The 57,671-nt window shown below is 68.9% G+C and carries 35 protein-coding genes (2 of these 35 running past the window's edge); 16 read left to right on the top strand and 19 right to left on the bottom strand.

Annotated elements, in window-relative coordinates; translation table 11 throughout:
* Together AC0T5L_RS05750 and AC0T5L_RS05745 are read left to right on the top strand one after the other, a co-directional pair.
* Positions 1-3,752 carry the 3' portion of a TIGR02680 family protein gene (locus tag AC0T5L_RS05750; RefSeq protein ID WP_476164312.1) on the top strand. It extends 370 nt beyond the left edge of the window, so the window shows 3,752 of its 4,122 coding nt (coding positions 371-4,122); its start codon lies beyond the left edge, outside the window; the stop codon is at positions 3,750-3,752.
* Positions 3,749-4,984, top strand: a complete 1,236-nt coding sequence (locus AC0T5L_RS05745) for a TIGR02679 family protein (RefSeq protein WP_476164311.1) — start codon at positions 3,749-3,751, stop codon at positions 4,982-4,984. Before AC0T5L_RS05750 ends, AC0T5L_RS05745 begins: the two co-directional genes overlap by 4 nt.
* Positions 4,985-5,151: 167 nt before the next feature.
* Here the strand turns inward: AC0T5L_RS05745 and AC0T5L_RS05740 are convergent, their stop codons facing one another.
* On the bottom strand, positions 5,152-5,715 hold the full coding sequence (locus AC0T5L_RS05740; protein WP_476164310.1) for a CG0192-related protein: 564 nt from the start codon (positions 5,713-5,715) through the stop codon (positions 5,152-5,154).
* A gap of 193 nt (positions 5,716-5,908) precedes the next feature.
* Between AC0T5L_RS05740 and AC0T5L_RS05735 the strand changes: the two genes are divergently transcribed.
* A complete protein-coding gene (locus AC0T5L_RS05735) occupies positions 5,909-6,652 on the top strand; it encodes an MBL fold metallo-hydrolase (protein WP_476164309.1) in 744 nt (247 codons plus the stop codon).
* A 251-nt stretch (positions 6,653-6,903) separates the two neighbouring features.
* Here the strand turns inward: AC0T5L_RS05735 and AC0T5L_RS05730 are convergent, their stop codons facing one another.
* On the bottom strand, positions 6,904-7,740 hold the full coding sequence (locus tag AC0T5L_RS05730) for a peptidoglycan recognition protein family protein (RefSeq protein WP_476164308.1): 837 nt from the start codon (positions 7,738-7,740) through the stop codon (positions 6,904-6,906).
* 219 nt (positions 7,741-7,959) lie between these two features.
* On the bottom strand, positions 7,960-8,121 hold the full coding sequence (locus AC0T5L_RS05725; RefSeq protein WP_476164307.1) for a hypothetical protein: 162 nt from the start codon (positions 8,119-8,121) through the stop codon (positions 7,960-7,962).
* 509 nt (positions 8,122-8,630) lie between these two features.
* Here AC0T5L_RS05725 and AC0T5L_RS05720 point away from each other — a divergent pair.
* Both AC0T5L_RS05720 and AC0T5L_RS05715 read left to right on the top strand, forming a co-directional pair.
* A complete protein-coding gene (locus tag AC0T5L_RS05720; protein WP_476164306.1) occupies positions 8,631-9,419 on the top strand; it encodes an oxidoreductase in 789 nt (262 codons plus the stop codon).
* Positions 9,420-9,520: 101 nt separating this feature from the next.
* A complete protein-coding gene (locus AC0T5L_RS05715) occupies positions 9,521-10,264 on the top strand; it encodes an SDR family oxidoreductase (RefSeq protein WP_476164305.1) in 744 nt (247 codons plus the stop codon).
* A 212-nt stretch (positions 10,265-10,476) separates the two neighbouring features.
* Here AC0T5L_RS05715 and AC0T5L_RS05710 read toward each other — a convergent pair whose 3' ends face one another.
* Positions 10,477-11,373, bottom strand: coding sequence for a LysR family transcriptional regulator (locus tag AC0T5L_RS05710; protein WP_476164304.1), 897 nt, complete (start codon positions 11,371-11,373; stop codon positions 10,477-10,479).
* A gap of 1,760 nt (positions 11,374-13,133) precedes the next feature.
* Here AC0T5L_RS05710 and AC0T5L_RS05705 point away from each other — a divergent pair.
* The 3 genes from AC0T5L_RS05705 (at position 13,134) to AC0T5L_RS05695 (ending at position 16,752) form a co-directional block, all read left to right on the top strand.
* Positions 13,134-13,466: a hypothetical protein gene (locus AC0T5L_RS05705; RefSeq protein WP_476164303.1), complete on the top strand. Its 333-nt coding sequence runs from the start codon at positions 13,134-13,136 to the stop codon at positions 13,464-13,466.
* Positions 13,467-13,522: 56 nt separating this feature from the next.
* Positions 13,523-16,135, top strand: coding sequence for a TPR repeat domain-containing protein (locus AC0T5L_RS05700; RefSeq protein WP_476164302.1), 2,613 nt, complete (start codon positions 13,523-13,525; stop codon positions 16,133-16,135).
* 173 nt (positions 16,136-16,308) lie between these two features.
* The gene (locus AC0T5L_RS05695) at positions 16,309-16,752 is read left to right on the top strand and encodes a hypothetical protein (protein ID WP_476164301.1); all 444 of its coding nucleotides are present in this window, start codon (positions 16,309-16,311) and stop codon (positions 16,750-16,752) included.
* A 117-nt stretch (positions 16,753-16,869) separates the two neighbouring features.
* On the opposite strand, the gene AC0T5L_RS05690 is transcribed toward AC0T5L_RS05695, so the two are convergent.
* The 6 genes from AC0T5L_RS05690 to AC0T5L_RS05665 form a co-directional block, all read right to left on the bottom strand.
* Positions 16,870-17,415, bottom strand: a complete 546-nt coding sequence (locus tag AC0T5L_RS05690; protein ID WP_476164300.1) for an NUDIX hydrolase — start codon at positions 17,413-17,415, stop codon at positions 16,870-16,872.
* A gap of 319 nt (positions 17,416-17,734) precedes the next feature.
* Positions 17,735-19,552 (bottom strand): UvrD-helicase domain-containing protein, encoded by a 1,818-nt coding sequence (locus tag AC0T5L_RS05685; protein WP_476164299.1) that lies wholly within the window; start codon positions 19,550-19,552, stop codon positions 17,735-17,737.
* On the bottom strand, positions 19,542-21,485 hold the full coding sequence (locus tag AC0T5L_RS05680; RefSeq protein WP_476164338.1) for an ATP-dependent nuclease: 1,944 nt from the start codon (positions 21,483-21,485) through the stop codon (positions 19,542-19,544). The genes AC0T5L_RS05685 and AC0T5L_RS05680 overlap by 11 nt, the downstream gene beginning before the upstream one ends.
* 298 nt (positions 21,486-21,783) lie before the next feature.
* Positions 21,784-22,206 carry a hypothetical protein gene (locus AC0T5L_RS05675; RefSeq protein ID WP_476164298.1) on the bottom strand — a complete coding sequence of 141 codons (423 nt, stop codon included), beginning with the start codon at positions 22,204-22,206 and terminating at the stop codon, positions 21,784-21,786.
* A gap of 350 nt (positions 22,207-22,556) precedes the next feature.
* The gene (locus AC0T5L_RS05670; protein WP_476164297.1) at positions 22,557-23,024 is read right to left on the bottom strand and encodes an NUDIX hydrolase; all 468 of its coding nucleotides are present in this window, start codon (positions 23,022-23,024) and stop codon (positions 22,557-22,559) included.
* 8 nt (positions 23,025-23,032) lie between these two features.
* Positions 23,033-23,779 (bottom strand): XRE family transcriptional regulator, encoded by a 747-nt coding sequence (locus tag AC0T5L_RS05665; RefSeq protein ID WP_476164296.1) that lies wholly within the window; start codon positions 23,777-23,779, stop codon positions 23,033-23,035.
* A 120-nt stretch (positions 23,780-23,899) separates the two neighbouring features.
* Between AC0T5L_RS05665 and AC0T5L_RS05660 the strand changes: the two genes are divergently transcribed.
* Genes AC0T5L_RS05660 through AC0T5L_RS05645 form a run of 4 tightly spaced genes read left to right on the top strand, consistent with a single transcriptional unit; the run spans position 23,900 to position 27,097 of the window.
* Positions 23,900-24,043 (top strand): albusnodin family lasso peptide, encoded by a 144-nt coding sequence (locus AC0T5L_RS05660; protein ID WP_476164295.1) that lies wholly within the window; start codon positions 23,900-23,902, stop codon positions 24,041-24,043.
* Between the two features lie 48 nt (positions 24,044-24,091).
* Positions 24,092-25,810, top strand: a complete 1,719-nt coding sequence (locus AC0T5L_RS05655) for an albusnodin/ikarugamycin family macrolactam cyclase (RefSeq protein WP_476164294.1) — start codon at positions 24,092-24,094, stop codon at positions 25,808-25,810.
* Positions 25,807-26,523: a lasso peptide biosynthesis B2 protein gene (locus AC0T5L_RS05650; protein WP_476164293.1), complete on the top strand. Its 717-nt coding sequence runs from the start codon at positions 25,807-25,809 to the stop codon at positions 26,521-26,523. The genes AC0T5L_RS05655 and AC0T5L_RS05650 overlap by 4 nt, the downstream gene beginning before the upstream one ends.
* Positions 26,516-27,097, top strand: a complete 582-nt coding sequence (locus AC0T5L_RS05645) for a GNAT family N-acetyltransferase (RefSeq protein WP_476164292.1) — start codon at positions 26,516-26,518, stop codon at positions 27,095-27,097. Before AC0T5L_RS05650 ends, AC0T5L_RS05645 begins: the two co-directional genes overlap by 8 nt.
* 76 nt (positions 27,098-27,173) lie before the next feature.
* Here the strand turns inward: AC0T5L_RS05645 and AC0T5L_RS05640 are convergent, their stop codons facing one another.
* From AC0T5L_RS05640 to AC0T5L_RS05630, 3 genes are all read right to left on the bottom strand, one after another.
* Positions 27,174-27,677, bottom strand: a complete 504-nt coding sequence (locus AC0T5L_RS05640) for a hypothetical protein (RefSeq protein WP_476164291.1) — start codon at positions 27,675-27,677, stop codon at positions 27,174-27,176.
* A complete protein-coding gene (locus AC0T5L_RS05635) occupies positions 27,674-28,213 on the bottom strand; it encodes an ATP-binding protein (protein WP_476164290.1) in 540 nt (179 codons plus the stop codon). Before AC0T5L_RS05635 ends, AC0T5L_RS05640 begins: the two co-directional genes overlap by 4 nt.
* Positions 28,214-28,310: 97 nt before the next feature.
* Complete coding sequence (locus AC0T5L_RS05630) at positions 28,311-29,234, bottom strand: helix-turn-helix domain-containing protein (protein ID WP_476164289.1); 924 nt, start codon at positions 29,232-29,234, stop codon at positions 28,311-28,313.
* Between the two features lie 195 nt (positions 29,235-29,429).
* Between AC0T5L_RS05630 and AC0T5L_RS05625 the strand changes: the two genes are divergently transcribed.
* Together AC0T5L_RS05625 and AC0T5L_RS05620 are read left to right on the top strand one after the other, a co-directional pair.
* The gene (locus AC0T5L_RS05625; protein WP_476164288.1) at positions 29,430-30,326 is read left to right on the top strand and encodes a helix-turn-helix domain-containing protein; all 897 of its coding nucleotides are present in this window, start codon (positions 29,430-29,432) and stop codon (positions 30,324-30,326) included.
* A complete protein-coding gene (locus tag AC0T5L_RS05620; RefSeq protein ID WP_476164287.1) occupies positions 30,326-30,538 on the top strand; it encodes a DUF397 domain-containing protein in 213 nt (70 codons plus the stop codon). The genes AC0T5L_RS05625 and AC0T5L_RS05620 overlap by 1 nt, the downstream gene beginning before the upstream one ends.
* A 67-nt stretch (positions 30,539-30,605) precedes the next feature.
* On the opposite strand, the gene AC0T5L_RS05615 is transcribed toward AC0T5L_RS05620, so the two are convergent.
* The 3 genes from AC0T5L_RS05615 to AC0T5L_RS05605 all read right to left on the bottom strand — a co-directional run bounded on the left by AC0T5L_RS05615 (position 30,606) and on the right by AC0T5L_RS05605 (position 44,147).
* Positions 30,606-34,682, bottom strand: a complete 4,077-nt coding sequence (locus AC0T5L_RS05615) for an Eco57I restriction-modification methylase domain-containing protein (protein ID WP_476164286.1) — start codon at positions 34,680-34,682, stop codon at positions 30,606-30,608.
* Entirely contained in the window at positions 34,682-37,717 is a 3,036-nt protein-coding gene (locus AC0T5L_RS05610) for a helicase-related protein (RefSeq protein ID WP_476164285.1), read from the bottom strand. Before AC0T5L_RS05610 ends, AC0T5L_RS05615 begins: the two co-directional genes overlap by 1 nt.
* 136 nt (positions 37,718-37,853) lie before the next feature.
* Positions 37,854-44,147, bottom strand: a complete 6,294-nt coding sequence (locus tag AC0T5L_RS05605) for a protein kinase domain-containing protein (protein ID WP_476164284.1) — start codon at positions 44,145-44,147, stop codon at positions 37,854-37,856.
* A gap of 423 nt (positions 44,148-44,570) precedes the next feature.
* Here AC0T5L_RS05605 and AC0T5L_RS05600 point away from each other — a divergent pair, with 423 nt between their 5' ends.
* Positions 44,571-46,208: an HsdM family class I SAM-dependent methyltransferase gene (locus AC0T5L_RS05600; RefSeq protein ID WP_476164283.1), complete on the top strand. Its 1,638-nt coding sequence runs from the start codon at positions 44,571-44,573 to the stop codon at positions 46,206-46,208.
* A gap of 1,014 nt (positions 46,209-47,222) precedes the next feature.
* Positions 47,223-47,732: a hypothetical protein gene (locus tag AC0T5L_RS05595; protein WP_476164282.1), complete on the top strand. Its 510-nt coding sequence runs from the start codon at positions 47,223-47,225 to the stop codon at positions 47,730-47,732.
* Positions 47,733-47,941: 209 nt separating this feature from the next.
* Here the strand turns inward: AC0T5L_RS05595 and AC0T5L_RS05590 are convergent, their stop codons facing one another.
* The 3 genes from AC0T5L_RS05590 to AC0T5L_RS05580 all read right to left on the bottom strand — a co-directional run.
* Positions 47,942-54,895 carry a DUF4011 domain-containing protein gene (locus tag AC0T5L_RS05590; protein ID WP_476164281.1) on the bottom strand — a complete coding sequence of 2,318 codons (6,954 nt, stop codon included), beginning with the start codon at positions 54,893-54,895 and terminating at the stop codon, positions 47,942-47,944.
* A gap of 278 nt (positions 54,896-55,173) precedes the next feature.
* On the bottom strand, positions 55,174-57,381 hold the full coding sequence (locus AC0T5L_RS05585; protein WP_476164280.1) for a DEAD/DEAH box helicase: 2,208 nt from the start codon (positions 57,379-57,381) through the stop codon (positions 55,174-55,176).
* Positions 57,347-57,671 carry the final stretch of an ATP-binding protein gene (locus AC0T5L_RS05580; RefSeq protein WP_476164279.1) on the bottom strand. It continues 1,013 nt past the right edge of the window, so the window shows 325 of its 1,338 coding nt (coding positions 1,014-1,338); the start codon falls outside the window, past its right edge; it ends in the stop codon at positions 57,347-57,349. The genes AC0T5L_RS05585 and AC0T5L_RS05580 overlap by 35 nt, the downstream gene beginning before the upstream one ends.

Raw genomic sequence — 57,671 nt, 5'->3', positions numbered from 1 at the left:
CCTCCTCGGTCAGGGCCACCTACTTCACCGCGAACGCACGCGTCGGTGAGGGCCTGGACCTGCTCACCCCGGAGCAGCAGCCGCTCACCGCCAAGCAGCTCCGGCAGGTACTGCAACCGGACGAGGGCGTCTCGGCGGGGGTGGTCCACGCGGGCCCGGAGGAGTACCGGTCCGCGATCCGCGCACTGCTGTACCCGGGGTTGGACCAGGGCCGCTACGACGCGCTGATCACGGCACTGCTGCAGCTGCGCACGCCCAAGCTCTCCGAACGGCTGGACCCGGGGCTGTTGTCGTCACTGCTGTCCAGCGCCCTCCCCCCGCTGGGGCGCGGCGAACTCGCCGACATCGCCGACGGCTTCGAGCGTCTGGACCGTCACCGCGACGAACTGCGCGCCCTGGCGGACGAGGTCAGGGAGGCCCGCAGACTGGCCGACCGCCAGCGCGTCTACGCCGCCCGGGTGCTGCGGGGGGCCGCAGCCCGGCTGGTCTCCGCGACGACCGAGATGGACGGTCGCGCCCGGGAACTGGGGGAGGCCGAGCGCCGGGCCGAGGACGCCCGGGAGCGGATCCAGCGGCTGGCCGATCGTTCCGCCGAACTGGAGGCACTGGAGCGCGGCGTCTCGGCTCATGCGCAGGGGCTCAGGGACAGCGAGGCCTACCGTGCCGGCGCAGGGATCGAACACCTGCGCGAGCGCACCGAGCAGGCGGGAACCGAGGCACGCGCGCGCGAGGAGGAGTCCCAGCGCCGCCAGGGCGAGGCCGCGCGCCTGGGATCGGAGGCCGCCTCCCTCGCCGCGGAGACCGAACGAATCGAGCAGGCGGTGTCCGTGGCCCGCTCCGCCGCCGAGCGCACAGCCGAACGCGCGGACCTGGCGGGACTGTTCCGGGAGGCGGAGGGCACACTCGGGACCGGGAGCACCGCCGAGGTCGGTGAGGTCCGACGGCTGCTGCGCGCCGCCGTGGACAGCCGCCGGTCCCAGATCACCGAGGTCCTGTCCGCGCTGGCCGAATACGAGGGCCGGCTCCGCCGCCGCGAGGAGCTGGAGGCCGACCTGGCGGACCTGAGCGAACAGCTGACGGAGGCCGAGCACCAGGCCGCCCTGGCCCTGCGGGAGCGGGACGCGGCCGTGGAGGTGCTCGCCGAGGACCTCACCGCCTGGGCGGGCGAGTGCCGCGAACTGTCCTGGGAGGATCCGGACGCGCTCGTCGAGGCGGTCGACGCCGACACCGGAACCGGGCCGCACCGGTTGGTGGCCTCCGCCCGCCAGGACGCGGGCGAGGCCCTGGCCGCGCTGGCACAAGACGCGCGCGGGCGCGCCGAACAGGTCATACGGACCCGTGAACAGGTGTCGGCGCGGATCGCGGAACTGGAGTCGGCCACCGAGGTCCCCCCGGTCCCTCCCCGGACCCGGACCGCCGACCGGGCCGACCGCCCGGGTGCTCCCCTGTGGCGGCTGGTGGCCTTCACCGAGCACACCCCGGAACCCGTGCGGGCCGGGGCGGAGGCGGCTCTGGAGGCCTCCGGACTCCTGGACGCGTGGGTCTTCCCCGACGGGTCGGTACCCGCTGAGGGCGTGCTCGGCGACATCACCGCCGCCGCCACGCAGCCCGTACCGGGGCCCAGCCTGTTGGAGGTGCTGGAGCCGGAGCCGGGCACCGCGGTGACGGCCGAGCGGGTCCGCGCCCTGTTGGCGGGCATCGCCTACGCCGACGGTCCCGCGTCGGCGCCGCAGCAGGAGCCGTGTCGGGAGCCGTGGATCTGTTCCGACGGAAGCTGGGGGCTGGGCCCACTACGGGGACAGTGGGCCAAGGACCAGCCCGCCCACATCGGCGCGAGTGCCCGGGAACGGGCCCGGGCACGGGCCCTGGCCGAGCTGCGGGCCCAGCTGACCGGTCTGGACGAGGAACTGTCGGCGACTCAGGCCGAACAGGACCGGCTGGCCGAGCGACGCCTGCGGTTGGACGCCGAGGTCGCCGCCCTGCCCTCGGACCTGGCCTCGCGCACCGCGGCCGAAGCCTCGCGCCTGGCACAGAACCGGACCGCCGAACGCGCCGACGGCGTCCACCGCCACCAGCTGCGCCTGACCGAACAGCTCCCGCACCTGACCGCCGCGGAGCAGGGGCTGCACACCCTGGCCGCACGCCACCGGCTGCCCGTGGGCCGCGAACCCCTGGAGCGCACGGGCACGGCCCTGGAAGCGCTGAGCAGGGCCGTGGACTCGTGGCTGGACGCACAGGTGGACCTGCACGGACTGGCCGGGCGGGCCGAACAGGTCCAGGAGCTGGCGCGGGAGGCCCTGGACGTGGCGTCGGAGGCCGCCGGGGCGGCCTCGGAGTCGCAGATGAGCGCCCAGGACCTGAGGGACAGGCTGGCCGCGGTGGAGGACACCGTGGGGGTGGAGCACCGCCACGTGCTGGAACAGGTCTCGGCCGCGCAGACCCGGTTGTCGCAGATCGGCAGGGAACTGGCCGCGGTGCGGTCGCAGCGCCTCGAACTGAGTGGCGAACACGGTGAACTGCTCGGCCACGTGCGATCGCTCGGTGAGCTGCGGTCGGCCGCCGTCCAGGCCCGTGACGGGGCCGCCGCCCGATTCCGGTCCCTGGCGGCCACGCCCCTGTGGGAGGACTCGGGTCTGGCCGTCACCCCCGCTCCCGCTCTCGACGACACCCTCCGCGGCACACTGGAGGCCGCACGCGCCGTGGCCGCCACCGCCGACCGGGCCGACCACTCCCCCGAGCGGATCAGCGGGGCGCGCGCCAAGGTCGCCGGCGCCGTGCACGCCTCCCGGGACGTCCTGGCCAGGCGCACCTACCTGGAGCTGGTTCCCGACGGGGACGTGCAGCTCGTCTCGGCCCTCCTGGACGGGGTCCGGGTGGGCGCGCGGGGACTGTACACGGCTCTGGCGGAGGAGGAGCAGGCGCGAGCCACGGACCTGACCGCCGAGGAGCGGTCACTGTTCGACCGGGTCCTGACCGGGGACACCCGCCGCCATCTGGCCGACCGGCTGCGCCGCGCCACGGCGCTGGTGGAGGGGATGAACGAACGGCTGGCCCGGGTCCGCACGGCTTCGCGGATCGCGGTGCGTCTGCGCTGGGAGGTGGCCCCCGACGCCCCGTCCGGGACCGAGCGCGCCCGCGAGCTGCTCGTGCGGGACCCGCGTCGACTCAGCGACGCCCAGCGCGAGACCCTGCACGCCTTCTTCCGCGAACGCGTGGACGACGCCCGTGACGAGGACTCCGCGGCCAGTTGGGAGGAGCACCTGGCCCAGGTGCTGGACTACACCTCCTGGCACCGGTTCACCGTGGAGCTGGACAAGGGCGACGGCGCGGACTGGAAGCCGCTGACCAGGCGCGCCCACGGCCAGCTCTCCGGCGGCGAGAAGGCGATCGCGCTGCACCTGCCGCTCTTCGCCGCGGTGGCCGCCCACTACGCCACCGACCCCGGCGCGCCACGGTTCATCCTGCTGGACGAGGTGTTCGTCGGCGTGGACGCGGCCAACCGGGGCCAGATCTTCGCGCTGCTGGTGGATCTGGGCCTGGACCTGGTGCTGACCAGCGACCACGAGTGGTGCACCTACGCCGAGCTCGACGGCATCGCCGTCCACCAGCTCATCCCTGCCGGGGCCGACGATGACGACGACGCGGTGACCACCGCGCGCTGGGTGTGGACGGGGTCGGCCCTGGAGGAGGACGACGGGACAGCGGGGGAAGGGGAAAGCACGGTCGAATCCGATGGGATGGCGGTCGGATGAGTGTCCCCGAGCACCTGCGGGAGGCCGCCCTGGGTTCCCTGTGGCGAGCGGTGCACGACCGGCTCTCCTCCGGTAGGACGGTCCGCTCGGTGACCCTGCACGGCTTGGACGAGGCCGAACAGGAGGCGCTGGCCGACCTGCTCGGCCTGCCGTCCTACCCCGGCTCCCGGGCGGGCGTGCGTCTGGACCGGTTAGACGAGGTGCTGGCCCCGTTCGGGGTGGACGCCCGAGCCGTGGTCACCGCTCTCGTCGGCCCCGTCGGGAACCGCGCGGCCGACCGGGCCCTGGTCACGCGCGAACGCGAGCGCCTGTGGGCGTGGTTGTCCGACCACCCGACGGTGGTGGCCGAGCCCGCCCTGTTGGCCTGGGCCGCCCAGGTACGCGCGGACGGGATCCCACGGGAGGGGCCCGACGCCCTGCGCGCCCGTCTGGCGGCCGTGCTGGAGATCGTGGCGGCGCTGCCCCTGGCGGACGGGCGCCCCCTTCCGGCGTTCGCGGCCGAGCGCACCGGCGACCCGCACGCCCTGGACGGTGGCACCGGGCTGCCCGGGCTGGTCCTGCGGGCGCTGGCCGTGCTGCGCGACGAGCCCGCTCCGGCGGGAGCCGAGGAGCGGCGGGCCCTGTGGGCGGCGTTCGGGGTGGACTGCGACGCCCACTCCACGTCGGTGCTCGCCCTGGGGCTGCGGCCCGGGGGCGATGGAGCGCTGGCGACCACGTTGAGGACGTGGTCGCAGGCCGGGCGGGCGGCCGTGGTCACTCTGGACCAGCTGTCGCACTGCCCCGGTCCTCTCGTGTGCGGTCCCGTGGTGCACGTGGTGGAGAACCCGTCGGTGCTGGCCCTGGCCCAGGGACGCCTGGGACCGGACTGCCCGCCGCTGGTGTGCGCGTCGGGGTGGCCGGGCAGCGCGGCCGTCACCCTGCTGCGGCGGCTCGCCGAGGGCGGCGCCGAGCTGCGCTACCACGGCGACTTCGACGGGGAGGGGCTGCGCATCGCCGCCCACGTGATAGCCCGCACCGGTGCCCACCCGTGGCGGATGGGCACCGAGGACTACCGGTCCGGCCTGGCCGGGATGCCCGACCGGAGGACCGGAACGCCACCGCCCGGACGGGTGACGCCCGTGCCGTGGGACTCGGGTCTGGCCCCGGCGATCGCCGAGCACGGTGCGGCGGTCCCCGAGGAGCGCGTCGCGGAGGTACTCCTCGCCGACCTGCGGGGCTCGGCCGCCCGCTGACGAAACCGGCGCCCTCCTCCAGTCAGACGGCGGAGGACCTCACCCGGGCCGGTGCCCTCCCGTGCCCGGCGGTGTCCGTAAGCGCCCCACGGCGGCGGGCAGGGGGAGCTTGCCGTTGGCCTGGTTCCCCTGACCTGACAGGTGGGGTACGCGGGTGGCGGTCGGCCTCAGCTCAGCGCCGCGACCACCGCCTGTTCGTCGCCCCACCGGGCGCGGAGCCGTGACCTTCCCCCCGGCTCACCGTCCAGGACGTGCGGAAGCAGCACCTGCCCGTCCTGAGCCGATTCGGCGCCCTCACCACCGGAGCCGGACTCCCTGGTGAGCAGGACCTGCTGCGGCTTCCGCTCCAGGAGGCGGCCCTCCTCCCAGATCTCCAGCTCCGCCTGCTCCTGCTCACCGGTCAGGGCCCGCCGGAAGCACGCGACCGACACCTCGTCCTCGGTTCCGTCGTAGACCCAGCGCGTTCCCAGGACGGAGTGCTCCAGGGTTCCGACGAGGTGGTCCTCGTAACCGGGAAGGGGCGCGGCCCGGTAGGCCAGCGGCACGTGGAGCAGGCGGTCCCCGCGCCGGAGCAGGAACACCTCCACCCCGACCTCTCCCGCCGGGTCGTCGAACCTGTACGTGCCGAGCACCTCGTCGGGCCCCTGACCCGCCCACGGCTGACCGTCCAGCCAGGCGCTGATCAGCTCGGGTTTGCTCGGTGTGAGGGTAGCCCTGTAAATGATCGCCATGGGCACCAGTATCCGGCACCGCGGGCGGAGCGAGGGGAGGGCGTCGCGGTCGCGGGGCGAGGCCGTTCGGGGCGCGGTCGGCTCACGTTCGCCCATAGACCCGGCGTGGCGGGCCCGTCATGCTTGACCGGCCTCCGCGGATTCTCCACGATGGACGGCGTCCGTCGTTTCCACAACGGTTCGAGAGGATCTCTTGATCACTCCGGAAGTCGCCGACGGCGTCCACCTCGTCTCCCACGCCCACGTCAACTGCTACCTCATCGAGGACGAGGACGGCGTGACCCTCGTGGACGCGGGCCTGCCGAGCATGTGGTCCATGGTCCTGCGGGCCCTGGAGACGCGGGGGCGGCGCCCGGACGAGGTCAGGGCGCTGGTACTGACCCACGGCCACTTCGACCACGTGGGTTTCGCCGTGCGCGCGCACCGGGAATGGAACGTGCCCGTGCTGGTTCACCCGCAGGACGCCTACCTGGCGGCCCACCCCTACCGGTACACGCCCCAGCGCAACCGCCTCCTCTATCCGTTCACCCATCCCCGGTCCCTACCGCTGCTGGGCCGGATGGCCGCGGCCGGAGCCCTGAACGTCAAGGGGGTGGGCGACGTCGAGCCGCTGACGACCAGGACCGCCCTACCAGTGCCCGGCCGCCCCGTCGCCGTACACACCCCCGGGCACACCGACGGGCACTGCATCCTCCACCTGCCCGACCGCGACACCGTCATCAGCGGTGACGCCCTGGTCACCCTCGACCCCTACACCGGCCGGGCGGAACCGCAGATCGTGGCCTCCGCGGCCACCAAGGACACCCACCAGGCCCTGACCTCCCTGGACGCGGTCGCCGGCACGGGCGCCACCACGGTGCTCCCCGGCCACGGGGAACCGTGGACCGGAGGCGCGGAGGCCGCGGTGCGCCGCGCACTCGACGTCGGAGAGCACTGAGAGGCGGTTCTCCAGCTCGGTCCGCCGTCGTCCACCCTCCAAGGCACCGGATACGCCTCACGAACCACGGCTCCGCCGTCGCCGTGACCGGACCGGGTGTTGCGGAGCGGTCGCGTACGGTCCCGCGCCACGACGGGAGTACGGGCACAGGCCCCCTCGGCGGTCACGAAGCGTCGTGGCTCCGCGATCGCCGGGGCCCGCGCCCGCATCGCCGTTCCAGGGACGCTGCCGACGCCTGCCCGCGCGACTTCTTAGCGGGTGAAGTCGTCCGGTCCCCTGGCGGGACCGTGGTAGAACTCGCGGTCCGGCTCGTCCTCGGGCACGGGCGGGTAGGTGGGGCCGTCCTCGCCCGGCTCCTGGCGGGCGGCGAGGGCGAAGCCCTGGGCCCGCATCGTTCCGGCGACCCTGTCGCGCAGCTCGGGGAGCATCGAGTACAGCACGTTGCCGGGGCAGGCGGTGGCGTTGAAGTCCCGGTGGCCCAGGACCGCTCCGTACGGGTTGAGCCCGTAGGCAGCGCACAGCCACGCCAGGGTCTCCACCAGCGAGTCGGTCAGGGCCCCGGTCGGGCCCACGCTCGTGTACAGGCCCTCGTTCTCGATACCGATACAGGTGCTGTTGTTGTTGGCCACGTGGGCGCCCACCACATGGTGACCCGCCGCGATGGATTCCGGGGTGCGGTCGCGGCCCTCCATGACGTGGCCGCCGCGGCTGATGGTCAGCTGCTGTCCGGTGTCGGCCCAACCGTTGCTGTCCATGTGGAAGTTCTGGATCGACTTGGACAGGCGCAGGGCGTGGTCGAGCGAGTAGTCGGTGCTGTTGGCCGTCGCGGTGTGGTGGACCACGATGTAGCGCGGCGGGGTGGCCAGGACCTGGATGGGGCTGCTCGGCGGGCGGGCGCCCCAGGCGCCCCGCCAGTACAGGTACGGCTGGGCCGCCTGGGCGGAGGCGCCCGTGCTGGCGGCCTGGGCGGAGGCGCTCGTGGCGCCGACCGCGCTGAGGGCTCCGCCGAGGGCGGCGGCACCTGAGGCGACGACGGCTCCGCGCAGGATACTGCGCCTGTCCGGACCTGACCGATGGGTGTTGGTCATGGGAGTCCTTTTGTAGCTCGCAGGGTTACTTGCCAGTTCATGAAAAAACACGGACCCCACGGAGCACAAAGGGTCACATCATGTATTTCTGTGGCCAATTCCGGTCAGAAAATCAACGCACAACCCTGATAGCCAAGTGTCGTTTGGTGCTGTAAGGGCGGCGGGGGAAGCGGAAGGGGAAACCCTGCTTCGCGCCGTCCTACCTGGTGTGCCGATGATCTACGGAACCGTTCTTTCGAATCCTCCCGATTCGTGATACGTGAACAGCACCGCACCCTTCTCCGGGGCCGCAGGAAGGATCGTGGCCCCGTCCGCGGCCACCAGGCCGTCGGGCACGGGAGCGTCCGGACCGTCGTAGTACTCGGTACGGGTCGCAGACATCAGACTTTCCCGATTGCCGTCCTCGCCAATGACTCGCGCCGTGTGCACGTCACCCGGTGGCACACGGCGCTCTGGTGCCAGCGCTCCACGACAGGTGGTGGTCCGCCAGGACACTCCACCGCCTTCGACGGTCCGGTGCGGATGTCCGGCCGCACCCACCGCCGCTGCACCACGGACACCGACCAGGCCACAGACCTCGTGCGCCTGTTCGCCTGGACCGACCCCGACCGGTTGCTCGCCACCCGATGTCCCACGCGACCGGGACGGCCCGGCGGGACGGAGTCGCCTCGATCAGTTTCCCGCGCCGGCCACAGGTGGAGCGGGCCAGGGGCCATAGAAATCATCTATGCCCCCTACTCACATTCCGTCTTTGTCTTTCGCTCTTTTCCGGGCGTACCGTAAAGAATGTCGACGAGGTGCTCACCGCGATTCTCCGAGGATTCGCGCTCCGCGCACGTCGATCCTCATTCCGCCGAGCGGATGAGTACGCAACCGAGAGGACCGATGGTATGACCGCGACCGAGAGCGGACCGGGAACGCGGGAATTCGCGGGGAAGCGGGCCCTGGTCACAGGTGGTTCACGCGGAATCGGAGCGGCCATCGTGCGCCGTCTCCTGGACGCGGGCGCCGAGGTGCTCACGACCGCCAGGTCGGCGGCGGGCACGGTGCCGGAAGGGGCCGCCTTCGTGCAGGCCGACGTGCGGACACAGGCTGGAGCGGAGGCGCTCGCCGCGGCCGCACAGGAGGCGCTCGGCGGGGTGGACATCCTGGTCCACAACGCGGGCGGGGCGCGACCGTACGCAGGCACCTCGGCCATCCCCGACGAGGAGTGGCAGGACTCGCTGGACCTGAACTACCTGGCGTCGGTGCGGCTGGACTCGCTGCTGGTACCGGGGATGCGGGAACGGCGTTCGGGGGCCGTCGTGCACATCTCCTCGACCGCGGTCCTCACCCCGGCGGGACCGTTCCTGCACTACACCACGGCGAAGGCGGCGCTGGAGAACTACAGCCGGGGACTGGCCCTGGAGCTGGCCCCGTTCGGAATCCGGGTCAACACCGTGGCTCCCGGCAGAGTCGCCACCCCCGGAGGCGAGGCGACGCGGGAGCAGTGGGCGGAGGTGTCCGCGCGCATGGGCATGGCGCCGGCGGAGAACAGCGCCGACGACACCCCGCCGCTGGGTCGCGACGGCCGGCCCGACGACATCGCCCACGCGGTGCTGTTCTTCGCGTCCGACCGGGCGAGCTGGCTGACCGGGAGGAGACTCACCGTGGACGGCGGCGAATTCCCCATGGGCTGACGCCCGCGGATTTCCGGAACGCCGATTTCAGCAAATGCATTCATTGACTTGTGCCTGGGCACATCACTGAATTTCGAGAGAAAGAACGAAGGAATCCTGGCATGAGCGAGTACAGCGGCAAGAACGCGGTGGTCACGGGTGGCGGCAGCGGCATGGGGTTCGCGATGGCGAAGCTGCTGACGGACGGCGGAGCCCGCGTGGTGATCACCGGTCGTTCCCAGGACACGCTCGACGCCGCACGGGAGCGGCTCGGCGAGAACGCGGTGACGGTCCGGGGCGACGTGTCCTCACTGTCCGACCTCGATGCTCTGGCCGACCGTGTGAAGGACGACCTCGGCACGCTCGACGCCCTGTTCGTCAACGCCGGCATCGCGTCCCCCACACCCTTCGGATCGACGACCGAGGAGATGTACGACGAGCTGTTCGCGATCAACGTCAAGGGCGCCTACTTCACTGTGCAGAAGCTCGCCCCGCTGCTGAGCACGGGCGCCGGCGTCGTCCTCACCACCTCGGTCGCGAACGTCATCGGCATGTTGGATACCAACGTCTACGCGGCCGGCAAGGCGGCGCTGCGCTCGATGGCCCGCAGCCTCTCCCGCGAGCTGCTTCCGCGCGACATCCGTGTCAACGCGATCAGCCCCGGCCCCATCGACACGGGAGCCCTGGAGAACACGATGACGGCGGAGGCCGCCGAGCGGTTCAAGGAGGAGCGGGTCGCGGACAATCCCATGCGGCGTTTCGGCACCACCGAGGAGATCGCCGTGGCGGCCGCCTTCCTCGCCTTCGACGCCACCTACACCACCGGCACCGAGCTCGCCGTGGACGGTGGCGTCACCCAGCTCTGAAGGGGTCCGCGCGCACGCTCCTCCAAGGCATCCCCCCAGCGTGCCGTCACGCCCCAGGACGGGCTCTCCGCAGGTGTGCACCGCGGCAGCGCCGTCGCGGACGGTGACGTCGGTCCGGCCGAAGGGGGTGATCAGGTGGTCCGCGGGGTCGGCGCGGCGGTCCTCTCCCGTCGTAGTGCCCGCCGGTCCCCGGCCACCGCTCCTCTCGGCCCTCAGGAGACCGGTGAGAAGGAGGCGGTGTCCTGCCAGGTCTCCTGACGCAGGAGTTCGAGCAGGGCCGTCTCCCCCGGGCCCGCGCCGTGCCGGACCACGGCGATGACGGGCTGGGACACGGCCGGGGACACCGGGCGCACGAGGTGCTCGTAGCCGTGGGGCACCGCGGAGGCCGGGACGAGCGTCGCCCCCAGCCCGTGGGCGGCCCAGCGCACGGCCGTCGCCGTCTGGGACACGCGGGCGACCGTGGCCGGGGTCACATCGTTGTCCCTCAGCACGCTCAGCAGCACGCCGTCGAGCGCGCTGTCGCGGTCGAACCTCACCCACGGCTCTCCCTCCAGTGCGCGCAGCTCGACCCGGTCCGCGGAGAGCAGCCTGTGCCCGGCGCCCAGCACCACGACGAACTCCTCGTCGCCGAGGCGGTGGGCGTCGGCGGGGCTCTGCTCGCACGCCGCCATCAGGGCGAGGTCCAGCACGCCCCGGCGGCACAGCCGATCCAGCTCGGCGGAGCTCGGCTCCTCGAAGACGGTGACCTCCAGACGCGGGAAGCGGCGGCGCAGCGCCTCCAGCGCACCCGGCAGTTGCCGAGTGCCAAAGCCCATCTGCGCCACGACCACCAGTTCACCCACCAGCTCATCGGCACCGGCCCGCGCCGTCGCCCTCGCCCTCCGCGCCGCGCTCACCGCGATCTCCGCCTCCCGCAGGAACGCGCGGCCGACCACGGTGGGCACCAGTCCGGTCGGCGTACGAGCGAACAGCTTCACGTCGAGTTCCCGTTCCAGGGCGCGGATCTGCTGGGACATCGAGGGTTGGGCGACGTGCAACCGCTCCGACGCCGCCGTCACCGACCCCTCCTCGGCAACGGCCAGGGCGTACTCGTACTGGCGAAGGCTCATCGGCTCCCGTTTCCCCCCTGCGGTGGACCGCGGTCCACCTCGTTCTCATCGTCGCGACGGCGGGTGTCACAACACGGGAGGCGGTGCCTTTACTCCATGCCGTCACCGAACACGAGGGGCCCAACACTGTGCGGAGTCATGGCCGTGACCGCTGACACGCTCCTGACCGAGTTCGCGGGCATACCCTGATCCGCTCCGAAGGTCAGGGGGATTCAGGAACCGGAGCCGTGGCGGGCACTGTTCCAGGGCATCTCAGCCGACAGGGTGACGGCCGCGCCGGATCCCTCGAGTCGGCGCCTCGGCCCCAGCACGAGTCGGCCCTGCCCGGCTTGTCGTGCGCCCCATGCCCAGAGCCGTCCATGGCGCCGACAACGGCTCTGGGTACCGGGGTCACCGACGTTCTGCCCCGCCTGCCGTGAACCAGCAGGCGGGTCGGCGGCGGGTTCTGCGGTGGCTGGCTCGCGGACGCGGCCCAACGCATCAGGCGGACCGCTCCCTGACCCCAGTGGGCACGGGCCGTATACGTGGGGGCGGGGCGGCTCCAGGGGAGCCGCCCCGCCGTCGCCATACCGCTGGCTTCAGTTGTCCCCGTCGTCGTTCATCAAGGCCTCCTCCTCAGCACATGGGGGTCCGGGGGCTCGGGACCGTGCGCGTCCCCAGATGTGCGACGGCCCCCGCTTTCCATGAAGCCGGGCCTCCGGTCATGGCCAACGCCCTTGCGTGAGATTGCGCCCGTCAGGACACCAGGGTGTGTCCGACGCAGTGCCAGGTGGCACGAGCGAAGCAGCGGGGCTGTGCGGATGCTGGGGCGGGTGACGCGGGGAGTTGCCGTCAGATGCAGTCGTGATGGCCTGCACCACCGCCGCGGCCAAAGGCCCTACGAGGATCATCGACGCTCTCCCGTGGCCGAATGTGGCCACCGCACCACGGACGCCGCCATTCTTCTACCCCATGCCCAGAACTCACAGGTCAAAGCACTCTCCCCTCAAGAACATAAGAATCCCGGGTTTTGGACCCGCATTCCTCCAGAACACCCTGAAGCTGCCTTGACCTCGCAAAACGACACTCGAAATGCTTACCGTCCGACAGGATTCGCAGAACCGGAACCGTGGTTACCCACGAAATCGTTCCCGCAGCTAGCATCGGTGCGTATCCACCCACGACCATCCGGAGAAACCCATGCCCGATGCGGGAGTGAACCCGTGCGAGGCCGTGAACTTCGCCGGCACGACAGCGGATCTGGCTGACACCATGGCCACACTCATCAGGGACTTCGGAAACGACATATCGCCTCCGGTCACGCCATCAGGAACCAGGGCAACCGGTCTCCTCCGACCCAGCGGTCGGCCTGACAGTCCGCGGCCCCAGCACTCGGAAGACGTCGGTGTGGCATGACCCTCGCGCCACACCGCGGCGCCAGTCCGTGTGCGACACGGGCGACGGGCCCTTCACGTGGGTCGGTGCCCTCTACCCGGCATCAAGGACGAGGACCGAACTCCCAAACGCACACGGACTCGTCTTCGGGTCCGAACTGCGAAGTCGTCGATTCTCTTCCACGGGCCCGGCCGCGCAACCGGAAATGTCGGGGGCACTGCGCGAGGTGAGCACACCTGTCGGCACGAATTCCCGGCCTTCGGCTGAGCTTGGCACAGAAGCACGGATGGCTATAGTAACGCTTACTTCACGTAATATCCGCATCGCTGATGCACTCCACGCAAAGCCCTCTGAGGACTGTCTCTTCCTGGTGAAAGGATTGTGGTATGTCAGGTGAGTCCGGCGGAAACCCGATCGAGGGCTATGAGGGCGCCGAGCTGGCCGCGGCGCTGGCCGAGTCCATGGCGGGGCTGGCCGACATGTTCGACCTGATCATGGAGGACGCCGAAACCGTCGCCCACAGGGACGAGGTCTCGTCGGCTCTACGAACGTACAAGGAGGAGCACGGTCCGGCCATTGTCGAGATACAGGAGCACGGTCTCCAGCTCGCCGAGAACATCCAGGCGGGCGCCTCCGAGATCGCCCGGAACGACCAGGAGGCCGCTGAGCACTACGAGACCCCTTGGGACCTCGGCACGGACCTACAGGTCAACTTCTGACCCTCCAGTTCCCATCCCTTCCCTCCCCCGACCATTCTCCTGGCAGCAGGGACCCGATGACATACTTCGACATCTCCTTCCTGGCCCGTTCCACGTCCGCTAACCCCGAGGCGATCAGAACCCGGACCGAGGAGCTGGACACCCTCCAGTCCCGGCTCCTGGGTAGGGCGGACGACCTCGACGCCGACTTCAACCACACGGCCACCCAGTTCACCGACCTCATGGCCTGGAACATCCGGGACCTGTCCGCCGAGGAGCTCCAGCTGTGGCGGGACGCCGGAACGGCGATCGCCTATGCCTCCTCCATGGTCGAGATGTGGGCGCAGTGCGTGGAGAAGTTCGAGGAGGAGCGCTCGGCACAGATGTCCGAGTGGTGGGAGTTCCTGAGGACGAAGCGGGCCGAGATCCCGGACAAGTACCAGGGCCAGACCATCACCGCGACCTATCCGGAGCGGGAGGGGTTCGGCTGGCTCGGTGACGAGAACAAGTGCCGTTCCGTCTACGACGAGGTCGCGGCGAAGGCGGAGGACCTCAAGGAGCGCGAACGCACCAACTACCAGGCGTTCGAGAACAATGCCGAGGACGTCGGCGACAAGCTGCGACAGGGTCCTACGAAGGAAAACGTCCAAGCGCTCATCGACGCCGGGATCAACTCCTGGGCCTTCTACAATCTCGACCCCAACCACTACACGATGCTGGTCGACAACCGGGAGCTGACCGAGGAGAACGCCGAGGAATGGGCCGAGGAGCTCTCCTCCTACTGGTCCGGCGACAAGCCCCTGGACGAGCGGTACCACGAACTCATGCTCATGATGAGCATGATCACCACCAACGCGATGCAGGCCCAGCAGGGAGGCACGGGTTACCGCAGCGATGAGCTGGACTTCCTCCGGGCGTTCTACGACGAGCTGGAGGAGGACCCGAACCCCGAGCACAGGGGTGTGATCGGTATCCCCGCCGAGATGGAGGGCGACCACCTCACCGACGAGGAGCGCGAACACGCACTCGGTGTCCTCGGGGACGGTCTGCTCACCCTGTCCGATGAGAGGGTCGGTGGTGGGTACGGTGACCTGCCCGCATCCGTCAGGTCCGTTGTCGACGGGCCGGACTTCAGCGGTGTCAGGAGCGGTGGCGGCTACTCCCAGACCCATACGGACTGGATGGAGAAAGCGGGCTACCTCGACGACCTCCTCACGAACTCCCACGAGGACATGGAGGGTGGCGCCGAGTTCTCCACACGCATGATGGACACCGTCTCGGCGTCGCTTGCGCGGATCGACGCCCTGGGTAGCGACGACAGCTCCATGTCCGGCCTCCTCGACGTGGCCACGCGCAACGAGGACGCCAACTACGCGGTTCTCACCGGGGAGTACCCGGAAGGGGTCGAGGGAGACCTTCCCTGGACCGAGGACACCGCGGACAATGTCACGGACCGCATCATCGGTCAGCTCTACACCCACGAATGGGATGACGACGGGGAGGCGGCACGCGGTCTCACCAAGTGGATCGAGGACATGTCGTGGAGCGATGACGGGGACGAGCGCCGCATGGCTGCCGAGGCGATGGACGGCCTCATGGAGACGATCACCTCCAAGGACATGCACGACACCCTCTCCGACACGGGCATCGAGGTGGAGCTATCCGACGGGACGGAGGTTCCCAACGCGCCCTTCACCGCGGTCAACGGAGAGGTCGCCGACGGCTTCGCCCACCTCTTCGAGCTGTACATCGAGAGCTTCGCCGACGAGGAGGGCCTCGACGGTGGTCATGTGGACTTCGGGTGGGAGAGGGGGGAGGAGGATCTCTGGGACGACGATGCCAGGACACTCGCGATGTCGCCCTCCGAACGCCTGATCTTCCTCGAGTACGTCATGGGCAACGAGGACTCGGCCGTTCGAGCCCATACCGCGGCAGCGGTCTACTCAACCGCCCAGACCGAGCTCTACCTGGAGAACGGCAACAATGTGGAGACGGGAGCCAACGCCGGCGTCCTCCAGTCCCTCGTGGACGCGGCCCTGCACAACGAAGCGGTGAACCGCAACCTCGACCTCGAACAGGAGGAGGCGATGCGGAAGAAGCTCGTCGAGGGTGTGGCGAACTCTGGCAACAACGCCTTGAGCCTGGTCCCCGGGGTCGGTGTGGTCCTTCAGAGCGGGGGTCAGTTCATCGCTCCCGAGCTGATCAACGAGGCATTCAACGACTACGTGAGCGTCATGTCCCACGAGGACAGCAGGACCACGGCGATCGACGTCGACTATTACACGAGCGTGAAGGTCCTCTCCGAGGTCATCGAACGCGACGGCGGCGAACTCCCCGTCATCGACGGGGACATCAGAATCGGGGGCGCGGGTGGTGTCACCCCGCAGGAGGTTCTGGAGCGCGCGGGGCTGCTCGACGAGCGCGGTGGGGAGTACTACATCGACTTCGAAAGTGAGCCGGGAGAGGACGCCCCAAGCTCATCCGAGGTCCAGGAGGCGCTGAACAGCTTCCTGGAGTCCAGCGAGGTGGACTGGGCTCGGGGGGCGACCTACTCCGGGACCGATTTCTCGTCGAACTTCACCACTTACTTCGGGCGTTTCTACGATCCCATCCAGGATCAGATGCGCTACAGCAAGGACAACATCGAAGGCCTCTACGAAGGAGTCCCAGCGGACGCGCCCAGCTCATAACAGGCGTTTCCTGACTCTGATCCCGAAAGGATGGTTGATCGTCCGTGAAGAAGGCTCCGCTGGCACTGGTCGCCGTCTCCGCTTCTGTTGTTGCACTTGCCTGCGCATGCACTTCTCCCGAGGGTTCGTCGGGCGGAGGCGTCTCCCCTGCCTCCGAGGCGCCGAATGGGCGAGTGACAGAACTCTGGGTGTCAGGAACCGTGGACGCCCATGTCATCCAGGAGATGTTCGCCAGGGATACCGATGGATCCGTCATGGAAAACATCGAGGATTACTACGAGGAGCGCCGGGAGGTCGAGGAAGCCGAAGGCCTCGAACCGTTCGATGGCGTGACGGTGCTCCTGGACTCCGGTGTCCTCGTGGAAACCAAGGAGGGCTATCGTGTGGTGACCGACTGGGATGAGTGGGACACCAGAGGCGTTTCCAAACCAGGGGAAACTGAGGTCCTCCAAGCGATGAGGCATGTCCTTGAAGTGAACACGGTGGATTGGTGCGGTGAAATGAAGGGATACGAGTTCTCGGATCTCTACGTTGACTCCTACTGGGGGGCTTTCGGCACCAAGGAGGAGTATGCTGCGAGCATCGAGGGATACGTTTCCTGCGGCTCGGGGGAATGAACCCCAGGACCAGCGCCCCGGCGCACGGCAGGCGCAACGCGCCGCCGGATCTTCCGAGCGTCCCGGTTCGGTCCGCCAGCACGCCCGCCTGGCTGTCTCCTGGAGCTTCGGGGCGGATCAGGAGGCGAGCACGTGGAGTAGGGCAACGAGGGTGCCCGAACTCTGCACCCGACCGCCAGTGACCAGGTCGCGAACCTTGGCCAGGGGCACCCACTCGTAGACGCCCTCGTCGAACTCGGTCGGGTCCGCGACCAGCTCGGCGTCACGTCCGACGAAGACGTGGTGGGGACTGCGGACCGTGCCGATCATCGGCTCGAAGGTGGCCACGTGCTCCACTGAACCGACCCGGTGGCCGGTCTCCTCCAGCGCCTCTCGGACAGCGGTCCGCTCCGGTGTCTCCTCAGGGTCCAGAAGTCCTCCGGACAGTTCCCAGCCCCAGACGTCGGGCACGAAGCGGTGCCGGTAACTCATCAGGACGTGCTTTTCGGCCCGGTCCAGGATCGCGATCACCGCGGCCGAGGGCAGGGTCACGGTGTGGTGCTCGAACCTGTTGCCCGAGGGTGTGGTGATGTCGGCCTTGCCCAGCCTCACCCACGGGTTGTCGTACAGGGTGCGCTCACCGTGCACCACCCAGCGGCCCTGGTAGCCATCCGTCGCGTCCATGGGAGTGACGTTATCGCGACCTTGGAAAACAGGTGCTGGTGCCCTGACGGCCGCGCCGGGCCCGAAGGGGTCGGCGCGGCCTGGTGGTGGGTGTGCATGTGGATCACCACAACAGGTCCGCGATGAGGTGGTGGGCGAACGCGCTCGCCGAGGCGGCGAGAGTGCAACCGGTCAGGTGCCAGCCGGTGTGATGCCAGGTTCGAGCCGCTGAAAGGAGAGTTCCGCCCTTCGAGGACCCGGATCCTGGGATCTCAGCAAGTCCATGCGCAGCGGCCGACACCTCACCGCGCCATACTCACGGAACACGCGCGGGAAGGCCTCAGTCGGCTACTCGGAACGGAACACCGCGCTGCGCAAGGAAAGCCTCGACTCGGGGAAGATGGTCCGCGCAGAGCGCGAAAGCCAGTAGGCGACAAGCGCGGGTGGCCGCGACGTAGAGGACGTTGCGGTCCTCGGCGAGTTCCGAGGTGGCAGGGCACTCCTGGTTCAGCCAGGAGGAGAGCAGTTCCTCACAGCGGTTCTTCTCGGTCGGCTTTGGAACGATGACCAGGACGGCGTCGGCCTCCTCACCCTTGACCTGGTGGATGCTGGTGGCCCAGCCCACCTCCACCGACGCGTCGGCCTGAGGTCGACTGTGTCCGCCCACCCGGTAGGCGGGCTTGTCGTCCGTGCTCGCCTGCCTGCGCGCCCATCGGGGGTTGTTCTCAGGGACGACGAGGTCCTGGCTGGGACTGTGTCGCCTGAACACCTCCCTGGCCTGCTCCCTCCACTCCCCCATCACCTGGTCCAGGGCCGGAAGGTCGCGTAGCACCAGGGCCTGGCTCCGGGCCAAGCCCTGGGCTGTGACCTTGTGCCTCTCCAGTCGGGCCGCCTCTGGAAGGTCGTCCTTCCCGCACCACACGTCCAGGATGCTCGCCCGGATGACCGCTCCGGCCTCCTCTCGCTGCTTGGTCGGAGGGGCCCCGGCGTTCAGGACCCCGACCGCCCAGGCCAGCCTGCCGATGTGCGACGTGGGCTGCATGGTCGCTCCGGTGAGATCCTTCGGCAGGGAGGATCTGCGGTGAGCGATGACGAGGCGCTTCTCCTGCGGGATCCCGATTCGGTCGGCCTCCTCACAGAAGGCCCGGACGTGGCCGGTCCCGCGACTTGGCAAGGCGGTGAGGAGAATCGGAACCCGCTCGTCCCGGTGCGAACCGGCGGCTATATCAGCTTGCCGTTCACTAGTGCGCAGGGTCGCGGCGAGGTCGCAGATGGTCTGGCTGGAGCGCCAGTTGTGCCGCAGTCGCAATGACCGCGTCACGGCGAGGGGAACAGGGGCGTCGATCGCGGACACCGTGTCCCGGAACCCGTAGATGGCCTGGTCGGGATCTCCGACAAGCATCAGCGGAAGACCTCGGGCAGCCAGCTCCTGGAGGATCCTGCGGTCCTCGGCCGAGCAGTCCTGGGCCTCGTCGACGACGAGTTCGCTGAATCTGGCGGTGAGTACTGACATCATCGCCCCGGACAGGTCCGGATCAGCGAGCAACCGTAGCGCGAGGTCCCGAACCAGATCTCCCGTGACGTATCCCTTTCCGAACAGCTCGTCGATCTTCTGGGCAGCCCAACGCTGGGGGCCATAAGGGCTACGCCCCCGCAGTTTGTGGCGGGACGACCCCCTCAGAGTGGCCGCTCCCACCCGCATACCGTTGATCGCGGCGAAGGTGAAGTCCTCCAGGTTCAGCTCGCCGTCGCTGGCCCCGGGATGATCCCTCCACGACTCCAACCGGTGCCAGGACCGTCCGCCCTGCGCGGGGGTGGACAGGTAGGGACGGACCAGGTGGAGCCAGATGAAGGTGTCGATCGTACCGATGAAGTGCGGGAAGGAGGCCAGCTCGGGCTTTCCCGCCTCACGGCAGCGTCTACGCAGCTCACGCCCCGCCACCTTGGTGAACGACGCGATCGCCCGTCCCTTACGTGCGGGCAGGGCACGCTCAAGGTGTCGGTCCACGATGACGCGGGTCTTACCGGCTCCGGGACACGCCAGAACGCCCACTGGTCGCCCCGGCAGCGTCTCAGCCTTGACGACCGCGCGCTGGGTGATCCGAGCCTGCTCTCGCAGTTCGCTCCCCTCGTCCGGGAGCTGGAGGTCAGTACGCATCGGCGGACTCCCCCTGAGTAATCCACGAGAGAGCGTTACGGAAGTACGCGGGAGGGATCAGGTGTCCGTCCGGCCCGAGCTCCGCCGCGACCTCCAGGAGGTCCTGGGCGAAGTCGCCCTTGCGGACGTTGTGCTTGCCGAACAGATCGGCGAACGTTCTGGCCCGTGCCTCCTCCGGTCCGGTGGGCAAGGCATCCCAGTCACCCGCCCATGCTCGGGGACGCTGATTTCTCCATGCTTCCTGGAGAAGGGGCACGTTGCGCTCGTCGGCCGCCAGCAGTTCGGGTTCGAGCGTCGTCCGGTTGGAGAAGACCCGGGCGACGTCCTCCGGAGCCTCCAGCTCGGCGAAGAGGTCCCGGAGATCGCCTGGGCGGTCGACCCTCCTCTTCTTATCCAGGCCGAAGAAGTCCCCGTCGGTGATGACCGCGATCCGCTGGGCGATGCGGTGGCCGCTCTGGCGGTCCTTGGTCAGCAGGACCCGGAGGTAGGGCTCGAAGTCCACCCCGTCGATCGGCACCACCGCTGTTCCCCGGAAACGCTGTAGAGCGGCCCGGTCGAGGAGCTGTTCCGCGAAGGCCGGCGCCAGGATGGCCTCGGCGATCCCCTCCAGGAGGAGCACACGGGGACCGAAGAGCAGCGTGCTGCGTGTGGCGTTGAGATACTGGCGGACCCTGCGCAGACTCGCGTCCGTGAGTTCAAGCCCGCGGACCGCGACTGCCTTGGAGCGGTACTCCGGAAGGCGTGCCGTCGTGACTTCCGGCTCGGCCTCCTCTTGTTCCTCAGAGCCTTCCTCCCTTTCCGGTTGCACGTGACGGTGCCGCTGAAGCACCACGAAGTTCTCCGGACCGACAGCGGTGGCGATGTGGGGTGAGTGTGTGGTGACCACGACCTGGATGTGTCCCAGCCATGCGTCGCCCACGACTTCGCGCTGGTGGCTCCTGGCCGCCTCCTCGGTGAGGTAGTCCATGAGGATCGTCTGGAGCTGGGGGTGCAGGTGGGCTTCGGGTTCCTCGACCAGCAGTAGTGTCAGGTCGGCCTCGGCGGCGTCCTGGAGCTGGGTGAGGACGGTGGCCATGAATAGCAGGTTGGCGTAACCCAGGCCGCTCTGGGCGAGGTCGCGTGGGTCCAGCCCGACCTGTTCCAGGCGCAGGCGCAGCGCGCGGGTCACCGACGCGAGAGAGGTCTCGGCGAAGCCGACCCCCACTCGCTGATGGTGAGCTCCCTCCGTGAGTCTGGTCAGTCCCTTCTGGACGTGCTCGGCAGCAGCGGTCAGAACCGGGAGTTCCTCGATGATCTGGAACTGCTTTTCCACGTCGGAGATGAAGCTCTGACGCTCGTCGACATCCTTGAGCAGTCGCTCCACCACGTGTTGGACACGGCTACCCGCGCTGGAAGCCAGCTCGCGCCGGGCATCGCGCAGGGGTGGCAGGTACAGGTGGCGGATGCGCTTACGAGCGGCGGGTTCGGGGTCGTGGTCGGCCGTGTCGGTCTCACCCGCCTTCCAGGAGAGCTCTCCCCGCTGGCTCCCGGTCGGGGGCGGTGTGTATGTGAGCCGATAACTGATCGAGGTCCGATCCGGGTTGAGCGCCTGGTTGTAGGGGGCGAGGTCACTGACCTTCTGAAAGGCGTACCGGCCCACGAACTCGATGCTGAGCGGGCAGCCAGCCCGGTGCCCTCCTTCAGGACATCCGTCGCGGTACAGGTCGTCGCGCTGTAGGTGGAGGTCGCGCTTGCCGTCTAACGGCTCGGTCAGGTGCCGGATGGCGTCCATGACGTTGGACTTGCCCGCGTTGTTCTCTCCCACCAGCACGGTCACACCAGGTTGAAGGGTGATGGTCGCGTCAGCGAGCGAACGGAAGCCCTTGAGTTGAAGTCTTTCGAGGTACACGGGTGCCCTTCGATGCCGTGGACTACTGGGAGAGGCCTCTGCCATCAGAGACAACACTCACAGTAGACATACCATGAAAGCCTCGTCAACATACATTACTGCGACAGTCGTGAACACGGAACGGTCGAGACGTACTGTTGGACTCGCCGCCTGTTTCCTGGCAAGCGTGTGACCGGCTCCGCCTGGCATACGGAGGCGGAGCTGTGCCCTATCCCGGCCGCTCTCGCTCCTTGAACTGGTCGAGGCGCTGCAGAATGCGGCCGGCGAGCTGGTCGGGGGAAAGACGGAACGGTACCCACTGATCGCGGGACCCCGGCTTCATCGAGGCGTTGAACCGGAACCTTCAGTGGGAGTCGAGGGAGGGCTCCATGGCTGTGAACTCCTGGCTGGGAACCAGCCAGGCGGTCCGCAGAGCCCCCACCTGAGGGTCGACCACCGCGAAGAACAGGTCCAGGTCGGGGCGGGGGCGGAAGATCTGGGAACGGACGAGCGCCACACACCGCTCCTGCTCGCGCACCATTGTGCCGTCGGACATGCGCGCCTTGACCTGGACCGCCAGTGTGCGAGACGTTCCACGCCGATGGAAGACCAGGTCGACTCCCTCATCGTCCACCAGGGAGGTCGAGACGTTGAGCTCTCCACTGGTGGCCAGGATGCAGGTCGCCGCGATCAGGTATTCGGCCGCCGACTCCCGTCCGTCCGGCGCTCGGGCTCTTTGCCAGGCAGTCAGCGTCCCCGTCTGCCATGGGACGACCCTAGCGAGCACGGCATCACCCACGAGACCGATCAGAGATTTTGATGGTAGTAGGGAACGTTTACCCAGCTCCTTCTCAGCCCTGAGTACGGATCTCCGGTGCGATGCTCAGGGTGAGAACAGCGTGGGCGACTGACGGTGAGCTGGAGGAGCGGTGGCGGCCGCGCCGGGCCCCGAAGGGGTCGGCGCGGCCGTCGATGTGCGCGGGCCGGGGTGGTCCTCAGAACAGGCCCGCGGCGAGGTGGTGAGCGCAGGCCCCGGCGACAGCGGCGATGGTGTAACCGCCCAGGTACCAGGCGGTGCGGCCCAGGCATCGAGGTTCGCGGTGGCTGTGCGGACGCCGCGGACGGCACGGCAGCGTGTCAACCCGCGTGGGGTGCATCTCCAGCAAACGCGTGCTCCACGCGCAGCCGCTGAGTGTGGTGCATCCGAAGCCCCGCCACCTCCTCGGAACCGAACCAGCCCACCTCGTGCGACTCGTCGCTGACCGCCAGACGGCCGCCCACCACGCGAGCGCGGAAGCACACGTTGAACTGGCGGCGCACCTCCCCGTCGCCGTAGGCGATGACGTGCCGGGCATCGGTGTAGGTGCCCACCAGCCCCGTCACCTCGACCTCGTAGCCGGTCTCCTCCCGCACCTCCCGCACGGCCGCCTCGGGCAGGCTCTCGCTCATCTCCATCGCCCCGCCCGGCATCGCCCACAACCCGTTGTCCACCCGACGCTGCAACAGCAGACGGCCCCCGTCGTCGAACACGGCCGCACTGGCCGCGACCACCAGGCTGTTGGGAACGGGCGCGTCCGGATCGTCGTAGTACTCGGTACGAACCATGTGCTGCTTCACTCCTCAAGCGGTCGAGCTGTGCGCCATACGGCGTCCATACTGGCGGCATAAGCGTCGAACAGCCCCCGAGGAGCCGTGCGCTTCAGCCGCAGCAGCGGGTTGCCGTAGGCGTTGACCCCGTACAGGTGCGTGTTGACGTACATGTGGTCGTCGGCCCGGTAGAGCGAGTTGTACAGCGTCGTGGAGTGCACCCTCACCGCGACTCCCGGAGTCGCCGTCAGCGGCCGGTAGTGCATCGCGGCCAGGCGGCAGCGGGACTGGATGCCGTGGCCGAAGCTCTCCTCCTCCCCGCGCACACGCACGGCCTCGCAGTCGGGATCCCCGATGAGCACCCGCACGCGAACGCCGCCCTCGGCCCTACCTCTGAGCAGGTCGTTCCATTCGGGGATCTGCTCGTGGAGGAACAGGGCCGCGTAGACCAGGAGGTCGATGGACCTCTCAGCCGCCGCGAACATGTCCCGCCACTGCTCGGCTGATACGTCGGAGCGTTGGCGGTGAACAGCCACCAGGTCCTTGTCCGCGCCTGCCGTTTCTTTGGCCCGCCGTTCCAGGGAGGGCCAGAGTTCGCGGACGTCCGCACCGAGTACACGTGCCACCGCGTGGGCGTTGCGGCGGTGGGGCACACGTCCGGTGCTGATCCAGCGGGCCACGGTCTTGGGGTCGGTACCCACGTGCACGGCGAGGGAGGCCGCCGTGTGCCCGGACCGTTCCAGGCAGATGCGAAGCCGTTCATTGGGGGGCATGGGGACGTTTCTACCGCACCGGGACGTCTTTCGAGGCGGCCTTCGTGCGGTAGAGGCGTCCCGCAGGGCGCGGACAGACTGATGGCTCCACATACGGCATGAGCAGAGGAGCACGCAACGATGCAGGACAGCACTCGACCCACGGAGACATTCGAGCCGGAAACCCTTCCCCCTGTCGTCATCGAGATCGGTGACGCAGTGGAGCTGACCGAGGGAACCAGCAGCAGGAGCGGTAGCGAGGACAAGCGCTACAAGTACCAGTAGGCCGATGCGGGATCCGGAGGCCGTGCGCCTCTGAAGGACAGGAGAGACATGGAATGGTTCGGCGGAGTGGCCACGGCCACCGGATCCCCCGCCATACGGCCCGCCTCCCCCGCATGGTCCCTATCGCTCCCCTGTGGGGAGCTGTGGATCGTGGGCTCGGGTGCCGGGATCGCCGTGACCTCCGCCGAAGCCGGCCCTCTGCACGGGGCGGTACTCGGCACCCACACGGTGTCCGCCGACGGTCTGCGGACGTGGCTGTCGGGGGACTGGCGCTCCGGTCCGCCCCCTTGGCCTGGGACCTACACGGTCGTCGTCACCCATCCGGGAGGTGCGGCCGTGTTCACCGATCCCGCTCACGCGCTGCCGCTCCACTTCTGTGAGGTGGAGGGTTCTGTGGTGTGGGCATCCTCCAGCCGTGCCCTGGCGGGTGTCACCGGCACCGGGGTGGACCTGGCATGGGTGTCGGGCCTTCTGGCGGATCCGGTGGGGCGGCACGCGGCGAACCGGAGCGCTTTTGAGCGGGTACGCACCGTCCCACCGGGGCATCGCCTGGAAGTGTGCGGAGAAGGGCATAGCACGGTCGGCCGGTGGTGGTCGCCACCCAGGAGCGCGCCACGAGCCGAGGCTGTCCGGCTGTTCAGAAGCGCCCTGGAAAGGGCCGTCGCGGTACGGCTCGCGCAGGCCGAGCACCTCTCCTGTGATCTGAGCGGGGGGCTGGACTCGACCACGCTGTGCCTTCTCGCCGCGAAGCAGGCTGCGGGGGCACGCCCCCTCATCGCATGGACGGTCCACCCCGCGTCCAGGAACCACGGCGGCGACCTGGACCACGCACGCGAGGCCGCACGCGGGCGACCCGGCGTGCACCACGTGCTGTTGCCCCTGACCGAGGCGGAACTCCCCTACAGCGGCTTGGAGCGGGTACCGCCGACCGACGAACCGGCTCCGGCCACCATCACCAGTGCCCGGCACGTGCTGGCCTACGAGCGGATCCGCGCTGCCGGAAGCACACTCCACGTGAGCGGCGACGGAGGCGACGCGCTGTTGATGCAGTCACCCGAGCTCACGCTCAGGCTGGCGGCGCGCGGCCGTGTGCTGCGCGCTCTGCGGGACCTGCACGGGTGGGCCAAGCTCGACCGCAGGAGCCCGGCCCGTCTGCTGCCGCGCTTGGCCCGGCCCGGGCGCGGGCCCTTACCGCGTTGGCTCACTTCGAAGGCACAGGACATGGCCGTCTCCGGGCCCGCCCCCAGCGCCGTGGGCCTGCTGAGCAGCGACGCGGAACTGCTCACACTGCGCGGCATCGGGCGCACCGCCCACGCGGACGCGCAGTTCGCCGCGCCTTTCGGGGTCCGCCTGGAGTCCCCCTTCCTGGACAGGGCCGTGGTGGAGGCCGCTCTGGCCTTCCGTGTCGGGGACCGGGGGTCGCCCTGGAGCTACAAACCGCAGTTGACGGAGGCGATGCGGGACGTCCTGCCCAGAGCGGTGGCGCAGCGGCGCACCAAGGGCGGCACGGACGCCGACCACCACCTGGGGTTGCGTGCGCACCTGCCGGAAGTGTCGGCCCTTCTCGTCGACGGCTGGTTGGCGGGCCACGGCCTGATCGATGCCCGGGCAGTACGCGCAGAGCTGCACGCGGCGGCCTCGGGCAGGGACACGCCGTGGGGGCTGCTGGAGCCGGTGATCGCCGCCGAGGTGTGGGGGCGCACGGTCGAAGCGAGCCCTCCGCCCGCATGGACGCGGGCCCCGGCACGGCAGGAGGCGAACAGGTGACCCTCCCGCCATCCCTCTTCCCCGCCGCGCACCTGCGGCTGGTCTGCTTCCCGACCGCATGCGTCGTCCTGGACGTGGAGAAGGGTGCGGTGCTGCTGCTCTCTGGGGAAGCCGCTCAGGTCATCTCGCGCCTGTGCACCGCACAAGGTGTGGCCTCAGCACTCTCCCCGTCCCCCGATCAGGAGCCAACTCTTGTGGCGCTGGTGAACACAGGGGTGCTCATCGGGGGCGAGAGCCCCCGTGCCTGGGACAGCGTCAGGCCGGGAGTTCCTTCCTCACCCAGTTGGGGGACGCGAGACAGCCCCGCCGCGCTCGCACCGATCCCCCGGGCCTCCCTGCGCTGGTACCTTCTGGGCGCCCTCGCGCTGCTCGCCGTGCTGGTCGGTGGACCGGGAAGCCGCAGGAGCGCGTTCTCCCGTACCCGGCGACTGACACGGAAGGCGGTAGTAGGTATCGCCGACCATGCCGCGGCGGTCGAGGCAGCGTACGCGGTGAGGAAAGCAGACCGCCTGCTGCCGCTGCGCGTGGCATGTTGGGAGGAGGCCGCGGCGACCACCGTCGCTCTGCGCTGGGCGGGGTACCGAGCCGCTTTCCGGCACGGGGTCGCCACCGATCCGGTGCGGTTGCACGCCTGGGTCGAGGTCAGCGGCCGACCGGTCGCCGAGTCCGACGACATCACCGACTACACACCCTTCGAGGAGTCCTGTGAGTGACATCGCCGAACCGGTCCTGTGGGCCGAGGCCGAGGGCATCGCCCTGGGAGCGCTGCGCGCCGACCTGGCCCGCGAGTACTGGCGGTGGGAGAGCGACCCGGGCGCCGTACTCGGTTACGGACGACAGGTACCCGAGAGCCCCGAGTCCCGGGCCGAAGGCCTGGAGCACCAGCTACGCGGAGCCCCTGACCAGGCGCGCTTCACCGTCTACGACACACGGGGAAGCGGGTCGGCCCCGTGCGGGCTGGCCAGCCTGCTCATCGACCACCAGGTGCGCACCGCTGAGTTCGTCCTCGTCATCGCGCCCGAGAGTCGGGGGAAAGGCGTGGGCACCACGGCCACACGGCTGACGCTGGACTACGCCTTCCACGTCATCGGGCTGGAGATGGTCTGGCTCAAGGTCCTGGAGCCCAACACCGCCGGACGCAACGCCTACGCCAAAGCGGGGTTCCGGGAAGTGGGCACCATGCGCAGCGCCGGGCAGTGGAGAGGGCGCCGCTGCGGCGAGGTGGTCATGGACGCCCTGCCTGAGGACTTCCCCTGGCCGTCGGTGATCGTAGACGCGGACGGCTGACAGAGAAAGAAGGTGAAGGCCGCGCCGGGACGAGTGTTTCGGCGCGGCCTTCCGGTGGGTGTGCGGGTGCGGGCGGCTACAGCAGACCCGCGGTGAGGTGGTGGGCGAGGGCCCCGGCCAGGGCGGCGAGGGTGTAGCCGCCCAGGCGCCAGGCGGTGCGGCCCAGGCGGCGGGGTTTGCGGTGGCTGTGCGGGCGTCGGCTGCGTGGATCACGGGGGCGGCGGCTTGGCAGCGGCGGGCGCTCCCGGCGGGGCGGGAACGGGCCGTCGTCGGGGGCCGGGCGCGGGCGCGGAACCACCGGTTCCCGGGGACGCCCGGGCGGGATCGGAGGTGTGCGCGGGCCCTCGGGCGGCGGGGTGTCGCGTTCGGCCAGCCGGGCGGCGTGGACGCGCATCCAGGCGGGCAGTTCGCCGTGTTCCAGCCGGTGGGCCACGCGCGGGTTGCCCTCCATCCGGGCCAGGAGGCGCTGCTCCCGGGTGGGCGGGGCGAGCACGGCCGAGGCGCCGGGGCGGGAGAAGCGCCGTCCCCGGGATGCGTCCAGCACCGCGCGCACCCCGGCCGAGACCGGCTCGGCGCTCATCGCAGGGGTCCGGCGGGGGTGCTGGTGGCGGGGGTGAGGGTGAACTCGGCCCACACGACCGTGCCCAGTCCGGCGCAGAACGGGAAGTCCACCACCGCGCGGGTACCCCAGGACGCGGCCAGGGAGTCGATGAGCAGCAGGCCCCGACCGCGCTCGGCCTCCTCCCACTCGGCCACCGTGCGCTGTCGCGGAATCCTCGGGCTCGGCGGGCGGGCCTCGCGGGCACCGTCGTCGGTGATGCCCAGATGCAGGGTGCGGGCGGTGGGCTGGGACAGGGTGCGGACGACGCGGCCGTCCGCCTCGCCGGAGCGGGAGTGCTCGGCGGCGTTGGCGAACATCTCGCTAGCGCACAGCACCACGGTCTCGGCCAGGTCGGGGCACAGACCCTCCAGGCGGAACAGGTCGGCGCGCAGGTCCTCACGCACCCAGGAGGCCTGGGCGAGGTCGCCGGGGTAGACGCGGGAGGGCCAGCGCCGCCCGGCGAAGCCGGGAGTGGGGGTGTGGATGGGGGCGCGGGGGTGCGGCACAATGGCCATGTCGGCATGCTCCTTCTTCTTCATGAGTGTGAACGGGTTGTCGGCGCTCGCCCTGGCGGGTGTGTGCAGCACCCGCCAGGGCCTTTTTCGTGCGCCCTCAGCGGACGGCGGGCACGGTGCCCGCGCCGGTCGGGGCGGTGTCCGTGCGGCCGGTACCGGCGGTGATCGCCCGGGGCCGGCCCTCCTGCTCCGTCACGGCGGCCTCCAGGAGGCGGAGGGACTCGTGGGCGGGCAGGGCGGTGCTCTGGAGGGTGGCGAAGAGGTCGGCGTAGCCCTTGGCCTGGACGGCGTCGGTGACCAGGTGGCCGGGCCCGCGCGGGTGCGGGGTGTAGGCCAGGGTGTGCCGGGGTGAGAAGGACAGCGTCCAGAACGCGCCGCGCAGGCCGGGGTGGTGGGTGGCGTCCTCGGGGATGACGTGCAGGGCGAGCCGCCTGCCGGTGACGAGCTTGAGCAGGTACTGGAGCTGGCGGCGGGTGACCTCGGGGTCCACGACCACCCGGGTCAGGGCCGGTTCGTCGATGACCAGGCAGAAGTAGGGCGGGCCGCCGCCCCGGACGTGGTCGCCGACGCGGGGGCGGTCCTCGATGCGGTCGTGGCGTTCCAGGGGGCGCTCGACCCGGTCCAGGGCGGCGGCGTACTCGGCTAGGAGGAAGGGCTCGGGGATCATCAGCGGCGCGTAGGCGCGCAGCTGGAAGAGTTCGTACATCAGGCCGGAGACCGTGGCGCCCTCCTTGAGCCGGGTGGTGATGTGGGTCTGTGCCCAGGCGTCCCAGAGGACTCCTTCGGCACCCAGCTCGCGGTCCAGGGTCATCGCCGTTCGCAGGCCGGGGATGTGGTCGCCGGCCTCAATCTGGCGGACCTCGCGCAGGTCGGTGAACAGTCCGCGCCCTAGCTGTTGGAGGGACAGTCCGGCGTTCTCCCTCGCGGCTCGCACCCGAGCCCCGAACCGCACCCAGGGTTCGGACGCTCCTCCCCCACTCTCGATGTTCCCGTTCGTGCGTATCCGCTGTTCACCGGCCATGGCTGGTCCTCCGCGTAGTTCTTGCCTGCGCGCAGCCCGGGGAAGGGTGCGCGCAACCGCCGCCGCGAGGCGTCCCGGCTGTGTGCGGGGCCTCGCCGTCATCCCTAAGCTAGACACAGGCCATAGAATTTACAAGGCTTGCATTTAAAGTGGTCCGCATTATGGAGACATGACCCTTTTGGATCCGGTGAGATGATGTTCCAGAACCCCACCGACCAGCGCGACGTCGACAGAACGAAGGAGACTGCTGTGGCCCAGGGCTCCCCCGTCCGCAGGCACTACCTGGTGAGCCAGCTCAAGCGGCTCAGAACCCAGGCCAAGCTGTCCCAGGAGCAGGTAGCCAACGAGCTGGGGTGGGACACCAGCAAGCTCTACAGAATCGAGAACGGGCGGTTCGTCCGGCTGACCACGGAAGCCGTGGCCGCGCTCTGCCGCCTGTATGGCGCGAGCGAAGCACTACGGGAAGAGCTGGTGGAGATCGCCAAGGCAGCCCGCAAGCAGAAGCCCTGGTGGTTCCAGCACGAGGATGTGGCGGGCAACGCCTTCTACAGCCTGGAGAACGAGGCCGCCAAGATCCAGGAGTACGCCATGGGCGTCATCCCTGGGCTCTTCCAGCATCAGGACTACATAGAAGCCCTGATGTCACGAGGAATCGTGGCAGACCCGGAGGAGCGACAGAAGCGCATCGCCGCACGGATCGAGCGCGGCACCAGCATCCTGGACCGCGACAACCCGCCCCGGATCTGGGAGATCATCGACGAGTCGGCGCTGCGCTGCCTCGTCGGTGGGCCGCAGGTGATGCGGACCCAGTTCGAGCATCTTATGGAGCTGAACAAGCGCCCGAACATCGACATTCAGGTCCTGCTACTGTCCAAGGGCATGGCGCAGCCCTGCGGCTACACCCTCCTGCACCTCGGCGAAACCGACCGGGTGGGCTACATTGACGTTCTCCCGAGCGGCCACTTCTTTGAGGGCAGCAAGGAACTTGCCGACCACGAGCACAGGTTCGAGTACATGCAGGCCGCTGCCCTGCCGTTGGACGACACGCAAGACTTCATCCGCCGCCTAGCGGACGAACCGGAGAGGCTCTGATGACTGAGCACGAAACCACCGAGGCGACGTTGGCGCCCGTCTCCCCCTGGCACACCGCAAGCTACAGTGCCGAACGTGGTGCCTGTGTAGAGGTCGCAGAAGGACCGGTCACCGGGGTCCGGGACACCAAGAACCGGGCGCTAGGCGCGCTCTTCTTCGGCGCCGACGAGTGGCGCGCCTTCGTTAGCACCACTCGGGACGACTTCCGCTAGAGCCACGAAGACACACGTTCGGCCCCGCCTGCTGTGAGCCAGCAGGCGGGGCCGAACGCTTTACGGATCAGGCAGGGGCGTGCCGGGGACCGTGGCCAGGCGGCGGAGTGAGGGTGGAAGTGAAGCTCTCGCCGTCGATCAACGGAGTGTCGAGCGAGACACCGACTTTCGCCATCCGGTCATAGATCTCCAGAATGATTTCCTTGGTCCGATAGGTGCCGTACTTCGCCTCGTCCTTGCGCTTCACGATGGGAAAGGTCTCCATGATGTACTCCACGTCATCACGGTTGATCCCGTAGAGGCGGAAGAACAGCGCGTCCAACTCTGCCCGCATGATGTCACGACGCTCTTCGTCCCACCGGAACGGCACTCCCTCATCACCCAGGTCTCGTGCGAAACTCTCCATTTCGTACGCGGTGTATGCCAATTCGACTACACGTGGAGAAATGAACTCTTCAAATACTCGAACTTGCCCAGGGGACGCAACAGCAAGCTGAAATACTGTAAAGAACTTGAGGTGGGTTCCGCCAACTTTTTGCCGAGCAACAAAGTCAAGGGCATATGAAGAAAGGCAGGCAACAAGACCAGAAACGGGAGAAGATTGCGGCATCGCAAGAAGATTGCCATCCGGAGCAGCAGCCCTCGGAAAGACACTATCAATCATAGTTCGCTCGTCAGTGGAACGACAGATGTCGCGCCAACCGAGGAGCCAGCCACGTTCCCAACCAGCTGCGTCCAGCTTGGTCTGCGCTCCGGGGGCCATGATCGGGTCGCCGCTCTTGTCTACCTCACCAGTCTCCGTGGCAGTCTCCGATACCCAGTAACGGGGAAGGACCGCAGCGCCTGGGTCCTGCTTCTCCTTCAAGGTGAAGTCCCGGGTGTTGCCACCCTCGGTGTAGGTAGCCCAACGGTGGTCGTAGTGGTGAAGCATCTTCGCCTCGTACAGAGGCAGCATACGCTCGCTACCCTTGGTGAAGACGTTTCCTTCAAGACGCCAGCCGTCGTCTTCGAGCTGCTCTCGAGTGTGGAACAGGTGCGAGTCGTTCGACATGTCGAACATTCGCATGAACGACACACCCCACGGGTTCCCGTTGGGATCGCCTTCCTTGACCAGCACTGGAACCCGCTTGTAGATACTCAAGGTGATCTCTGCATCGCGGCGGGAACGGAAGACCGGACAGGTTCCGGTGTTGGGGTTGAGGAGTTTGATCTCCTCCGGAGTCATGGTGAACGCCTTGTCGGCGTCGTCCAATTCGGCAGGATCGTGCACGAAGAACGCGAAGGACGCTTCGGGTTCGCGCAGCTCACGGCCTGCCAGAGACAGGATGCAGAACTTGAACGAGCGGTGCACATCCTCGAACAGAGGAGCCGCGTTCTCAAAGTCGTAGAGCGCGGCGATGGAACCGCTCTCCACCAGGTCCTTGAAGAAGTGCTGGGTGGTCGCGTCCGTGGCGATACCGGTCGGAACGATCACACCCATGCGGCCCCGTGGGCCGACCAACGCTCGGTCGGTCTCAGAGAATACCGCGTAGGTATTGATGTCCCCACGACCGGTCAGCGGGTAACGCCCGCTGATGCGCAGGAAGTGGCTCTCACCTTCGGCCTTGCGCTTGGCGTCCTCGAACTCCTGATACAGGGCAGAGCGGTCGGCGTCTTTCTTCAGATCAGCGATCATCCGCTTACGCTCAGCGGCGTTGCGGGCGGTAGCGATCGCCTCGTCTCGCTGGGCGAAGAACTCCTGCTCCTGGAGCTTGATCCGCTCCCACGGCGGGTTTCCGAGCACACAGTCGAACCCACCAGCCCACCCCGTTACCTCATCCACTCCCCTGCCGCTCTCCGGAACGCTGAACACGTCCGGGAACTCCAGGTGCCAGTGGAAGAACCGGTACTGGTCCCGCAACCGGTCGATCTCCTCAACCGTGGTGAACGGTGCGCCGTTGCCCTTGGCGTTGGCGATCTTGTAGAGGACCTCCTGGGTCACCGCACGCGGAGCCTCCTGCGTCTTCTTCCACACGAACGCCGAGCACCAGGCATCCGCGGTCCGTCGATTACGCAGGTACTCGTCGGAGTCGGTCCACTGCCGGTAGGCCGCCTCTTGGTCGCGCACCTGGTGCAGCGAGTCACCCACCACCGCCGTGATCTGACGCAGGCTCTCAGCCAGAGCGGTGTTGGTGACACCAGCCGCATCGCTCTTGATGTCGAACAGTCCGAGCTGCCCGCCGCGCTCGGCCTTGTTGGTCTTGGCGAGGAAGCGCGCGTACTTCTTGTCGTCACCCTCGATCGGCTTGAACGCCTCATCGGGGATGCCGCCCTTGAGCAGCGACGGGGTCACACCGATGAGCGCGTTGCCGTGCTTCACATGCGCGTCCAGGAAGTTGAGCGGCTTGCCCGGTTCCAGCGCCTCCAGCCACAGCGACACCTTGGCCAACTCCACGGCCATCGGGTTGAGGTCCACCCCGTAGATGCACCGCGCGACCACCTCGTGCATGGCGTGGCGCACCGCGTCCACGGTCGGCTCCGGGTTGCCCTCACGCACAGCCGCGACCTTCTTGGCGATACGCCGTGCAGCGGCGACGAGGAAGTGCCCGGATCCGCACGCCGGGTCGCACACGGTCAGCTCCAGCAGCTCCGCGACGATCGCCTCGGCAGCATCAGGCTGCCCGGCTTTCTCTTCACCTCGCTTGACGGCGTCATCGATCACCGGGTCCAGCGAGGAGTTCAGCAGGGTCTCGATCAGAGAGGACGGCGTGTAGTACGACCCTGTCGTCTTACGGTCGTTACCGCCGATCCCGATCAGTTCGAAAGAGCGCTCCGCATCGCTGTACTTCGGAACCAGCTCCAGCAGGGACTCATAGACGGACCCGAACTCCTCCGCGTCCAGGTCGCGGTAGTTCACTGAGCGCCACCGCCTGGCGTCCTTGTCCCACACCTGGGCAAGGTGACGGACTGCCTTGAGCAGATTCTCGTTGGAAAGCGCAAGCCCGCGCAGCGGCTCGTCTGCTTCGGTGTCGGTGAACAGGCCGCCGAGTGCGGGCAGCCCCAGTTCAGGTCGCCCGTTCACGTCCCCCAAGGCATCCAGAACGATTCGCAGCGCTTCGTACTGGTCCCCGTGAGTGGTGCCCCGTCGCCTGCGGGCGTGACGACGCAGCCGCGCGGACGAGAAGTACTTCGCATACCGCTCCTTCGCCTGCTCATCAGCCGTGGGCGGGTGCAGCGCACCCCGGTCCTCGGCAACGAACAGGAACAGCATCCGGTAGACCAGCCGCAGCAGTGCGCCATGGAACGCCTTCACGTCCAGGTCTCTGCGCAGGTCGGCGTTGGCCGGGTGCTTCAGGAAACCCGTGCCCAGAACCTGGATGGCCTCGCGGACGTTTCCACTGAGTTGACGAACCGCACGCGCACCCGACTCGATCGCGTCGGCACGCCACTTCTCCAGCCAGCAGGCCGAAGGCGCCTCGTCCGGCTTGACCTCGAACCGGGAGGCATGCAGCAGCCGGTACAGCAGCACGAACTCGCTGAACAGCTCGCCATCAAAAATGGCCTCAAGGTCGAACTCCACGTACGCCGCCGTAGCCAGCGCGCTGGAGTCGCGCAGCAGCCGGAGCTGGCGGCCGTTGGTCACCACCGCCCACAGGTGCGCCGAGGAGCTGTTGAGCATCTCCTGCACGTGGGACTGCGGCGGGGCCGTGCCCGCTTCTCCAGAACGCTTGTCCAGGTCGGCGTGCCAGGCCACCGCGTGGATCGGCACGTGCTGCCACAAATGGGAGACCTGGAAGGTCTTGTTCCCGTCGTCGCTGGCGATGCCCTCCCCCGGTCCTGCCGTGAGCCGGCCGAAGCCGAGCTCGTTGAACAGCGGCTCCACCCACTGCGGCAGGGCGGCGTTCACCGAGTCGACGGCGGGCCGGGCGTCCTTCTGCGTCTCCGTGGGCAGCTCCTTGCGCAGCTCCTTCCACACACCCTTGAGGTAGTCCCAGTGGCGTTCGGCCTCGTCACTGACCGAGCGGGCACCGATCACCCCGTAGTCGGCGGGCTTGGCACCGGGCACGTCCCTGCCCTCGGCGATGCGGGCAAGCATGTCGGTGGGCAGCAGGCCGCCGACGGTGTGCACGGCGGTCAGCACCTGGTTTCGAGCGACAGCGGACATCAGGCGGAACCTCCGGCGGGAGCAGCGGCAGCGGGAGCGGAACCATCGGGCAGGTAGACGTAGACGCCGAGGATGTCGGCGGGCTTTTGGGCCTCGACCTTCAGGCCGCGGCGGATCTCGTCGGAGGCGATCCGCACCCGGCGGTGGGAGTCGGCCAGCTCAGCGGCGAGTTCGTCGCCATAGGCGGCCAAGTGGTCGGCGGTGGCGGGCAGGGCGTCCAGCACCCGCCGCATGGTGTTCTCGCCCATGGCCGGGGCGGTGTTCTCGGTGGCCTGGGCCTCCAGCAGGGCGATCGCCTCGCCCTGGCCGAGCCACTCGGCCCGGTCCGGTGCCCCGGTGAAGGCGAGCAGGCGGGCGTCCTCGGCTACCAGCTGCCGGATCCCGTGCCGGGAGGGCAGGGTCAGGTGGAACCGGTAGCGCACCAGCAGCAGCGTGGTGCGCTTGTCCACGGCGTCGGTGCGCACCACCCCGCAGCGGCGGGCCGGGCGGGGTCCCGCCGTGCCGCTGTCCAGGGCGGCGTCGAGCACGTGGGAGGCCAGCGCCCCCACGACCGGATCGGTGCGCACGAGGGCGGCCTCGCCCCGGGGGACGGCGGCGGTGTCGCGGAAGGGCAGCGGCCTGTTCCTGTCCACCACGTCCGCGCCGACCAGGGGCGCGAGGGCGTCCTTCAGGCCCGCCGGGGTGGTAGACACATCAGCTCGGAAACCCACCCCGCCATCAGGCAGCCGGGTGATCTGGGCTTCGAGCCCACGCAGGGCGTTCTCGGCGAACGCGCGGACCTCGCCGGTGCCGCCGAGGGTCTCGCGGATCGCGGCGACCTCGCGGGCCACCTCCTCGGGGTGGATGGCGCGCTGGGCGAACCGGGCGCGGGAGGTCTTCTCCCGGTCGATCGCCGACTTCCAGAGCAGTTCGGTCTGACCGGTGTCGACCTTGATGTCCTCGGCCTCGAACAGGGCCTCCTGCTGACCCTGGCCGCGCATCAGCAGCCATTCGACGATGGCGTCGGTGACGCCGGTGGAGGTCTCGTCGGGCACGGAGACGGAGATGCCCAGGTCCTTGCGGATCTGCTGGTGCTTGCGGATCAGCACCTCCAGCACCTTGCCGTCGATACCGTTGTCGCTGCCGTACAGGGTGATCACGCGGACCTTGTCGCGCTGCTGCCCGTACCGGTCCACGCGGCCCTCGCGCTGGTCGTGGCGGGTGGGGTTCCAGGCCAGGTCGTAGTGGATCACCGCGTCGAAGTAGTGCTGGAGGTTGACGCCCTCGGACAGGCAGTCGGTGGCGACCAGGACCCGGCGGGTTCCCGCCTGCCCCTCGGCTCCGGCCGCGTCGGCGGCCTCCTCGGCTAGTTCGTCGATGCGCTCGACGCGCTGCTGCGGGGACAGCTTGCCGGTGACCGCCTTGACGGTGGCCTTCCAGCCGTTCTTGCCGCCCTTGTTGATGGGGCTCTTGCCCTTGGGGTCCTTCGCGCCGCTGAGGTGGGCGGCGACGTACTCGGCGGTGTCGATGTAGCGGCAGAAGACGATGGGGTTGTACCCCTCGGCGAGCAGGCCGTTGAGGTAGGTGATCAGCGCCTTGAGCTTGAGGTCGCCCTCGGGGCCCTCCAGCTGCTCGGCGCGCTCGGCCAGCTCCAGCAGGCGGTCCTTCGGGGCGCCGGGGCTGCGGCCCCCGCCCCCGGTTCCGCCTTCAAGCCCGCTCTCAGTCTCGGCGCCGGGGGCGGTGTCCATGCCCTCCAGGGCGTCGACGTCGGCGGCGTCGCGGATGAGCGGGGCGCCGAGCGCGTCGGCCTCCTCCGGGGTCTGGGCGGCGGCCGCGGCCGAGCGGGTGGTGAGGGTCTTGGCGGCGGCCCGGGGCGAGGAGACCATGGACCGCAGCAGGGCGATCGCCGACCACCAGGCGATGCGGGCGTCGCGGCGGCTCTGGCCCTTGGCCTGCCGGACGCGCTCGCTGGCGTAGGCGATGGCGTCCTCCAGCAGCGCCCGGTAGGCCGGGGAGAGCTTGTAGGCCTGCTCGGTGAACTCGCGGTCGGAGGGGAAGGCGGTGGTCTCGGCCAGGCTGTCGTCGGCCAGGCCGTCGCTCTCGCGGGTCAGGTACTGGCGCACGTCGGCGCGTTTGCGCTGAACGAAGTGGCGGGCCAGCAGCTTGCGCCCGGCGTCGGTGTCCAGGTCGGCGTCGGCCAGCTCCGGCTTGACCAGTCCCAGGAGGTTGCGGAAGGCCGACTCCTTGCCGCTGTGCGGGGTGGCGGTGACCAGCAGCAGGTGGCGCTCGGCGTCGGCGGCGACCTTCTGGAGGAGTTCGTAGCGCAGCTGATTCTGCTTGGAGGCGACGTCGTCGGCGGACACGCAGGTGTGCGCCTCGTCCACGATCACGAGGTCCGGGCAGTGGCGGACGAAGTCGTCGCGGTGCCGGGTGGACTTGATGAAGTCGGTGGAGATGATGACGTGCTTGTGCTTGTCGAACAGGGACTGTCCGAGGTCCAGGCCGCGCTCCAGGCGCGAGACGGTGGAGGCGAGCACGAGTTCGGCGTCGATGCCGAACTTGCTCCGCAGCTCCTCCTGCCACTGCTCGGCCAGGGCCGGGGAGCACAGCACGGCCAAGCCGCTGGCCTCACCCTGGGCCAGGAGTTCGGAGGCGATGAGCCCGGCCTCGACGGTCTTGCCAATACCGACGTCGTCGGAGATGAGCATGCGCACGGTCTGCTGGCGCAGCGCCATGAGCAGGGGCACCAGCTGGTAGGCGCGCGGCTGGACGGCGATCCCGGCCAGGGAACGGAAGGGGCCCGCGCCGGAGCGGAAGCCGATGCGCAGAGCCGAGCGCAGCAGCCCGGCCGCCTGGGCGTTGCCGAGGTCGTCGGGGGTGGGCGGGGCGAAGCTGGCCTCCTCGACCTCCTCGAAGGCGGGGAAGAGCGCGGCCACGTCGTCGTCACCGCCGCCCAGGGGCCGCAGTACCAGCATGTCGGAGGCGCTCTCGGGGAGCACTACCCATTCCCGCCCACGGGCCGAGACCAGGGAGCCGGGGGCGTACGTGGTGGTCATGTGGAGGAGGTCCTCACGTCGTGTCGTGCGAAATCGGGAAGAAGTCTGTGGTGACCCCACTGCGGTGATCCTGTGCCTGTGGGCCTTCTCTGCGCCGCGAGTGGCCACAGGTACAAGATTGTGGGATCAGGCGGGGTCAGCGGCGCGATCCGGGGCCGAAGTAGGCCTCGTACCGGGCGATGACCGAGGACCAGTCGGCGTCGTGGGGAACGCGCACCACGTCCCATCCGGCGTCGATGAGGCGCTCCTCGGCCTCGGCGTCGCGTTCGGCGATCCGCGCGTCCTGGTGCACGGGGCCGTCCACGAACACCGCGACCTGGGCGCCGGGGAGGCGATAGACGAAGTCAGGCTTGGCCGAAGCCTCGGAAACCAGGACCTGGTGCTCGTCAGGCAGACGGTGGCCGTGCTCCTTGAGAAAGGTGACGAAGTCCTTCTCCAGAGTGGTCTCGGAACCGGCATGGAGTGCTTTCATGTGGTCGGTGCGCGACACGCCCTGCCCGGTGGGCAGCGTTTCGGAGTCGGCCAGACGCAACAGCAACTCGCGCACCAGGCGGCGGTCGATGAGCTGATGGTGGGTCTGGTTGCCGTAGGTAAGCAGGCAGTCGTAGCAGCCGCGGGCGCACACCCGGTCGGAGTCGATGTCGGTGCCGGTGACCGGGTCGATGTGGCAGATCTCCAGAGCCTTGCTCGCCGCCCTGGCCAGGTTGGTCGGCTCCAGCTGGAGCTGGCGCAACACACCGGCTCCGCCCTCGGCGGCCTCGGTGAACAGCATGCGGTCACGGGCACCGTCGTCGGGAGGCAGCAGTTCGCTGGTGAGTTCGGCGTCCTCCAGCTCGAATGCGGCCTCGATGCCGCGCTCTAGCGCGTACATCAGGGTCAGCGCCTGGTCCATGGGCAGGGCCTCTTCCAGGTGCAGCACGGCAATGTTACGGCGGTCCTCCACGTAGGGGATGACGCGCTTCTTGTGTCGGCGCTCACGGTCGTCGTCCCCGTTGGCGCCGTCCTCGATCAGGGGCAGCTGGTCGGTGTCGCCGATCGCCTTCTTGGCGTCCTGTTCGTTGAGCCACCTTCCGGTAGCCGGGTCCAACCAGAAACCGTCGGGCTCATTGTCCTTGGCTCGCAGGCGGCCCAGGTTGGTCACGCGCACGGTCGCCGAGTCACCGTAGTGCAGGGTGGCCAGCCTCCCCGCGGGGTCGGAGACCACGGCGTCCTGGCGGCCGGGACGGCCCCCGTGGTCGGCGAAGCGGTAGGAGGTGACCAGGCGGAAGCCCGCGCGGCGGCGCTCCTCCTCGTCAGAGGAGATGCGCTCGCGCTTGGTGGTGTAGACGGTGTGCAGTTGCAGGAGTCCGTAGGTGGATTCCTTCATGGGGTGGTCACACAGCTCACAGCGGTCGGCGCGCTGTTTGGGATCGTGGTGGTAGCCGCAGTGGCCGCACCGGCGGGCCTCGGTGGTCTCCAGCTGCCCACTGGACTCCGGCGGCAGCTGGATCCGGGTCACCTGGTACCGGGAGCCCTCGTGGTAGATCAGGGCTCCGGGGCCGAACTCGCGGATGGCCACGAAACGGGGCCGCTGGAGGAAGTCGCCCTCGTTGTCGAAGCGGCGGCCGGTGATGGGGATGTAGGCGGCCAGGGGCAGGCGTGGGAAGGAGTAGCCGGGGAGGAAGCCCTCGCTGGCCAGGTAGCGGTAGGGGTTGAAGTCGCTCAGCAGCGACTTGCTGTCCTGGCTGTTGTTCTCCAGCAGCTCCAGTTGAACCTCGGCCTCACGGCGCCGGCGGTTGGCCTGCCTCTGGTCACCGTCGCTCAGGCTGGTGTCGCGGATGCGGCGGTGCTGCTCCTCGCGGTCCACCAGGGCGGCCTTGAACAGGTCGCGCCAGCGGTCGAAGGCCTCGTCGAAACGGACGGGGGCGTTGCGGACCCGGCGCTCCAGCCATGAGTCATCCCACCAGGCCATGTCACGCAGCTGCGGAAAGACGTCCTCGAACACGTCGCGGGCCGCGATGACGGTGCGGCGCTGGGCCTCCTTGTCGTGGATGGCGTCGCGCACGGTGTCGTGCAGCACCAGAGCGGGGTTGGGGACGCGCTGGGTGTTGTCATAGGCGGTGTCGACGACCTCGGGAACCGCCCGGCCCAGCTTCAATCCGGTCTCGGCCAGCCAGATGGCCTGAAGGTGAGCCACGACCAGATCCTCGTTGGCCAGGTCCAGGCGGGGTGCCCGCACCACTCCGGAGACCATCCGGTCAGAGTTGCGGAAGTAGTACTGGTCATGACTGTTTCCGGTGGCGCAGTAGGTGGTGACCAGCGCGGGCTGACCGCTGCGCCCTGCCCGGCCGCTGCGCTGGGCGTAGTTGGCCGGGGTGGGCGGAACGTTGCGCATCATCACCGCGTTGAGCTGGGCGATATCCACACCCAGCTCCATGGTGGGAGAGCAGTACAGCAGCTTGAGTTCGGCTCTGCTGAACTGCTCCTCGCGCTCCTCGCGCACCTCCGGTGGCACCTGGGCGGTGTGCTCGCGGGCGACCAGGCCGGTCAGGGAATCCGCGGCGTCCTGGTACAGGTCGCGGAAGAAGGTGTTGACGCGCGGCCCCTGCCCGCTGGCATAGGTGCGGGTGAGAGGATCGTGCACACCGACCTTGCCGTCCCCAGCTCGCCAGACCAGGCAGGCCGAGGCCACGCGGTAGCCGGTGGCGGTGTCGGTGTCGCGCCGCTGGAAGCGAGGGCCACGCCGGGGCGGGGCCTCGCGGACCTCGGTGACCTGGCCGCCTCGGACCAGGACCGTGAGCAGATCGCCGATGATCTTCTGCAGACCGTCAGTGGTCAGTTCCGACCTGGGGACCAGGGAGAAGTAACGCTGGCGCAGATAGCGGCCGAACTTACCGCGTCCGGACAGGAACAGGCTGGAGCGGCTCAGCCCCGGCCGGGAGGGTCCCGGGTAGGCGGTGCCGACCTTGGGTTTGTCGTTCTCCGAGAGCACCCAGGGGTCTCGCAGGCGCTCCTCGCTGGAGCGGCGGAAGGAGTCGAAGTCGTCACGGAAGTACTGGACGTCGATGGCCAGTGCCCGACGCACCTCGTCCATGAGGACCCGCAGGGCCTCCTCACGCTGCTCGGCGTCCAGGCTCCGCAGCAGGGGGTCCGTGCCCTCCCATTTGGCCTCCTGCGCCGCCAGCCAGTCCAGGTCGGCGTAATCCACGCGTAGCAGGCCGGTCTGTTCCAGGTTGGGCATGGTGACCCGCCAGCCGCGCTCCAGGTCCAGGTAGAGGCGGAAGGCGACCACGTCGCGCAGGGCGGAGGCGGCCTGCTTGAGCAGAGTGGGCGACTGGTCCGGCCGCCTGGCGTAGTCCTCCGGGGACAGGGCCATGACCCCGGTGACGCGGGCGGCCAGGTGCTCGTGGGTCAGCCCCTCCTCCCCGGCCTGGAGCAGTGCCTGGTACAGGGCACCGCGCAGTTGGGTGACCTGCACGAAGTCGTTGAAGTGCCCGGCCTGGAGGGAGGCGTCCTGGCGGTTGTCGACGAAGGTCAGGAGTTTACGGGCGCGATCGGGCAGGGCGTTGGCGGGGACCGAGGTCAGTGAGCGCACGATGGAACCGGAGACCAGGGATGTCGCCGAGGAGCGCCCCTCCTGGTCGAGGCTGGCCAGCTTGGCGAAGTCCCTGCCGCGGGTCTGCTCGTAGCTGACCCCGCAGTGCAGGCAGAACAGGAAGGGGGCAGGGATGAAGGCGGCCCCGAGCTCACCCTGGCCCTCGAAGCCACGCGGATCCACGGTGATCGAGCGCGGCAGGCGTCCCTGGTAGTTCTTGCGGATGCGGTCCTGGTCGTGCTCGTCAGGCTCCAGCCAGGACTCGGGCAGCAGTCGGTCCTGAAGCGCCTGTTCGGTGCTCCGGGGCCAGGGATGGTCCGGGGAGACATACAGGTAGCCCTCCGCCGCAGAGTCGACGGTCTCGATGGTGCCTCGCCGGGGCTGGTAGACGATGCCCTGTGCGGTCTCGGCCCGCCAGACCGACATGTACTCCTGGCCGCACTCACGGCAGAAGACCAGAGGCAGCAGGACGTGGCCGTCAGAGCCGGGCTTCTCCAGCTGGTACTCGCGGGTCAGGTGGCGGGTCTCGGGGTCTTCGAGGGTGACGTGGACGGTGTCTCCCTTGGACAGGAACTGGTGCAGGCGAAAGGCGAACAGGGGACGGTTATTGCCCGGGTGGACCGCCTCGGCTCCGGACTCCAGAGTGCGGCGGATGGCCTCCACGCATTGGTCTTCAGGAACGTTGGTGGACGCGGACAGCTCCCGGGCCGCCGCCTCGACCGTGGTGGGGGGTCGGCGCACCAGTTGGCCGGTGGCGTCGGTCTCCAGCCCGAAGGTGGACTCGATCCACCGGGCGAGAGGGTCGTGGAAGAGCTCGTTGTAGGAACGGGGGGCGTCGGGGACCTTCAGACGCTCGGCCGGGACGTGCACGAGGCCGTCCCCGGGGCCGCCCTCGGTGGCGCGGACCAGGGTCTCGGTGATGACGTTGTCGGGCCGCACTTGGGTACCGAAGACCCTGGTGGCCACGTCGGCGACCACCGCCTTCTGGTCATCTGCGGTGCCCTCGGAGGACATGGTGGCGGAAGTGCCCACGCACTGCACGTCGGGCGCCTGGCAGGCCTGGCGAACCCGGCGGATGAGCAGGGCGACGTCGGCCCCCTGGCGACCGCGGTAGGTGTGCAACTCGTCGAAGACGAGGAAGTCCAGGCCTTTGGCCATCTTGATCAGGGAGGAGCGATCGCCTGGACGGGTGAGCATCAACTCCAGCATCACGTAGTTGGTGAGCAGGATGTCGGGCGGATTGTCGCGGATCTCCTTACGCCGGTTCTCTCCCTCCTGACCGGTGTAGCGGGCGAAGGTGACGGGTTCGCGTCCGGCCCCGTAGCCGTTCCTCAGGAACTTCTCCAGCTCGTTGAGCTGGCTGTTGGCCAGAGCGTTCATCGGGTAGACGATGATGGCGCGGACCCGTTTGACCGGCTTCTTCCCGGCTTGGCGCTCCTGTTCGCGTTCGCGCAGAACGCGGTCGACGATGGGGACGATGTAGCCCAGCGACTTGCCCGAACCGGTACCGGTGGTCAGCACGTAGGACCTGCCGGTGCGCGCGGCCTCAACCGCCTCTCGCTGGTGCCGGTGCAGGGACATGGGGGAGCCCTCGCAGACGGTACTGCCGGTCTTCTTCCCCAGCTGGAAGATCTGGGCACACTCCGAGTGCAGCAACCCCTCGCCGACCAGTTCGCCGATGGTTCCGCCGGAGGCGAAGAAGGGGTTGAGGGACAGCCAGGGGTCGGGCCACTGGGACTTGTCATCCAGGTCCTGGCGGAGGAAGTCGGCGATACGTGTGTCACGGATGACCGTTCCGCCCTCGGTGAAGGCCCGGTACTCATCGATGAGGGAGTCGTGGACGGAGAAGACGTCCATGACGTTGGCGGGGGCACGGAAAGGACGCTGGGCAGCGGCACTGGAGCCGGTTGCGGCGGGTTCGGGGGCGGGGACCGGAAGGCTGTGGAGCGGGTTGTACTCGGCCCATCCCGGCACCGTCTCCTCCCCCTGGCACAGGGGAAGGAGGGCCCGGCGCACCTCGGACGCGCTGACCGGACGTTCAGCCGGGGACTTGGCCAAGAGCTGTTCGACAAGACGAACCAGACCGCCGGGCAGATCGCGACGGATCAGCGACATTGGGGGGACGGCGGCTTCACGGTGCTTGTCCCGGAGTTCGAAGGGGCTGACCCCGTCAAAGGGCGGTGCTCCGACGAGGAGCTCGTAGAGCACGCAGCCCAAAGCGTAGAGATCGGCGGCGGCGGTGACCCCTGCACCCTCGAACTGCTCGGGGGCCATGTAACGGGCGGTACCGACGACGGTGTCGGTACTGGTGAGCTGGCTGGCGTCGGGGTCGTCGATGATCCGGCCCATGCCGAAGTCCAGGACCTTGATCCGGCCGCCGCGGGTGATCATCACGTTTGCGGGCTTGAGGTCGCGGTGGACGATTCCCTCGGTGTGCGCGGCCTCGAGGGCGTCCGCGATCTGGACCCCGGCCGCGGCCACCCAGGGGACAGGCAACTGGGGTTCCTCGTCACTGAGGTCACGCAGCGTGTACCCGTCCAGCAGTTCCATGGCCAGGTAGGGCAGATAGTCGCCGCCGTTGATGTCCACCCCGCCGTCGATGAGACGGGGTATACCCGGGTGCTCGATCCTGCGCATGATGCGGACCTCGCGGTCGAAACGCCGCACCGCCTTGTCTCCGGGGTCGGCCGGGGCGCCGGAGCGGCGGCGCAGGATGAGCTTGACTGCTACCTCGCGCAGGTGAGGCGGTGTGTCCGTGGCGGCTTCGGTGTCCTCTGCCCGGTGGACCTCGCCCATGTTACCGCGGTCGATGATTCCCTTGAGCTGGAAGCGCCCCGCCACGCACTGCCGTTCCATCGCTCTTCTCCCGCGCTCTATGGTTCGCTGCCGCACTTCTCGCGCGTGTCCTCTCCTCACATGTTCGCAGAGGCAGGACACGCCACCGAAGGTACACAGAGTTTCGTTACTCGAACGTGCTCATGCTGTTTACTTAGCAAACATACACACGCGTTGAGGTAGGAGGCAACCCGCTGCGGGAGGTGGAGGCCGTGTGGGACGTCTGCGACCGGGCGGTGTTCACACCCTTCAGACACAAGACGCCTGGATCATGAAGGCGGATGACACGGACATACATCCGTTATCGGATGGGGAGGTGCCGGTTCCGGGACAACTTCGAGGCCGACTCTTTGTCGGTCCTGGCACCTCCACCAGAGATACGGCGTTAACAGGGCAAACAGCTTTCATCTCGGGTCGGCCAGGCGTTCCGTGTACTGTGACCACATGGATTCTCGTGAGCAGAACGCCTCGGAGAGACAGCAGGTCACCGCCGCCGACATCGCGCGCCTGGCCGGTGTCACCCGGGCCGCCGTCTCCAACTGGAGGCGGCGTCACGACGACTTCCCCTCCCCCAGCGGCGGCACCTCCTCCAGCCCGCTCTTCGAGCTGGCACAGGTCCAGGAGTGGCTCGAACGCCAGAACAAGGTGGCCGAGGAGTCGCGGGAGGTCCAGCTGTGGCGCACCCTGCGCGGCGACTATCCCGGGCGCATGCTCGCGGGCCTGGCCGACATGGCCGAGTACCTGCGGGGAGAGGGGCCGGGCGTGCTCGGCGAGGACGCCGCGGAACTGGCCCGAGCCCTAGCCGAGGAGACCTCGCCCGGACAGGTCAGCGCCGCGCTCACGGCGAGGTTCCTCGACTCCGGAGAGCGGTCCGGCACACCCCTGGGCTCCACCGCCCGACTGGTCCGCGCGGTGGCCGCCCTTGCCAATCCCAACGCCCGCAGCGTCTTCGACCCCGCCTGCGGTGTCGGCGCCCTGCTGCTAGCGGTGGGCGAGCCGGACGCGCGGCGTACCGGCCAGGACGCCGATCCGGACGCGGCCCGTCTCACCCGTGCGCGGGCGGTCCTGGAGCACGGGACAGAGGCCGAGATCCGCGTCGGCGACTCCCTGCGCTCGGACCAGTGGACCGGGCACCGGGCCGAGCTCGTGGTGTGCGACCCGCCGCCCGCCACGACCGACTGGGGACGCGAGGAACTGCTCATGGACCCCCGATGGGAGCTGGCCCTGCCGCCCAGGGCCGAGGCCGAGCTGGCCTGGCTCCAGCACGCCTACGCGCACACCGCCCCCGGCGGGCAGACGGCCGTGGTGCTGTCCACCTCCTGCGCCTACCGGCGCACCGGCAGGCGCATCCGCGCCGACCTGGTGCGCAGAGGGCTGCTCACCGACGTCTTCGCCCTGCCCGCGGGAATGGCCGCCGCGCACTCCCAGCCGGTCCACCTGTGGCTGCTGCGCCGCCCCCTCCACAGTCCCGACACGGCTACCAAGGTGCGAATGTGGGACCTGACCTCGGTCAACCCCGACGGGCCGTGGGAGTTGTCGGAGGAGCTGCGCGCCGAGGTCGCCCTGATCGACCTGCTCGACGAGGAGGTGGACCTCAACCCGGTCCGGCACGTGGGCCCGGACCTGAGCGAGCTGCCCGGGGCCTTCGCGGCCACACGCGCGGAGCTGGAGCGCCTGGTCGAGGATCTGCGCGCGGCGCTGCCCGACCTCGACGCCAGATCAGCGGAGCCACTCGACGCCCAGGTGCGGGTGGCCGACCTGGTCGACACGGGGATGGTGGAGATGGACGGGGACGCCCTGCGCTCGGCCAGCGAACAGGTGGACACCGACTTCCTCCAAGGGTTCCTGCGCAGCCCGGCCAACAACCGCCGCTCCACCAGCGCCAGCGGTACCTTCCGCACCGACGCCCGTGCCGCACGCATCCCGAAGATGGGCGTGGAGGAGCAGCGCCGCTACGGCGCGGCGTTCCGCGCCGTGGCCGACTTCGAGCGCCGGGCCCGGGAGCTGTCGGGGCTCGCGGCCAAGGCCGCCGAGCTCGCCCGCGAGGGCCTGACCAGCGGGGCTCTGGGTCCCGGCGAGTAAGAGCCGGACCGTTCGGCGACCAGCGGTCCGATCGGCCCACACGGCTGATTCGCGGCCTCTCTGGCCCCAGCTTGCCCTCGATGTGACTGGTAGCCGGACCGTCGCCTGCACGCCGCGCCCGTAGTACTGCGCTCTCCAGGCGTGTTGCTCCCCAAGCGCCGGTCCACCACGCCTGCGGGTTCCCTGAGTTCTCGTGTGTACCCCTCAGCCGCCCCGGCCCGAAGCCTCGGCCCTTCTGACCTGCCGAGGGACTACCATCTTCACGTTCAGCGAAGTACACACTACAGATCAATAAGTTACCGTTGACGTTGCTTTCATACTTGGCTTAACATAAAGGAGTCGGCAAGCGGCATCCCGTGTCCTCCTCCTTGAACCGAGCGTGCACCACTCAGCATCCACCCGAGGCTTCAGCAGGCCGGTGGCGGCATGGCGGGCGCACATCGTGGTCTACCCACTGCCCCTATTCGTTCGCCCAGTTCGGACTGCCAAAGGAATATCGCATGTATCCCCCACATCAGTCCCCGTTCCCCCCACAACCCCCGAACCCGGGTCCGCCTGACCCGCAATTCTGAGATGCCCGAATGATCAGCCTGGTGGCGGGTCTGGTCTTGGCCGCCGTATTCATCGCCGCGGTGGTGCTGTCCACCACACGCGGCCCCGAACCCACCTCCGCATCCAAGCCCGAGCCGTTCCCCAGTCCCGACCTTGAGTCCGAGTGCATCTATGCGATCGGCAACTGGGGAGATGAGCTCATCGAGTCACCGCCTACGGCGGCACACGACTGCCCAAGCCCGACGACCTCGGAGCGGGCACCGTCGAGGCCCATATCTCTGAACAGATTCAGTACGACATCATGGTTTACGCGGGCAACATGCACACCTCACCGGATTTCGCTCAGGAGTACTACGACACGGCGGTGTCCACCATTGCCACCGAATGCGGCAACGCGTACTGACACGCCTCCAGCGGGGCATCTGTAAACATCTTCCACTCGAACCCTGTTCCCTCAGGACCATGGCCCGGTTGATCGGGGTCGGGGCGCAGGGGCAGCGCTTCACCCCGACCAGACATCTCCGTCTCGAAAAGACCTTCAGACACATGCGCCTGTACCTTTCACTCGCCGCCGCGGCTCTCCTGGCGACGGCGTGCACACCACCCCCTCCGCAAGCCCCGAGCCCGAGTACTGCGACGGATCATGCCGACCGGCCTTCACCCGAGCCCTCATCATCGGCGGAGAGTTCCGAAGCGCCGCCCGTGGAAGATTCCGGCTACGAGTTCCCCTTCGATCAGGAGGAGCTCGACGAACGACAGGCGCATACGTACACCTTCATGCTGACCGCCTGGGACATGCCCGATGGGGCCGAGGCACGCCGGGTGGTCTGCGCCGAGGGCACAGCCAACGGATACACGTACGTCGCCGAGAGCTTCGCGGAGAGCCATGCCCAGAGCGACATCAAAACCGACCACACGTTGGACGTCGCCCTCGCCGCATCGATGATCGAAACCTTCTGCTCGAGTATGTGAGTCGCGCATGTCCGCGGGCGTCTCCTGAGAACCTGACCACCGGGGCACTGGGGCACTGGGGCCGGAGGTACCCGCACCGGACGATACGCAGACCCCTCCGCCCACCCGGTGTGCCTACGGACCGCAGTACCGCCAGTGGCGCCTCGTGCCGGGTGCGGTGTGTCCCTTCCCGGTCAGGGGCCCGGGCCGGAAAGGGACACACAGCGCTCTCACCCCGCCGGGCGGATCACCCCGCCTTCCTCGACCAGCACACCTTTGGAAAGCAGCGTCTCCAGGTCCTCCTCGAAGGCCTGGGTGATGTCCTTACCGCTGCGCTTCCACTCGAAGACCTCCCTCATCGAACGCAGCAGGTCTTTCCGGAAGATCCGCATGGAGTCCTGCACCAACAGGCGCAGCGCCTCCTGCCGTTCCACCGGGGGAACCTCGCTGACCTTCCGCTGGGCCATCTCGGTCGGCCGCCTGACGCTGACCTCGCTTTCGGGCCGCCAGATTGTGTCCCCGTCGCGCCGCAGAAACCCTTCGTTCACGAGAAACTCGAGAGTCGCGTCGAAATTAGCCCGGATCGTCCTCCCCAGCCGGTCACCGGCGCCCCACCAGTCGAAGACCCGCCGGTACAGCCAGCTGATCTCCACCGGACTTTCGTCCTCGGCGACCTGTACGAGCATGCCTGCGATGTGCGGCCTCGCCTCCGGGTCCCTCAGTTCGTACGCGTACGCCTCCCCGGGCAGCGGGTAGTTGTGTATGACGTAGTCGTGCAGCCACTGGGGTCGCTTGCTGCTGGCCCGGTCGGCGAGCCAGGGCCGCAGATGCTCCTTCGGTACGGTGACCAGGCGCTGGTCCTCACTCGTGTCCGACTGTTCGTCCAGCTCGGCCTCGTCCTTCGCGGACGGGGTCGAATCCTTCCGCTCGGGCCGTTCCCGGTCCACGGCCTCCTCCAGCACCTCGCGCAGACGCTGTTCGGCCCGGGCCCGGTCGCGGTACCAGTCGGTGCCCCAGATCCGGTGGAGCCGCCACCCCAGCCCCGTGAGGACCCCGTCCCGCAGCCGGTCACGGTCGCGGGCGACCTTGGAGGAGTGGTACATGGCCCCGTCACACTCGACGCCGAGCACGTACCGCCCCGGAAGGTCGGGATGGCGCACGCCGAGGTCGATGCGGTAGCCGGCCACGCCGACCTGGGGTTGGACCTCGTACCCCCAGTCGCGTAGCACCGTCAGGACGGAGTCCTCGAAGGGGCTCTCGGTCGGCACGTCCTCGTCGTGGTCCCCGACGGGCTGCGCTTCCAGAGACACAGGGCCCTGTTCGGCGTAGCGGAGGTACTCGCACAGCCTCCGCAGTCCTTCGGCGTCGTCCGGACCGGCTCTGAGCTGGTCGGCGGAGAAGGAGCAGACCACCTCCACCCGCCGCTTGGCCCGAGTGATGGCGACGTTGAGCCGACGGTGACCGTCGGCCCTGTTGAGCGGTCCGAAGTTCTTGCGGATACGCCCGTCCGCCGCGGGCCCGTAGCCCACGGAGAGGATGATGACGTCGCGCTCGTCACCCTGGACCGTCTCCAGGTTCTTGACGAAGAACCCGCCGAGGCGGTCCCCCTCCACCAGGTGGCGGTACCCGGGGTACCGTTCGAGCGCCTTGTCCACCGCCGCCTCGATGGCGTTGGCCTGCTCCCGGGACATGGCGACGACCCCGAGGGTCTGGCCGGGGCGCCTCCTGAAGTGGTGAATGACCCGCTCGGCGACCTCGTCCGCCTCGACCCGGTTGTTGCGCGCCCCGCCCCGGTCGTAGACGCCGTCGACCCCGAAGTAGGCGACCCCGGTGTTCTCGTCCTTCAGACGCGCCCCGGGGAAGGTGATGAGCTCGTTGTCGTAGAACTTCCGGTTGCTGAAGGCGATCAGGTCCTCGTGGCGGCTGCGGTAGTGCCAGCGCAGCGGGATGTCGCGCATCCGCCCGCTGGCCTTGCACATGTCCAGGAGCGACTCGTAGCTCTCCTGCTGGTCCTCCTCCCACTCGTCATCGGTGGAGACCCGGTCGAAGAAGCCGGTAGGTGGCAGCTGCTTCTGGTCCCCGGCCACGATCAACGACCGGCCCCGGTACACACAGTTGATCGCGTCGGCCGGTTTGACCTGGGATGCCTCGTCGAAGACGACCACGTCGAACCTGATGTCCGAGGGCAGGAACATGCTCACGGTCAGCGGGCTCATCATGAGGCATGGGGTGAGGAGCTGAGCCTCCCACGTCGCCTCCTCCATGAGCCTGCGGACCGGCATGTGGCGCCTCTTCTTCTCCGCCTCACGGCGGATCGTGCCCAACCCGGGGGAGTAGGAGCCCACGGGCAGCCTGCGCTCGGACCACTGGTTCAGGGCCTGCTGCCTCGCCCAGGTGTGGAGCTGACGGTCACGGCGCCGGAACTCCAGCACCTCGTCGTCCCGGACGGGGCCGGGCTCCCTGCGCACACGGTCGTCCTCACGCAGGCGGCCGTCGGTCCAGGCGCGCAGGACCGCGTGTTCCACCGTGTCGGGCCAGTGCCGGGGATCGCCCTGGGAACCGATGTACCGCTCCAGGAGCGGCCCGAGCCCGTGGGACTCCATGGCCCGCTGACCGGCCAGGGCCGTACTCCAGCGGTCCAGGGACGAGACGTCCTCACGCAGGGAGAACAGAATTCGTTCGGCTTCGGCCAGATCGCCGGAGAGCCGCCCGGCCATCACCGGCCGGGCCAGGTCGTCGAAGAGCGCGGTGAAAGCCTCGGCCGCCTTCTCCCAGTCGGTGACGGCCTGGCTGAGTTCGGCGGGGTCACACCTGAACCTCATGGCCGGCACGGCCTCTTCGGGCCACCCCGGATCGGAGGTTCCGGCCGCGTCGGAGACGAGTTCCCGGACACGGCGGGACCAGACCAACGCGTTCTGAAAAGTCTCTCCCAGGTTCTCCTCCACCTGGTAGAGGGGGCCCAGGAGCGCTCGGTCCGCCCTCTCCCACTGTTCCCGTTCTGCCTCTGCCATGGCCCGGTAGCGCGCGAGAGCGATGTCTTCCCCGGCGTCGGTGACGGTCACGTACCGGCCGGTGGCGTCCCGGAACCGCCGCAGGAGACCGCGGACCCGTTCCAACCGTTTCCGGGCCTGTTCCAACCAGGCCAGCGCCCCGGCGGGTGGCAGACCAGGGGCCAGGCCGGATCCCTCCGGAAGGGCCTGGGCCGCTTCGGGCCAGCCGGACAAGGTGCGGCAGACCTGTTCCAGTCCTTCCCGTAGGTCGGTGAGTTCGCCGTACCCGAGGAAGCGGGCGAGTGCCTCCCGCTCCTCCGAGTCCAGTTCCCTCCGGCACAGACCAGCCCGCTCCAGGGCTGCCCCGACCGTCCCGGAATCGGTCTCCTCACCGCACCAGTACTGGCCGAAGGCCTGGACGAACGACGCCTCCTGGCTCCACAGGGCCTGATGGTCCTCATGCCAGCGTTGGGCGTCGGCGATCCGGTCGAGGACGGTGTCGTCCCACAGGCCGGTGTGGGTGAGCGCTGCGGCCAGGGAACGGTCCCGGTGGCAGGCCCGGCCCAGGGTCCCGTGGGCCCTCTCCTCGTCCAGCTCCGTGACGCGTGCCAGTTCACGCAGCGATTCGATCCCCGGGACGTCAACGCAGTCCGTTCCCAGGACGGGTCCGGTCACGTAGTTCAGTTCGCGGGAGGCCCGTTCGGCCCAGTCCAGGTCCTGTTCCAGGTCCGTGCGCGTCTTCTCTGCGAGCAGACCACGGTAGGAGCCCAGAGACCGGTGATCGGCCTCCTCATGGGCGTACTGTTCCTCGTGTGTGCTCCGGGCCCGCAGCGCGTGTTCACGGATGTCGCGTGCCCTGCCCGTGGTCACGGGCGCACCGACGACGGGGGTGATCGCGTCGATCAGAGCGGCGTCGGCGGTCAGCCGGTCCGCGGCCGACACGAGCCAGGCGGTGGCCTGTTCCAGTGGGAGTTCGAACAGGTCGGCCTCCGCTGGAAGGAGCTGTCGGGCCGTCTCCTCCCAAGGAGCCAGTTCGTCGAGCGCGGTACGCGCCGCGGCAACGAGCCCGGGGTCCAGGGGCTGGTCCTGATGGAGGAAACGCCGCAGGCCGCTGCGTTCGGCCTCCGACACCAGGTCCCTGAGCAGACCCGCGGCCGCCAGTGCGGCCCGCGCGGAGGCGAAGTCCGTGTCCTCTCCCCGCCAGTGGGAGCCGAGAAGGTCCTGGTAGCCGGCGGAGTCGTCCGTCAACCGCTGGTGGGCGCACTGCCACCGAATGGCCTCGTGCAGGCGTTCGGGCACACGCTTGTCCCAGGAACCGCTCACCGTCAGCCCGGACACCAGTCGCTTGTCCTCCCGGAAGGCGGAGCCGAGGATTCTGTCGAGGCGACCGTAGCCAGCGAGGCGCCCGTTCAACTCCTCCAGTCCTTCCTGGTCCAGGACCTGGGACCCGAACAGATCGGAGGCGGCCTCACGGGCCTGGACGAGCTCGGTGACGGCCTCTTCCGCGTTCTCCAGTGACACCTGAGCCGACCGGGCGGTCTCCTCACCTAGCCAGGCGGGCAGGGGCCGTGCCTGCGGTCCCAGGCCGACCGCGGCCTCCAGGAACGCACGCACCTGGTGGGGGTGCTCGGGCCGGGGGCAACCGAGGGCCTGGGCGGCCGTGTCCGAGGCCGTGGTCACCTCGCGAAGCCGTGTAGACCAGGTTTCGAAGAACTGGGCGTCGGTACGGGCCCGCTCCACCGGAGCCTCGGTGTCCAGCCCGGCGATCGCCGTGGTGGGGTCGGTTTCGTCGAAGTCGGGCAGCTCCTGCCAGGGCAGGTCGGTGAACCGGCGCAGGCCGTCGACGGCCGTGTGGTGTGCGTGCCAGCGTTCCCATGCCGCGAGCGCCGGTCGACGCACGAGGGCGTCGAAGTCGCGTTGGGCGAGCCAGTGCGCGGGCACCTCGGAACGTTCGGTGACCAGCCGGCCGGTGTACTGCCAGACCTGTAGTCGGCGCACCAGGGCTGGGAGGTCCTGCTGCTCCAGGACACCGCTGTGGAACAGGTCCTGTGCCCGGGCCCGGCTCTCACGCAACCGGTCGCGGTGGTCCTCGAAGGCGGAGAGAAGGTGACGCACCTGTTCCGGAACCGTCTCGACCATCCAGTGCGGGAGCGGATGGGGACCCGAGGAGATCTTCGCGAGCACCGAGGCGACCAGCAGCGCCGAGGCGTGGTCCGTCGGCTCGGGTAGGCCGGTGCGGCGTACGGCCTCGTCCAGGGTCTGGGCGGCCTGGGTCATGCTCTGGGTCCAGGTCGAGCACAGTCCCAGTCCGCGGTCGGTCCGTTCCTCCGTCCAAGGGGCAAGTGCGGCGGTCTCCCCGCTCTGCTCGGAGGCCGCGTCGGTGTCCAGTTCGTCCAGGGTGGGCAGGTCCTTGACCAAGCGCCAGTCGAACTCGGTCCTTGTGCGCAGCCAGGCCAGGTCGGTGAGACGTTCCACGGTCTCGGCGGCTTGGGGAACGACAGCCGTGTCGAAGTCGGCGTCCACCAGCCAGTGCGCGGGAACGTCGTCGCGCTCGGCCAGGGCCTCCAGCAAGGTCACCCACCGGCGGGCGTCCGCCGGCTCGGAGGGGTGCTCTCCGCCGGTGAGCCGCCGCAGTGTGCCGTGGTGCCGGTCGAGCTCGTTGAGTGAGGTGAGCGCCCCCGTCAGTGCCTCGTAGGCCTCCTCGGCCCGCTGGATCCCGTTCCACGGGGAGTTCTCCGGGGAGGTCAACAGGTCCCACACGTGCGTCATGGAAAGGGCCGTGCCGAGAATCCGCTCACGCGCCTGGCGTGTGAAGAGGTCGGGATCCGGGGTGACCATGCCCAGCTCGGTGTCGGAGGGAAGACGCCCGGCGAGCAGGGAGACCCGCCCCATGGCCTGGTTGAGGGACAGGCCGACCTGGGGATCGACCTCGTTGACCGCTTCGGCGTGGCCGGAGAGGCGCTCGCGAATGGCGCGGGCCTTGTCACGCTCCTCCGACAGGTTCACCGGCAGGGGGCGGACGTCGGCGTGGAGGGAGGCTTCGAGGGCCTTGGCCACCGCCCCTCCCCTGGTCTTGCCGTCGTGCAGGGACAGAGCCGCGATGTCGACGCCGATATCGACCAGGCGGGACTGGACCACCTCCAGAGCCGCGGCCTTCTCACTGACGAACAGGACCGTACGTCCAGCCCCGATGAGGGCGGAGATGACGTTGGCGATGGTCTGGCTCTTACCCGTGCCCGGAGGACCGTCCAAGACGAAGCTTCGGCCGTCCAGGGCCGCGGCCACCGCACGCCTCTGGTAGGCGTCCGCCTCAAGGACCAGGGGGGCGGTTTCCGGTGCCTGGGCCTGGTCCAGCCGCTCCAGGGACGGGAGTTCGTACTCCAGGGTCTCGGAGTCGACGCGGGCCCCGGGCTCGGAGGCGATGGCCTGGATGACCGGGTGGTCGAGGATCGCCTCCTCGTTGTCCTCCAGGTCCCGGTACATCGTCTCCTTGTGGAAGGTGAAGAGGGCCAGGACCACCTTTTCCTCAACCGACCAGGTGCGCTGTTCGGACACACATGAGCGGACCGCCTCGATGAGCTGGTCCGGCTCGTCCAGGGGGACGCTCTCGACGGGGCCCCAGTCGATCCCGAACTCCTGGAGCTTGATACCCAGTGCGGGGTTGAGCAGGGACTCCGCGGCGTTGGAGGCGCACAGACGGAACCGGCCGCGGTCGGTCAGGTCCAGTTCGACCGGGACGAGCAGCAGTGGCGCCTCGGAGCACTCCTGTTCGTTCGGGCCCTTCCATCGGAGGAAGCCGACACCGAGGTAGAGGACCCAGATGCCGGTCTCCGTCTCGGTGGTGCGGCTCTGTTTGCGCAGACGTGCCAGCGACTTGTCGAGTTGTTCCTGGTAGGGGCGCTGGGTGACGATTCCCGTGCGTGGCCCCCGTTTGGAGGCGGCCTGGGTGCTCTCTTCGCCTTCCCCCTCGTCGTCGTCCTCGCTCTTCTGTGAGGGGAGCTGGACGAACTCAAGTCCCCGGGACAGCCGGTTGAGAAGGTTCGTGTATCCGGGTTCGCGGATATCGAGGGTCGATGCCTTGGTGTGCCGGAAGTTCAGCAGTCTGTTACGTCTGCTCAGGTCGAGGAGCTCCGTACGCCAGAGTTCGAGGCGTGCGCTGAGATCCGTCCTGACCTCGCGGGATTCGCTGTCCATCCGTACCGTCTTCTCACTTGTCTTCTTCTCACCGAGCCCCCACCAGAACATCCGGATGGGAGCTTGGCTGACGCGGTCAATACATCCGTGCCACGCACTGCCGGGAAGGACACACGTCACAGTGGTGACGCTGGGCCGCCCGCAGCCGTTGACCACGTGAAAGAAACGAGCAGGTCACAAACCGGAACCAAGCACCTCGAAGTCCCCATGCTCTTCGACCTGAGCATCGAAAACCATGAGCGGCACAGCTTTCAACCCGCTCTCATCACTGTCTCGGCCTACTCCTGGACGAGATGGTGGAGGACCTCCATCGCCCCTGGAACGTCGACGGACCGGTCGGCGTGGGCCTGGTCCAGCAGGGCCCGTGGCAGGTAGCGGTCGTACTTGTCGACGTACTTGCCGGTCGCCTCGGCCGCGAGTTCCAGGGGTTCGGGAGGTTCCCGGGCCACCAGCCTCCGGGCCGTCTCCGTCAGGTGTTCGGGGCTCGTCCCATGGACGATCACCACCCCGTTCGCGGTCTCGGCCCTGAGCCCGTAGCGGCCGAGCAGATGGCACAGAGTGGCCACCACCGCGTCGCTCCGCCAGGGGAACAGGAGCAGATCCTCTCCCACCGGGAGCACGGAGGAACCGTTCAGTCCCGAGGTCCGGAAGGCGTCCCGGGCCTCCTCCAGCAGGATCGAGGCGGCCTCATCGAGGTAGGCGGGGCTGTCGTCCCCCGTGTAGATCCGGAGCATACGCTGGCGGACCCCGTCGCTGACCGGGGCGGCCGAACCGGAGAACCCCGGCGGTACCCCGGTGCCCGGCGCGGGCTTGACCAGGAGCCGGGACTCGTCATGGTGCACCTCGACGACCCGCCAGGTCCTGCCGCCGAAGGCCAGCAGGGTCCCCGCGGTGACGGACGGGCCCACCGGCATCGTGCCGATGCGGTTGCCCGACGCCACGACCTGGAACTCCTCCGTGGTGTCGAAGGCGGCGTAGAACGTGTAGTGGTTCATCAGCCGCTCCCCCAGCTTTCCGGGAAGCAGCAGCCCGCTGCTCCGTTCCTGGGTGAGGAGCTCGTGCTCGCCCATGCTCCGCAGGAGGTCGGCGAAGGCTTGCGGGCTGACCCGGGGAAAGACACCCGAAGCGCACAGCAGGGAGTACAGGCGGTCGGCGGTGGCACCGCTGAACTGCGCCAGCAGGGCGAGGACCTGTTGCACGAGGGTGGAGTGGTTCGGGGTGTCGAGTCCCGGCGGCTCGTACCAGCGTTCCAGGAGCAGGTTCACCGTGGCCGCCGCTTGCACCAGCCCCAGGCGCAGCGTCTCCACGAGGGTCTCCGGAGAACTCTGTTCGGTCACGTACACTAGGAGCCGGGCCTTGGCATCGCCCCGGCCGGAACGGCCCAGGCGCTGGCGCAGCCCCGCCACGGAGGCGGGTATCCCGATCTGGACGACCGTGTCCACCCACCCCACGTCGATGCCCAGCTCCAGGGTGGAGGTGCACACGACCGTGGCCGGGGAGGACCTCTGCCGCAGGCGTTCCTCGGCGTGTGTGCGCAGTTCGGCCGAGAGCGACCCGTGGTGGGGCAGGAACGGGTCGGGGAGGCGGTCCCGCTCCGCCCGCTTCGACAGCAGCCCGCTGTACGCCTCGACCTCCGCCCTGGAGTTGGCGAAGACCATGTTGTGGCCGTTCCTGGAGTACCGGTACAGGTGGTCGGCCACGTCCGTGCAGGCCGCCGCCTGGTCGGCGTTTCCGGCCAGGTCGTCCACGTAGCCGCGAACCTGGAGTTCGACCTGTTTACCCGCTCCGGTGTCCTGGATGACCACGACCCGGTCGCCGCCGCCCGGCCGCAGGTATTCAGCCGCGTGGGCGAGGTCGGCCAGGGTCGCCGAGAGGCCGATCCTGGCGGCCCGGTGTCCCGCGGCGTGTTCGAGCCGGTGTATGAGCGAGCGGAGCTGGGCGCCTCGGTTGGTGCCCAGGAAGGCGTGGAGTTCGTCGACGACGATGTACGACAGTTCCGCGAAGAGCTCCGGGGCGGTAGAGCCGTTGAGGACGAGCATGGCCTCCAACGACTCCGGAGTGATCAGCAGGATCCCCGAAGGAGACTCACGGAAGCGGGTCTTGCGGGCGGCCGCCACGTCCCCGTGCCAGGGGGTGACCGGCACGCCCAGCCGGGAGCACAGACCACTGATCCTGCGGTACTGGTCGTTGATCAACGCCTTGAGCGGACTGACGTAGACCGCCTGGATGCCCGTGTCCTTTCCCGCCCGCTTCCGTTCCACCAGAGCGGAGCAGACGGGGAGGAAGGCGGCCTCGGTCTTGCCCCCGGCCGTGGCCGCGGTGATGACGACGTCGGTGTCCGCGCTCAGGACGGGGTCGATGGCCTGTTCCTGGACCGGGCGCAGTGCGTCCCAGCGCTGTTCCCACACCCAGCGCTGCACCTCCCGGTCCAGGAGCGCGAACCCGCCCGTCTCACAGCTGGAAGGTGGCGAGGGGCGCTGCGTCATTGCTGACGTCGTCCTCCTTCTTCAGGGGCTCCAGGTCCGGGTTGACCTCCTCGGTGATGTCCACCCTTTCGAGGAGTACGCGCCAGTCAGCGTTGCGGTTCTGGGCCAGGACGTCCATCAGGCCGATGAACTCCTTGAGGGTGGAGCGGGGCGTACGGAAGTAGGCGTCCCCGACTCGGCCCGCGCAGTGCTTCATGAACGCCTCGACGGCCTCCTCACCGAAGTCGGGCAGATCGTTGCCGCAACTGGTGTAGACGACGCGGACCTTGCGCAGGAGCTCGTAGAAGTGC

This window comes from Nocardiopsis sp. TRM 82005 (assembly GCF_056312425.1).
Note: the sequence above shows the minus strand (reverse complement) of the source record. Positions and strands in the feature narration are given on the sequence as shown.

Excerpts from the sequence above, each read along its gene's own strand:
- AC0T5L_RS05745 (WP_476164311.1), top strand. The coding sequence starts at position 3,749 with ATGAGTGTCCCCGAGCACCTGCGGGAGGCCGCCCTGGGTTCCCTGTGG.
- AC0T5L_RS05740 (WP_476164310.1), bottom strand. The coding sequence starts at position 5,715 with ATGGCGATCATTTACAGGGCTACCCTCACACCGAGCAAACCCGAGCTG.
- AC0T5L_RS05730 (WP_476164308.1), bottom strand. The coding sequence starts at position 7,740 with ATGACCAACACCCATCGGTCAGGTCCGGACAGGCGCAGTATCCTGCGC.
- AC0T5L_RS05725 (WP_476164307.1), bottom strand. The coding sequence starts at position 8,121 with ATGTCTGCGACCCGTACCGAGTACTACGACGGTCCGGACGCTCCCGTG.
- AC0T5L_RS05720 (WP_476164306.1), top strand. The coding sequence starts at position 8,631 with ATGACCGCGACCGAGAGCGGACCGGGAACGCGGGAATTCGCGGGGAAG.
- AC0T5L_RS05715 (WP_476164305.1), top strand. The coding sequence starts at position 9,521 with ATGAGCGAGTACAGCGGCAAGAACGCGGTGGTCACGGGTGGCGGCAGC.
- AC0T5L_RS05710 (WP_476164304.1), bottom strand. The coding sequence starts at position 11,373 with ATGAGCCTTCGCCAGTACGAGTACGCCCTGGCCGTTGCCGAGGAGGGG.
- AC0T5L_RS05705 (WP_476164303.1), top strand. The coding sequence starts at position 13,134 with ATGTCAGGTGAGTCCGGCGGAAACCCGATCGAGGGCTATGAGGGCGCC.
- AC0T5L_RS05700 (WP_476164302.1), top strand. The coding sequence starts at position 13,523 with ATGACATACTTCGACATCTCCTTCCTGGCCCGTTCCACGTCCGCTAAC.
- AC0T5L_RS05690 (WP_476164300.1), bottom strand. The coding sequence starts at position 17,415 with ATGGACGCGACGGATGGCTACCAGGGCCGCTGGGTGGTGCACGGTGAG.
- AC0T5L_RS05685 (WP_476164299.1), bottom strand. The coding sequence starts at position 19,552 with ATGCGTACTGACCTCCAGCTCCCGGACGAGGGGAGCGAACTGCGAGAG.
- AC0T5L_RS05680 (WP_476164338.1), bottom strand. The coding sequence starts at position 21,485 with ATGGCAGAGGCCTCTCCCAGTAGTCCACGGCATCGAAGGGCACCCGTG.
- AC0T5L_RS05670 (WP_476164297.1), bottom strand. The coding sequence starts at position 23,024 with ATGGTTCGTACCGAGTACTACGACGATCCGGACGCGCCCGTTCCCAAC.
- AC0T5L_RS05665 (WP_476164296.1), bottom strand. The coding sequence starts at position 23,779 with ATGCCCCCCAATGAACGGCTTCGCATCTGCCTGGAACGGTCCGGGCAC.
- AC0T5L_RS05660 (WP_476164295.1), top strand. The coding sequence starts at position 23,900 with ATGCAGGACAGCACTCGACCCACGGAGACATTCGAGCCGGAAACCCTT.
- AC0T5L_RS05655 (WP_476164294.1), top strand. The coding sequence starts at position 24,092 with ATGGAATGGTTCGGCGGAGTGGCCACGGCCACCGGATCCCCCGCCATA.
- AC0T5L_RS05640 (WP_476164291.1), bottom strand. The coding sequence starts at position 27,677 with ATGAGCGCCGAGCCGGTCTCGGCCGGGGTGCGCGCGGTGCTGGACGCA.
- AC0T5L_RS05635 (WP_476164290.1), bottom strand. The coding sequence starts at position 28,213 with ATGGCCATTGTGCCGCACCCCCGCGCCCCCATCCACACCCCCACTCCC.
- AC0T5L_RS05630 (WP_476164289.1), bottom strand. The coding sequence starts at position 29,234 with ATGGCCGGTGAACAGCGGATACGCACGAACGGGAACATCGAGAGTGGG.
- AC0T5L_RS05625 (WP_476164288.1), top strand. The coding sequence starts at position 29,430 with ATGTTCCAGAACCCCACCGACCAGCGCGACGTCGACAGAACGAAGGAG.
- AC0T5L_RS05620 (WP_476164287.1), top strand. The coding sequence starts at position 30,326 with ATGACTGAGCACGAAACCACCGAGGCGACGTTGGCGCCCGTCTCCCCC.
- AC0T5L_RS05615 (WP_476164286.1), bottom strand. The coding sequence starts at position 34,682 with ATGTCCGCTGTCGCTCGAAACCAGGTGCTGACCGCCGTGCACACCGTC.
- AC0T5L_RS05610 (WP_476164285.1), bottom strand. The coding sequence starts at position 37,717 with ATGACCACCACGTACGCCCCCGGCTCCCTGGTCTCGGCCCGTGGGCGG.
- AC0T5L_RS05605 (WP_476164284.1), bottom strand. The coding sequence starts at position 44,147 with ATGGAACGGCAGTGCGTGGCGGGGCGCTTCCAGCTCAAGGGAATCATC.
- AC0T5L_RS05600 (WP_476164283.1), top strand. The coding sequence starts at position 44,571 with ATGGATTCTCGTGAGCAGAACGCCTCGGAGAGACAGCAGGTCACCGCC.
- AC0T5L_RS05595 (WP_476164282.1), top strand. The coding sequence starts at position 47,223 with ATGGCCCGGTTGATCGGGGTCGGGGCGCAGGGGCAGCGCTTCACCCCG.
- AC0T5L_RS05590 (WP_476164281.1), bottom strand. The coding sequence starts at position 54,895 with ATGGACAGCGAATCCCGCGAGGTCAGGACGGATCTCAGCGCACGCCTC.
- AC0T5L_RS05585 (WP_476164280.1), bottom strand. The coding sequence starts at position 57,381 with ATGACGCAGCGCCCCTCGCCACCTTCCAGCTGTGAGACGGGCGGGTTC.